This is a genomic window from Acinetobacter sp. 2JN-4 (assembly GCF_003687745.1).
In the GTDB taxonomy this organism is placed as follows: Bacteria; Pseudomonadota; Gammaproteobacteria; order Pseudomonadales; family Moraxellaceae; genus Acinetobacter; species Acinetobacter halotolerans.
Genome location: NZ_RDNY01000009.1, coordinates 1 through 57671, shown reverse-complemented (window position 1 = coordinate 57671; position 57671 = coordinate 1). Strand labels below are relative to the sequence as shown.

Below are 57671 nucleotides of genomic sequence, written 5' to 3'. Positions count from 1 at the left end.
TGTATTGGTTTGGACCGCGATTGTTTTGGCAATCGGTGTGGTTTTCCCAATTATGTACGCACCACAAGCACAACTGTTCGCACGTCAGTTCCCTGCTGAAATTCGTTATAGTGGCATCTCGATCTCAGTGCAATTGGCAGGCGTATTGGGTGGGGGAATCGCACCATTAATCGCCACCAAATTATTGAGCGTCGGGGGAGGGAATCCTTATCTGATTATGATTTATATTGGATCGATGGCGCTGGTGGCGATTGTCGCCACTACCTTTATGCCACGAGATCGAGTTTATCGAGCGGATGGTGCTTATATGCAACCAGAAGATTTAGATTTGAAAACCAAAACCACTGAACAATCATAGCGAATAAATGTATAGACAGAAAAAAGCCCTAATCTTTCGACTAGGGCTTTTTTTTGAATCTGGAGCGGGAAAGGAGACTCGAACTCCCGACCCCAACCTTGGCAAGGTTATGCTCTACCAACTGAGCTATTCCCGCTTATTGAGCAGTTTTTTCTAAAACTTACACTAAAAAATTTGAGCGGGAAAGGAGACTCGAACTCCCGACCCCAACCTTGGCAAGGTTATGCTCTACCAACTGAGCTATTCCCGCATGCCGTGTATAATACATTATGCAAAAATAGGGTCAATAATTTTATGCAAAGAAATTGATTAATTGCATAAAATAAAAGCACTTCTAGGTTTTAAAAAGCAAAAAAGCGAAATTTTGTATAAGCGTTTTACTCAAGGTACGCTCATGTATACTAGTGGACTACCTCAATCTGAACCTACAGAGTGACTGATGAAATTAGAACAACAGTTGATTGAACGTTTACAAACCCTCGCTCCGAGCCATCTTGAAGTGATCAATGAGTCGGCAGGGCATGGCGGTTATTTTCCTGGGAAAGAATCACATTTTAAAGTGATCGTGGTCAGTGATGCGTTCCAAGGCTTACGTTTGGTACAACGCCATCAAAAAATTTATGCGGTTGCCGCTGAGCTGATGAGTCCGGGACAGATTCATGCTTTAGCCATTCACGCCTATGTGCCAAGTGAATGGCAAGGTCAAGCACCAGTAAGCCCTGAATGTGCACATGCACCAAAACCTTAAGGATAGATTATGGATGCACATTTAATCACCAAGATTATTCATATGTCAGCAGTCAGTCTGTTGATTTTGGTCTTTGTCGCACGTGCCGCAACGTTATTTGTGGGGACGCAGCAGCAACAACCTAGCCCTAAAGTACGCAAAGGATTTGTGGGTTTACAACATTTGTCGCTGACGCTGATTATTATCACTGGCGCAATATTACTGGTGATGAATAACTTTGAAGTACAGCCTTGGTTCTATGCCAAAGTGATTCTGTTTTTTGTACTTTGGTCGTCTATGCTTAAAACGTATCGAGAGGATAGCAGCATTTTATTGGTGCAGCGTCGCATCGGTGTTTTGATCGGTGCAATTGCATTGGTGGGGATTCTTGGTTTGGTGATGATGAAGCCCGTTTTTGGGTAATTGTCTGACATTGTTTTAGTAATTGTTGGGGCACTAGGTTAAACTGTGTGCAATTTGCAAAAAAATCGTGTAGAGGGAAATCATGTTAACTCGTGTGGTATTTAACCAAAAAGGTGGTGTGGGGAAATCAAGTATCACTGTAAATTTAGCCGCGATTAGCGCTAAACAAGGTTTCAGAACCTTGGTGATTGATCTAGATCCACAAGCAAATTCAAGCCAATACCTTTTAGGCGAAGATGCGACATATTCTGCGGACAAAGCCGCATTAGAGCCAAACATTGAAAATTTCTTTGACGACATTTTAGCGGCAACACAACAAAAGGGTTTGATTGGCAATGCCATCGGCTCAATTCTTAAAGCACCGCGCAGCAAAGGTTTGGACAGTTATGTTCATCGCACATCATTTGAAAACTTGGATGTGATTCCTGCCAGTCCAAGTTTAGGTGCGCTTGAACATGCTTTGGAAAGTAAGCATAAAATTTATAAGTTACGTGATTCGATTCAGGTACTAAGTTCACGTTATGACCGTATTTATATTGATACGCCTCCTGCATTTAATTTCTTTACATTATCCGCGCTGATTTCAGCACAACGTGTGTTGATTCCATTTGATTGTGATGTATTTTCAAAACGTGCGTTACAAACTTTGATTGAAAATGTGCTCGAAACCCAAGATGATCATAATGATCGCTTGGAGATTGAAGGAATCGTGGTCAATCAATTCCAAGCTCAAGCAAAATTACCGCGTGAAGTGGTTCAACAGTTAAAAGATGAAGGTTTACCTGTGTTAGCAAGCATGCTGCCCCCATCTGTATTGATGAAAGAATCACATCAAAAGAATCTACCCTTGATTCATTTGGCATCTGAACATAAGTTGACGCTTGCTTATGTCACTTTGTTCAATGAGATTGAATCAAAGCAATAAGAGAACGTTATGAAACGCTTATATTGGATGCCTGTTTTGGCAGCGACGATGCTATTGGGTGCTTGTGCATCAACGGTTAAACCCGCTTATGTCTCGCCAACACAATACCAAGCTTTAAACTGTCAACAACTGCAAGCGGAATACAACCGTATTCAGCATTATATTGATAATGGTGTACAAACGCCGAAACGTACAGGTGTCGGGGTTGGCGTGGGACTTGGCGGCGGCTGGGGTAAAGGCGGTTGGGGCTTTGGTCCATCAGTTTCTGTAAATATGGGCCAGTCGATGAATACCAAAAATACAGAACTTGCGAAAGTTTTGGGTCAGCAAGATGCCATTGTGCAAGCAGCACAGTTTAAAGGCTGTCCAATTATTGTGAAACCACGACCGAAATCTTAGTTTTTAGCGATTATTGCCGTAGTTCGCTACGGCAATGAAAACTAAATATTAGCAAAATGTTTCAAGAAAAAAATATAAAAATCAAAACCTTAATTAATTTTACTCTACTGTTTTCCTAATCTTGTCTATTGACGTGATCGCTTAAAACTTGTCTATTCCCCCTAAATTCGTTTAAGGTGGCGACCACGAACAGTCTTCGGTATATATATGATAGAGAGTTGGTTTTTTGTTTTGGCAATGTTGGCGGTGTTACTTATTCCCGGTCCAACTAATGCTATGCTTGCCAGTGCAACACACCAACAAGGTGTACCTAAAACACTCGCTTTTATCCCTATAGAATGGTTAGGCTATATATATGGTGTGAGTTTATGGGCATTGTTTATCCATCTTTTCGAACCGATTTGGCCGGCACTTGGCGTCATTCTTCATACGGGCGGTTTACTGTATGTACTGTGGATGGCATTTCATCTCTGGAAAAGCTCTCATCTACAAAAACATTTTCAACATCATCAACATATACGCAAAACACAGCTATTTGTCTCGACTTTAAAAAACCCAAAAACGGTGCTGTTAGCAGCAGGGATTTTCCCACTTGAGACATGGAATTCAGTCCAAAATGCGGCATTAGTATTTACGATTTTTACGCTGGTATTGATCCCAGTTTCTATTTTCTGGATGGTATTTGGGCGTGCTTTGTTGGCGGGTAGTTTAGCGGGAATTAAAGCCGACCATTTATATAAAGGATCGGCCATGTTGTTGCTAATCTGTATGCTTCCAATGGTATTCCGTTTCTTTTAAATCAAGAAACAAGGCATCCTGATTAAGCTTTTTGTCGATTCATTCTTTGGCGAATAAAGCCGATAATGCCTGGTAAGACACTGATAATAATGATGCCGAAAATCAAATAGGTGAAATTATCTTTCACAATTGGCATGTTTCCAAAGAGATAACCTAAAGTAATAAACGATGTAATCCAGCAGAACGCACCAATCACATTATAGGTAAGGAAATATTTATAGTTCATGCTACCTGCGCCCGCGACAAAGGGTGCAAAGGTGCGTGCGAAAGGAACAAATCGAGCAAAAATAATGGTTTTTCCACCATGACGTTCAAAAAACTTCTGCGTTTTAAGTAAATGCTGTTTATTGATGAGGCGGGAGTTAGATTCGAATACACGCGGACCGATATAGTGACCAATATGATAATTAACGGTATCGCCTAATACAGCCGCAATAAACAGTAAAATACCTAATATCCATGGATCCATCACACCTGTTGAAGCGGCAAGTGCACCAGCTGCAAAAAGTAAACTATCACCTGGTAGAAATGGCATGACCACGAAGCCAGTTTCAACAAAAATAATGAGAAACAAAATGGCATATATCCATACGCCGTAATTGGTGATAAATTCTAAAAGGTGTTCGTCAACGTGCAGAATAAAATCAATGAGTTCCATGAAAATGTTAACACTATAAATTTGAGCTAAATCCTAACAGTGCATGTGTGTAATGTCAGTATAAAAAGCAAATTAATTGGTAACTTTACTTGAGTCACAGACGAGGTTATGCAAAAACAAAAAACTTTCTTTGTTTCAAATGTAGAACGATGCGTGAACAAATATAGTGTTTATTGCAAAATAAAAGATACATAAACTAGCTTCATCTTAAAAAAATTACGTGGAATAAACTATGTTAAATCCTAATGTTGTTGTAAAAAATATCGTGACGCAGTCTGGTGTAGAAAATACCGTGGCGCTGATTGCTCGTATCTTGATGGCTTATATATTTATCATTGCAGGGTGGGGTAAACTTACCGCCTATGGTGCTACAGCAGGTTATATGGAAGCTATGGGCGTCCCAGCTGCATTGTTACCGCTGACTATTTTGGTTGAATTTGGTGGTGGTTTAGCACTGTTATTTGGTTTCCAAGCACGTTTTGCTGCTTTTGGCTTAGCGATCTTTAGTATTCTGACCGCATTTCTTTTTCATGCTGCCGATGATCAAGCACAACAAATTAACTTTATGAAAAATTTAGCAATGTCGGGTGGTTTATTTTATCTGATGCTGCATGGCGCTGGCCGTTTTAGTATTGATCATGCCATTGAAAAATAATCATCGATGCAGAATAACCCTCACTTGAACAAGTGAGGGTTATTTTTTTACCCATAAATTTTACCGATGATTACAAACTTAAGCCTGAAAATCTGCTTAGATTATAATGTTTTAAGCAAAGCGAGATCAGAATGAAAAGATTGATGATAAGTTGCGGACTTTTGATTGCATTTGGATTATCTTCAAGCGCTTGGGCGGGTAAAGATGATCAGATACTGATACAGGAGGCTGCAAAAAATATTGTGACGGTGAGTCAAGCAGCTAAAATGGCGGATGAAACTGGCGTTACTTTAACGGGTCAAATTACCAAGCATCTCAAAAGTGATCACTATGAGTTCAATGATGCTAGTGGTACGATTGGAGTGGAAATTGATGATGATATTTGGCGTCAAGCCGGATTAAAGGTCGGTGACCATGTACGGCTCGTGGGTGAAGTAGATACGCATCGTTATAAACCAACTGATATTGAAGTGATTAGCATTGAGAAATACCACCATTAATTAAAAAATAAAAAAAAGGAAGCAAGCGCTTCCTTTTTTGATTAGGAAAAATTTAGAGCATAAAGAGAATTTGCATCTCACCGACCATAAAACCAAGTACCGCACCCACGATGATCAATGACCATTCATCTTCTTTAAATGCAGGGCGTAGCATACCTTCAAACTCTTCAGGACTGAGTCGTTGCATGCGTTTGACCAGCGTATTGCGGACATCCATCGCATCTTCAGCATAAGATTCTACATAACGCATCGTTTCTGGTAATTGTTGCAAAATACGTTCAGTCACTTCTGTTTTGATATTTTGATACTTCTCACCGCCAATCGCATAAACCACGAGCGGACGAACCACGCCGGCTTGTAAGTCAATTTCTTGTTTGACATGTCGACTGACGAGGTCAATGACTTTATCTGAGTGTGTGCCAGAAAAAAGCTCTTCCATCATGTTGCGAGACGTTAGCAACTGTTTTGAAATTAAAGCGGCGTAATCGGCTGCGACTTCATCTTGGCGCTTAATGAAAAGACCTTGGAATGTAAAACCCATAACCTTTTTAGGGTGAAGCGGTCTAAACATCATTTGTAAAGCGATCCAGTCACTGAAAAAGCCGACAAAACCACCAAATAATGGGAGCATCCATGGATACTGACCTTGGGTCACCACCCAACACACCATCTGAATCACACCGATCCCAAAACCAAAAATAAAGCCGACATTACTAAAGAATTTAAATTCTTGTTTGCCGACTTTTTTAAAGATTTCGTTGAGTAGGCGTTTATCTTTAAGCAGGTTGTTGACCACCATATGCTTAATATCAAAGTACTTAGAAACATCTTTTTGTACTTCGCCCATGATATGTTCAACAATTTCAGGCGCTTTGGCTTGAATTCGCTTAATCAATCTCTGACGAGCAAACTCTGGCATTCCTTCCCATAAGCCAGGTTGATACTGTTGAGCTACTTCACGGGTAATGTCTTCTGCGGCCGCCATTAATGGTTTTTCAATTTCTTGGGCGATACGCTTTGGGTCGAGGCGAGCAAAAATTTCTTCTGGTTGAATCAGTTTAGAGGTCATCAGCTCTACGGCTGTGGTTGCCATTTTTTCAGCTTTGCGTGGAACGATACCTTGCCATCCAAGCGGTAAACCAAATAATCTGAGCCCTTTAAATTCAAGTGGCCCGAACATCATTTGAACCGCAATGACTTTGGTTATATAACCAATAAAGCCACTAATAAACGGGATGGAAATATATAACCAGAAATTCTGTTGAAAATCCGCAATCATTTCTTGAAACATTATTTTATTGGTCCTTCAAGTCCTAATTGTTGCTCGTGATAGGGCAAGCCATAGATAAATAGTTAAATATTTGAGGAAAGATGTTGGTGATTCACCCATACATGTATGTATTAGGCTTTGAGTCCCCTTTTGTTAGTTTTCCTTTTTCAAGGACATCGAAATCGCAAAAAATAAGGAAACGATGGCGTCGATTGAATACCTTTCCATGGTAATGCAAATTTTCGCTTCACCATATTAGCACCAATTTTTGCTTTGTGTTGATCAGAATTGGCAAGAAATGTTGATTTAGCTCTCTTTTTAGATATTGTGCAGCAAAATTTTAATTAAATATCAGGGACAGTTGATGAGTAGCGCTAAAAAATAAGATAGGTGATGAATTGCGGTGCGCCAAAGCATGAAAAATGTTAGAATAGGGCGCTTATTTCATTTGCTTTTTATGTTTAGCTATGACGACCAATACTCAAATTACTGAAGATCGTATCCTTATCTTGGATTTCGGCTCTCAATATAGCCAGCTGATTGCACGACGTGTGCGTGAAGCAGGTGTCTACTCTGAAATGTATGCCTTCGATATGTCTGAAGAAGACATTCGTGCATTCAATCCAAACGGGATTATTTTATCAGGTGGCCCTGAAAGCGTACATCAAGAAGGTAGTCCACGTGCACCTCAAGTTGTATTTGAGCTGGGTGTGCCAGTTTTGGGTATTTGCTATGGTTTACAAACCATGTCTGAACAACTGGGCGGAAAAGTAGAAGCCGGTACAGTTCATGAGTTTGGCTATGCTGAAGTTGATATTGTGGTGCGTGATCAGTTAATTGGTCATTTGCAAGATCGTGAAAACCAACTGCATGTTTGGATGAGCCATGGCGATAAAGTCGGTGCGATTCCTGAAGGTTTCCAAGTTACGGCGAGTACGCCGAGCTGTCCATTTGCCGCAGTGAGTGATGAAACACGTCGTTTCTATGGTGTGCAGTTCCATCCTGAAGTGACGCATACAGCAAAAGGTGCTGAGTTACTTTCAAACTTTGTGCATAAGATTTGTGGTTGCCGTGGTTTGTGGACACCTGAACACATCATTGATTTGCGTATCGAGCAATTACGTCAACAAATTGGTAATGAAAAAGTTCTGTTAGGTTTATCTGGTGGTGTCGATTCATCTGTTGTGGCTGCATTGTTGCACAAAGCGATTGGCGATCAGTTAACTTGCGTATTTGTAGACAATGGTCTGCTTCGTTTAAACGAAGGCGATCAAGTGATGCAAATGTTCGCAGAGAACATGGGGATTCGAGTCATTCGTGCGGATGCAGAACAGCGTTTCTTATCTGCTTTGGCTGGTGAAGTCGATCCTGAGAAAAAACGTAAAATCATTGGTCGTGAATTTATTGCCGTCTTCGCTGAAGAAGCGCGTAAATTGGATGGCGTGAAATTCTTGGCGCAAGGTACGATTTACCCAGACGTCATTGAATCTGCAGCAAGCAAACAAGGTAAAGCACACGTCATCAAATCTCACCACAATGTGGGTGGTTTACCTGATGATTTAGAGTTTGAATTGGTTGAGCCATTACGTGACTTGTTCAAAGATGAAGTACGTAAATTGGGAACCACCATTGGCTTGCCACACAGCATGATTTATCGTCATCCATTCCCAGGTCCAGGTTTGGGCGTGCGTATCTTGGGTGAAGTGAAAAAAGAATATGCAGATATTCTTCGTCTTGCAGATGACATCTTTATGCAAGAGCTTCGTGCAAGCGGTTGGTATGACAAAACAGCTCAAGCATTCGCGGTATTCCAACCTGTAAAATCAGTCGGTGTAGTTGGTGATGGTCGTCGTTATGCATGGGTGATCGCACTTCGTGCGGTTGAGACTGTTGACTTTATGACTGCGCGTTTTGCTCACTTGCCATACGAGTTAGTTGATAAAATCTCAACCCGTATCATGAATGAAATCAAAGATGTTTCACGTGTTGTGTACGACGTGTCATCTAAGCCACCAGCTACGATTGAATGGGAGTAAATTTGGGCTTTCTAAAAGCGATAGCTTTTAGCCAAATTTACGCTAAAGGCTACGCCTGCGGCAGTACGGTGGTTCATGAAGCAACGCTTCATGTCAGTTTTATGCTAAGAGCTATTTTCGCATCGAGATAAAATTACCTTTAAAAAAGAGCGCTTAGGTGCTCTTTTTCTGATTTATAATTTATAAAGATTAAATTTATAAGAGAAAAAGTATGGCTTTACCTAACCATCAAGAATTGATGCTACCGTTATTAAAGGTTTTAAAAAAACAAAGTCAACCGATTCAAATTAGTCATGCTGGAAAATTATTGGCTGAACAGTCAAATTTAACGGCAGAAGAATTAAGTAAGATGATTCCTAGTGGTAAAAGAACGGTTTTTTATGATCGTGTTGGCTGGGCGAAAACATATTTAGTTAAGGCAGGATTAATTTTTCAACCAGATTGGGGACTGTGTGAATTATCTGAGGAAGCTAAGAAGTTAAATTTAGAGTTATTAAATAAAATAGATAATGATTTTTTAATGCAATATGAAAGCTTTCGTAATTTTAAAATGCCGCCAAATATTAAAGGCGATAAACAAATCACCTCTATGTTAGGAAAATCTGATTTAGAAACGCCCGAAGAGTCACTTCAAAGAATAAATGAAATTTTATTATCCAGTTTGAAAGATGATTTGCTGAATCTTGTAAAAGCAAAGCATCCTTCATTTTTTGAACGATTAGTCGTAGATTTGCTTGTTGCTATGGGTTATGGCGGTTCACATCAAGATGCGGCACAAGCAATAGGTAAAACAAGTGATGGTGGTATTGATGGAATCATCAGTGAAGATCGTTTGGGATTAGATAAAATCTATATTCAGGCGAAGCGTTGGGGAAATACAGTCGGTCGACCTGATATTCAACAATTTAAAGGCGCTTTGACAGATCAGGTTGCTAAGAAAGGTGTATTCATTACCACATCAAATTTTAGTAAGGAAGCAGTTGAATCAGCTAAGAAATCAGGAATTGTTTTAATTGATGGTGACAAATTAACCTCATTGATGATCGAGTTTGGGTTAGGTGTACAAATAGAACGAAGTTTTCATATTTATAAAATAGACCAAGATCGGTTTGATGAAGATAACTTTTAAAGACGCCAAAAGCGTCTTTTTATTATTCTTAGATTTACATAACAAAAAAGATCAGCCCCATCGCTTCAAACATGAAACCCCTTTAATTACACCCTTGATCACAAATCTAAGCAGCTCTATATTTACATAACCTATTGTTAATAAATAATAAATCTAAGAAGATGAATTTCACTCACTTTTCTATGAAACTAAATCATTTTTATTCATGTTGTGAATCGGGTATAAATCACATCATAAAGAAATTAGATTTATCACGGAAATTAGGGTGTCAGATCAATGAGTAAAGAATTTAAATTTACGATAAAGAGTATTCGTTTCGATGAAGACTATCGCCCTTCAGACAATACTCGCATTACCACCAACTTTGCGAATTTGGCTAGAGGCGAAAGTCGTCAAGAGAATTTACGCAATACCTTAAAAATGATCGACAATCGTTTCAATACTTTGGCACATTGGGATAACCCAAATAGCGATCGCTATTCTGTCGAACTTGAAATTATTTCCGTCGAAATGAAAATTGATGCTGAAAGCAATACAAATGCACTGCCTTTGATTGAAATATTGAAAACCAATATTGTTGATAAAAAAACCAATCAGCGCATTGAAGGCATTGTCGGGAATAATTTTTCTTCTTACGTACGTGATTATGATTTTAGTGTGTTATTGCTTGATCATAATAAAAATCAGTCTGAATTTAAAACACCAGAAAACTTTGGTGATCTACATGGCAACTTGTTTAAGAGCTTTATTAACTCTGATACTTACAAAGCAAACTTCAAAAAACAGCCTGTGATCTGCCTCAGTGTTTCAAGCAGTAAAGTCTATCAACGTAGTGATAATCAACATCCAGTTTTGGGTGTCGAATACCTGCAAGATGAATATTCGTTAACCGATGAATATTTCCAAAAAATGGGCTTAAAGGTTCGCTACTTTATGCCACCAAATAGTGTTGCGCCTTTGGCTTTCTATTTCTCAGGTGATTTGTTAAGTGATTACACCAATCTTGAGTTGATCAGTACGATCAGTACGATGGAAAGCTTCCAAAAGATTTATCGTCCTGAGATTTACAATGCTAACGCTGCGGCAGGAACGTCTTATCAACCGAGTTTGAAGAACCAAGATTATTCACTTACTCGCATTGTGTATGACCGAGAAGAGCGTAGCCGATTGGCGATTGAACAAGGCAAATTCGTTGAAGAGCAGTTCATCAAACCCTATCAGAATATTCTTGAGCAGTGGGCGAAGAACTACGCTGATCAAAACTGTGCTGCTGTTTAACGATTCATATTGAGAAGATGATTGACGATGAAAATATTATTACCGACTTCAACAGCTGGCAGCTTACCAAAACCATCTTGGCTTGCAGAACCAGAAAAGCTTTGGTCACCTTGGAAGTTGCAAGATGAAGAACTGATTCATGGCAAACAAGATGCGTTACGTTTGTCATTGCAAGAACAGCAGCATGCAGGCATTGACATCGTTAGCGATGGTGAACAAACCCGTCAGCATTTTGTCACCACTTTTATTGAACACCTTGACGGTGTAGATTTTGAAAAACGTGAAACCGTTCGAATCCGTGATCGTTATGATGCGAGTGTACCGTCAGTTGTAGGTGCAGTGAGTCGTCAAAAACCTGTTTTTGTTGAAGATGCCAAATTTTTACGTCAACAGACTAAGCAACCGATCAAATGGGCGTTGCCTGGTCCGATGACCATGATTGATACGCTTTATGATGGGCATTATAAAAGTCGTGAAAAACTGGCTTGGGAATTTGCCAAAATTCTTAATCAAGAAGCAAGAGAGTTAGAAGCCGCAGGTGTAGATATCATTCAGTTTGATGAACCAGCATTTAATGTTTTCTTTGATGAAGTGAATGATTGGGGTGTTGCCACCTTAGAAAGAGCACTCGAAGGTCTTAAATGTGAAACTGCCGTGCATATTTGCTATGGCTATGGCATCAAGGCCAATACCGATTGGAAAAAGACTTTAGGTTCAGAATGGCGTCAATATGAAGAAGCATTTCCTAAGTTGCAAAAATCCAAGATCGATATCGTTTCATTAGAATGCCAAAACTCACGTGTGCCAATGGATCTGATTGAATTGATTCGAGGCAAGAAAGTGATGGTGGGTGCGATCGATGTAGCAACGAATCAAGTTGAAACACCTGAACAAGTTGCCGATACCTTACGCAAAGCGCTTCAGTTTGTTGATGCTGACAAGCTCTACCCATCGACCAACTGCGGTATGGCACCTTTAGCGCGTGAAGTCGCAAGAGGCAAACTCAATGCTTTAAGTGCTGGTGCGGAAATCATCCGTAGAGAACTTTCTGCTTAATACTCACCAAAATCGTGATCTGTAAAGGGATGAAGCAGTTTGATTGGATTTTTTCATGATCAAACTGCTTCATCCCACTCCATAAAGATGAAGTGCTTGCGTGACGGAATAGCTTGGTATCACTAAATCTCAAAACTAAGGTGCAATTTAGGAAAAATGTGATGATTGAAGCAACAGACTTTAGAAATGCAATGTCTTTGTTAACCAGTGCAATTAGTGTCGTTACTACGGCAGGCTTATCTGGTCGCTATGGATTTACTGCATCTGCTGTGTGTAGTGTTACAGATACGCCGCCGACATTGTTGGTCTGTATGAATCAAGCCTCTAGTTCACATGTGCATTTTGTAGAAAACAAAATTCTAACTGTGAATGTTTTAGGTGCACATCATGAGCATGTTTCTAAAGTATTTTCGTCTAAGTTGAGTCCAGAAGAGCGTTTTAAACATGGGGTTTGGACAGAATTGGAAACTGGTGCACCAGTTTTAAATGATGCTTTGGTGAGTTTTGATTGTGAGATTGATCAAATTCAACAGGTTGGAACACATACTATTTTTATTTGTCCTATTGTTGCAATTCAACAAAGTCAGCACGATCAAAGTTTGGTTTATTTCAATCGCGCTTATCATCAAGTGGGGCAAACGGAAATCGCTTAAAACAATTTTTGTATGTTCTTATTCGCTATAAAAATAGATTATCTCATTCATGACACTCTGCGTTTTACTAAAAGACTATATTGATTGATGTTTGTATTGTTAAGATCAATAAAACAACTCATTGCAATAGCATAGGTAAAAAAGAGAGCGATATCATGAGCAATAACAACGATTACGATATTTCTGATTCAAAAGACTGCGAAACTTATATCAATCAATTTATTCAAGATTTTACAATTCGTTCGGCTGAAATTGGTAAGGGCACCGTGATTAAACGAGCTTTGCCAAGTCGACAGAAACGCTTAGTGGGAGCGTGGTGTTTCCTTGATCATGCAGGGCCTGTAACGTTTCCGGCAGGTGATGGTTTAGATGTAGGACCACATCCACATATTGGTTTGCAGACCTTTACATGGATGATTGAAGGTACCATGATGCATACTGATAGCCTTGGTTCAAAACAGTTGATTCGTCCAAAGCAGGTCAATTTAATGACGGCAGGGCGTGGGATTTCGCATACCGAAGTTGCCCCTGATACTGAAACTAAAATGCATGCGGCGCAGCTCTGGATTGCATTGCCAGATGATAAGCGCGAGATGGAACCGAACTTTGAACATTATCCAGAATTACCTGTGGTCACCAAAGATCAGGTTGAATTTACCGTTCTGGTGGGTGACTTTTTAGAAACGTTATCACCTGTACAAGTGCATACCCCTTTGGTGGGTGTAGATCTCACCGCCCAAGCCGATACGAAAACACGTATTCCTCTTAATCCTGAATTTGAATATGCCTTTATGGCACTTGAGGGAACGGCTTGCGTCAATGGCCATGAGCTAAACATAGACAATATGGTGGTCTTGGAAAAAGGTTTAACTGAAATATCAGTGGAGCTGACAAAAGGTCATCGTGTGTTATTGATTGGCGGTGAACCATTTGAATCACCTATTTTACTGTGGTGGAATTTTGTAGCACGTACCATGGATGATTTAAAACAAGCACGCCAAGATTGGATTAATCACGATGCGCGCTTTGGCGAAATTACTGACTATCAAGGCAAGCGCTTAGAAGCACCAGTATTACCTGATCAAATGAGGGCGTCGAAATGAGTGTGATTGCGAGTGCAAAAGTACAGACTTTGACAGCACCGTGGAAAGGTGAAGTGACGAGTGGTACGCATCAATTTATTACTGATAAGCCTGAAGCTGCTGGCGGACATGACACTGGTCCCGCACCTTATGATTTTCTCACTGCGAGTTTGGCATCATGTACCATGATTACCTTGCGGATGTATGCTAAACATAAGGAAATGGAGTTGGGTGATTTTCAAGTTGAGGTCGATTTTCATAGCAATCGCGAACAACAGGAAAAAATAGAGCGCCGTGTAATCTTTACGCAACCTATTTCACAAGACTTAAAAGAAAAACTTCTAAACGTGTGTAGTAAAACCCCAGTGACTAAAACTTTGTTACGCAGTTTAGACATAGAGACCGTGATTCTTTAAGACTAAAGTGCTATTGTGCTTGGGCAAAACATAATTCTAAGTGTGATTGTTAGAGGGATCAAAAAACGGCAATCACACAGCAAAAAAGCAGGCACAAAAAATGATTACCTTACATTACCTACAATGCTCGCGTTCATTTCGGATACTGTGGGCACTAGAAGAGCTGGGTGTGGATTGCCAAGTTGAGTATTATCAAAGGTCATCCAGTTATTCAGCGCCAGAAAGCCTAAAACAGATTCACCCATTAGGTAAAGCGCCGATTTTAGTGGATGATGGGCAGGTGATTGTTGAATCAGCTGTGATTTTGGATTATCTGCAACAAAAGTATGATGAGCAACAACAATTCAAACCACAGCAGGCCAGTGCTCAGATGCAATATTCCTATTGGATGCATTATGCAGAAGGCTCTTTAATGCCGTTGTTAGTCATGACTTTGGTGATGAACAGTGTCAGTAAACATGTGCCGTGGGTGATTCGCCCGATTGCTCAAAAGATTACGGATGGGGTTAAGGCAAGTTTTGTACGTCCGCGTGTCAAAGAGCATATTCTTTATCTAGAGAGCTATTTGGCAGAGCATGATTATTTTGCAGGAGATTTTTCTTTTGCTGATATTCAGATGGCATTCCCGCTTATTGCAATTCAAAACCGTTTACATGGTAAATATCCGCATATCCAAGCCTTTGTCCAACGTGTTCAGCAGCGTTCGGCATTTCAACGTGCAGAGCAAAAGAGTTTAGATTCTGAATGTGTATAAACCATTAGAAAACAAAAAAAGGAACGGTGATCGTTCCTTTTTCGTTTTTGAGCGGATTAGCGTTTAATGACGATGGAATCAATGCCACTATGTTGTAAAGTTTGTTGTGCTGCTAAAGCGGCTTCTTGACTATCATAAGGTCCAGAAAAAACACGATACCAAGTTTGTCCATTTTCAACAGTTTTCACGACATCAGCAGACAATCCATTCAAAATAATTTCTGCACGACGCGCATCTGCACTATCAGGATCTGGATAGCTACGCACTTGTAAAATATACGTGGTCGGTGCAGGCGGCGTTTCCTCACTTGGGGTGAGGCTTGCTGAATCTTCTGTTGTTTCGACTCTAGGTGATTCAATAATCACAATATTGCCTTGTTGTTTGGTTTCGGGCACAGCTTGTTGTGGAATCGGAGTCACTTGTTGTTGTGGCAACAAGTCATAGAAACGATAATCTTTATTGGTGTTTTCTTCTTGATAGTGCTCAGAAGGCACCTGAGTTTTTGTAGGAACAGGTTGCCATGGTTGCCATAGCATCAGCATGACGATAGCGCATAGGATCGCTAGAATGGCGACAAACATGCCTAGCCATTTTGGAATAAGCGGTTTTTTGGGCTTATTTGGTCGTTCAGATACACCACGTTGCGTTTTTCCAAACACCTGAAATTCCTCTTGATTCTATTATGTTATTTCTAGCTTGAATCTTTTGGGAAACAAAGCATTATAATTAAAATAATGCTTTGTTTACTGTATTTTATCCACTGTTGTGTAAGAGCGTTGCTTTGCTATTTACATTGTCTCAGGAGCGGACACACCTAGTAATGTTAAACCATTTCGAATCACTTGCTGTACGTTTATTGATAACAATAAGCGGGCTTGTGATAATGGAATATTTGTTTCATCTACAAACTTCACACCATCTTGTGCATACCAACCATGGAATAGCGCAGCTAAATCTTTAAGATAGTTACCAATTTGATGTGGTTCACAGACATTAGCAGCTCGCACCACAATTTCAGGATAAGCTGCTAATTTCGCGAGAATTTCAGTTTCAGTATCTAAAGTCAAAAGATCAGCAACCTGTCGTGCAGATGTCACATCAAATGCAATGCCTTTTTCTTTAGCGCGATTCACAATACTGTTCACACGTGCATATGCATATTGAATGTAATACACCGCATTGTCTTTACTTTGTGAAACCGCAAGGTCTAAGTCAAAGTCAATGTGTTGCTCAGATTTACGCATCACGTAGTAGAAACGCGCAGCGTCATTGCCAACTTCTTTACGTAAATCACGCAAAGTTACGAACTGGCCTGAACGAGATGACATTTGTACCATCTCGCCACCACGCCATAAGCTGACGAACTGAACCAAAAGAACGGTTAACTTCTTTGAGTCATAACCCATCGCATCAATCGCCGCTTTCACACGAGAGATATAACCGTGGTGGTCTGAACCCCAAATATCAATCAGGTCAGTATAACCACGTTGTAATTTATTGAGGTGGTAGGCAATGTCTGATGCAAAGTAAGTGGTTTGACCATTGCGACGCTTTACAACACGGTCTTTTTCATCACCAAATTCAGTTGATTTAAACCAGATGTTGCCATCTTGTTCATAGAGGAAGCCACGTTGATCTAAGGTTGCAAGTGCTTCATCAATCTTGTCCGCCAATGATGCTTCGCTAAACCATTCATCAAAGGTTACACCGAAGTCAGCAAGATCATCTTTGATGTCATCTAAAATGGCATGTAATGCTGCCTGATGGAAAACGCGATAACCTTCAGCTAACTGTTGTTGTGAGTTTGCGATTAAACCATCGATGTGTTTCTCTTTGTCACCCGAAAGCACGACTTTGTTACCTTCGGCATCTAATTCTTCTGCGTATTGAACGTCTTCTGGTACATCTTTATAGATGTCAGCGACTGGACGAACGTGCGCATCACCATCTTGGTCAATAATACTTTGTGCGATTTCTTTGACGTAGTCGCCTTGATAAGCGTTTTTAGGGAATACCAGTGTTTGGCCAGTAAGTTCTAAATAACGTAAATACGTTGAAGTCGCCAAAATATCCATTTGACGGCCAGCATCATTGACGTAATATTCGCGGTCAACTTGAGCGCCAGTGGCTTCTAGTAAGTTTGCAACCGTCATGCCATACGCTGCACCACGGCCATGTCCAACATGTAGGCTAGAAGTTGGGTTTGCAGACACAAACTCGACTTGAATTTTTTTGGCTGCATTGGCTTGGCTGCGACCGTATTGATCTTTTTGTGCATGAATCTGATCGAGCACAGCAAAGCGTTGGTCTGCATTTAAAAAGAAGTTAATAAAACCAGGACCAGCAATTTCTGCTTTGTTAATGTCAGCGACTTCAGGCAGTGCTGCTAAAATCTTTTCAGCAAGATCACGTGGCTTCATGCCTGCCGCTTTAGAGCCGATCATGGCAATATTGGAAGCAAAGTCTCCGTGACTTCGGTCTTTGGTACGGGTTAAATGGCTCGTGTTTGTCCAATCTGAAGGGAGTACACCTTGTTGTTGAAGGGATTGTACCGCATGATCAAGAGCTGCTTGTATTGCCGTATTCATAGTTACCGAAATAAATGTCGCGGAAAAACGTTAAATATAGCAAATTTTGATGGCTTAAGGGGAGAGTCTACGCAGGGAATTCACATATTCCGATCAATCTTTTTTAAGTACTTTGTTTGGTGGCATTTATAAAGGTGCTACACCAGCCAATGGCATAGCACCTTGCGGTTTTAATCTTCCAAAATTTGTTCTAGCAATGCATCACTTGGCGCAAAATAATAAGCACCATCCACAGCCGTTGTGAAGTGCAGTAAACGGTCATGAATACCATCACCTGCTGTACCAAACATGCGTTTTAGCATCGCGTCAATAATACTTAAATTTTTGGTATACGCGACAAAGAATAAGCCTTGTTCACCTTTTCCATCGCCATAAGGCAAGCTGTGACGCAAGATTTCCATTTCCTCGCCTTCATCATCCTCAACCACTGTACGAGCAACATGAGCATTTTCAGGCTTAGTCTCATCGTCTAGCTCGATGGATTCAAGCTTGGTGCGTCCCATGACATGCTCTTGTGCATCGACTTTCAGTTGTTGCCATTTCGCTAAATCGTGGACATAACGTTGTGCGAAAATAAAACTACCCTCTTGGAAGATACCGGCTGATTCGGGTAGCAACGTTGCTTCGGCACGATCATCGGGGAATTGTGGATTTTCAGTTCCATCAATAAAGCCAGTTAAATCACGACCATCAAATTGACGGAAGCAAGCGCGCTCATCGAGTACCTCAACCTTATCTTGAATGTCTGCAAAAAAAGATTGGCTCATCGCAAAACATAAATCTGCACGTGCACTGGCAATGTGAATAAACACATCGGCAGGCACGACCGGCATATTGAAAGCCCCTTGCTGTGGGTCGAGTTGCTTAAACCCTTCTGGCATTTGTGCATGTAATTTAGGCCACAGTTCAGGGCCGAAGGCTATTGCAGTTTTGATCTGAGCATCTGGGTGTTGAGTAATCAAGCGATCACGAGTTAAAAGCAGCGCTGAAATTTGTTGTTTTAATTCAGCGATCGTTAAATCTTTTAAACGGAGAACAATAAAACGCGCATGATCAGAAGGTAGTGGAAGAATGACAGATTGAGCAGCCATTAAGATCTCCTTAGTCATTTTAAGGCGGCAAAAAAAGAAATCATTGTGCCTGATGTTGAGGGGGCATAAAAGTTTATTTATTCATTTTTTGTGGTTTTAAATGATGCAATCATGGCAAAATAAAACGATATAATTCCACCTTTTATTTCTTTAGTATTCCTATGTCTTTTCAAGTCTGGTTCACGTTTATGCTGGCTTGCTGGGTGATTAGCATTTCTCCTGGTGCGGGGGCAATTGTGTCAATGTCGAGTGGTCTAAATCATGGGTTTAGGCATGGGTATTGGAATGTTATCGGACTGCAAATTGCGTTACTGATCCAGATTATGATTGTTGCCGCTGGTGTTGGGGTACTTTTTGCGACGACACCGTGGGCTTTTCAGGTGGTGAAATGGTTTGGTGTCTTGTATTTGCTTTACTTGGCTTATTCACAATGGGTCGCACCTGTGCAGATGGTTGAAATTAAACAAGAAGACAGCCATAAGTCTGCTTCAGTTTTGGTGTTTAAGGGATTTGTCGTCAATATGAGCAATCCTAAAGCCATTGTATTTCTATTAGCAGTGCTGCCGCAGTTTTTAGATTTAAGTCGACCACAATGGTTACAATATCTGATTATGGCGATCACGATGGTGACAATCGACCTAATCGTGATGGCAGGCTATACAGGATTAGCCGCGAAGGTATTGAGATTATTACGTTCGGCAAAACAACAGAAATACTTAAATCGGAGTTTTGCAGTCATGTTTAGTTGCGCAGCGTTGTTGCTTGGGGTTATCCAACAATCTAATTAACAACGCATCGCTAGTTTGTTTTGATGTGTGGAAGTACTTTTTGTGCCGTGAAAATCAGCGCAAAGCAAAGTGCCATACATAAGACAATACTTAAACCCGTGGCAATGTTCAGTGCGGCACTTGACCATAAGCCTACAGTGATGCCGAATTGAGCCAATATAAATGCCCAAATCACCATTTGTTTAGGGGAATGTGCCAGTAAGCGGGCGCTTAGCGCAGGGATGACTAATAAGGCACCCATCAGTAATGAACCGACTGCACGTAATGCCAGTACGGTAAACAATGCCAGTAATAACATGAAAATCAGACGTTGCCAGTTCGCATTTACGCCTTCACTCATCGCCACATCTGGGTCTACCGCAATTTGAATTTGTGCGGACCATGAGCGATACAGCACCACCATTGAAGCTGCAATCACCGCAGCAAATATTGGTAATTCAGTCCATCCGACACTGAGTAAATCACCAAACAGATAGCTTAATAGTTCTGGCCGTAAGCTTGGAATTTGTTGGATGAGTAATAAACCTGAACACAGTAGTGTGGCTGAGCACAAAGCAAGCAGCGCATCATTGGGTAAGCGCGAATCGTGCAGTATCCATAAAATTGCAACCAACAATGCAGCTAAACAAGCCACCCCCAACCAAAAAGGTAAATTCAGGATACCTGCAATTGCGACTCCTAATAAGGTGCCATGAGCCATGGTATCAGCGAAGAAAGACATTCTGCGCCACAACATGAGGCAACCCAATGGTGCAGTCAGAAATACAAGCAGCGTGCCCATAATCCAAGCAGGTAATAGTAGTTGTAACCATTCCATCATTGCTTAGACCTTTGGTTCAGGGTGGATGTGAGGGCGTGGATCATGTGTACATGGTTCTACGTGATCGCTATGCCCACAATCATCGTGATGGTGCTGATAGAACATCCGTTGTGTCCCAAAAATAGCTTGGTACTCAGGATGCTGTTGAATGCTTTCAGGCAAGCCACTACAACAGATGTGTTTATTGAGGCACACCACACGATGTGTCCCTTGCATGACCCATTGTAAGTCATGTGAAACCATGAGTACGGCACAACTATATCGCTCGGGCAAGCTGCGGACATATTCATACAGTTCGGCTTCAGATTGAATATCTAAGCCTTGCATCGGTTCATCCAACACTAAAATATCAGGTTGACGCAATAAAGCACGCGCCAGTAACACGCGTTGGCGTTCACCGCCTGAGAGCTGTTGTACTTTGGAATGTTGCAATTGCTGTATGCCAGTATCCGCTATGATTTCTTGGCGCAAATGTGCTGCACAGACTTCTAAATCAAGTAAGTCTTGGACACGTAACGGTAGACTGGCCGATGGATTGAACTTCTGTGGAACATAGGCCATCTTAAGTTTTTTAGCAAAGTGAACTTTGCCTTTATTTGGAGACATGATGCCCAGTAGCACTTTAATAAGGGTTGACTTACCAGCACCATTTGGGCCAATCAGCGTGACAATTTCTTTTGCTTGTAATGCAAAATCCACATTTCTCAAAATAACACGCTCATCACGTTGAACAGAGATATTTTCAAGCTGGATGAGGGGAGAGCTTACTGCGATGTGCTGCACTGATGACATTTTCCAGAAATTTCAATGATGCTGTGTTGAGCAGAAAACTGATCGGAGGTTGCAAGTTGATCAAGTTGCTGAAGCAGCCCTTGTGCGGAAGCCTCTTTGACAGAGCGGCATTCCGTGCAGATTAAAAATGCAGCTTGATGTCCTTCACGAGGATGGCAACAAGGAATATAGGCGTTAATAGACGTTAAACGATGGATCAAACCTTTTTCTAATAGAAAATCCAGGGTTCTATATACCGTCGGTGGTGCAGCAGGACGATCTGCTTGACCTTTAATTTTGGCCAACAAATCATAAGCACCCATGGGTGCGGATGCATTTAATATCAGTTCAAGGACTTCTTTACGTAGAGGAGTTAGTCGAGCGCCAGTTGCAGCACATAAAAGTTCTGCTTCTGCGAGTCGAGCTTTAATATCATGATGACCATGAACACCGTGTAAAGCGTTGTCATGTTCATGTGAGCAAGAACTCATAAATGGACCTCATTGTTTGCCTTGAATCGGTTGATCTATCACGGATAACTTTAACTAACCAAATACCTTGTGCTGTAGATGAGCGTGCTAAGTATCTGTGAAATGTCAACGGACCGTATATCATAACATGCAATTCATTTGGAACTAACTATATAAGTCATCCAAGCAAGGAATGACGTTAAGAAGATAAAATAGACATAGGTATTTTTTAACTTTTGTTATATTATAACATGCTTTGCTAAGTTGAGTAGTGTTGTGATGTTGCGCCTTTTTCTGTTTGTCTCGTTTTCAATGTTAAGCACATGGGGCTGGACACAAAGTTTGGTCGTGTCAACACATCCAATTTATCTGATTGCAAAAGAAGTCACCAATGGGATAGAAACCCCAGTACTTTTACTGAGTGATCAAACGGGGCATGATGTGCAACTCACACCAGCACATCGTAAAGCAATTCAAGAGGCTTCTTTGGTGGTGTGGCTTGGAAAAGCACACGAAGCGCCATTAGAGAGATTGCTACATCAAAATCGTAAAGCCGTCGCACTCTTAGATATGGGTCTCTTAACGATATTGCCGCAACGTAATTTACGTGGTGCGTCTCTGGAAAATACCATTGACAGCCATGTTTGGTTGGAACCAAATAATGCAGTACGTATTGCTTTTTTTATCGCAACATTACGTTCACAGCAGCACCCTGAAAATAAAGCCAAATATTTGGCCAATGCTAGAGATTTCGCACAAAAAATGCGACAAGCTGCCCAGCAGTATGAGGGGAGTAATAAAGCCAAACCTTATTGGTCATACCATGATGCTTATCAATACTTGGAACGCGCATTGAATTTAAAGTTTGCAGGTGCGTTAACGAATGACCCACATATTGCACCGACAGCTGCACAAATTAAGTACTTAAAAGACAGTCGACCAAAGACACAAATGTGTTTATTGGCTGAAATTTCAGCCAGCAGTAGTCAGTACAGAAGACTGAATCCCATCATTTTTGAATCTGTTGATGAAAGTATGAATGGTGAGGACAATTTTATCGCTGCTTGGAAGAAATTGGCTGCAAAAACCGATAAATGTGTATTAAGTGCCCAAAATTGATCAGAAAATTAAAAAAGCGTTGACTCTATCGTCAGAAAATATGGTAACGAAAAAACCAGACTTAGGTCGAGAAAAGATTGCATGTTCAGGGGTGTAACTCTATAATGCCTGCGATTCGAAACGATCCGTAATAAAACTTGTCAAGCAGTTATGTTGTGAGTGGATAAAAAATGAGCCGGACTAGTCGATTGATTGACCGACGATTGGCAAAAGCTTTGGTCTTCTTACAAGCATGTATGATTCCAATTGCAGCTTTGCTGGCATGGATGATGAAAGATATAACTGCTGCGATGAGTGCAGCGCTTGGGGCTTCGGTTTGTTGGCTAGCACACTGTTATTTTGCTTGGCAGTCGTTTAGAGCGGCGGGCGCAAGAGCATCAAAACAAGTCATGCTCAACATGTATCGAGGAATACTCGGCAAGTTTGCAATTGTGATCGTGGGTTTTATTTTAATTTTAAACAATGTTGAACCACTATCACCGGTTGCATTGTTTGGTGGATTTATCCTTGTTCAAGCAATGTCGTGGGTTGCACCATTTTGGGTGACACGTCTGCAAAAACAAGTGTAAGACACTTTTTTGAGATTTTTGGAGGGTAGCGTGAGATATTCGCAGTTCGCAATATTCATTGCCCTTCTTTTAATGATTGACATTGACCAGGTGTGATTTATGGCTGCTGAAGAACATGCCCTGACTTCGACCGAGTATATCAAGCATCACTTGACCAATATGACCTATGGCAAAATGCCAGACGGCTCATGGAAGTTGGCTGAGACTGCTGAAGAAGCTCAATCGATGGGGTTCACTGCAATTCACTTGGATTCAATGGGTTGGTCTATCGGACTTGGCATCATTTTTTGCTTAATGTTCTGGATCGTTGCGAAAGCTGCAAATGCAGGTGTACCAACAAAATTCCAGTCTGCAATTGAAATGATTATCGAGTTTGTGGACTCAAGTGTTCGTGATACTTTCCACGGCAAATCGCGTTTAATTGCGCCATTGGCATTAACCATTTTCGTGTGGATTTTCCTCATGAACTTAATGGATTTAATCCCTGTTGACTGGATTCCATTCCTCGCTCAACAGATTGGTGCAAGCGTATTTGGTATGGACCCTCACCACGTTTACTTCAAGATTGTACCATCTACTGACCCTAACATTACTTTAGGTATGTCTTTGTCTGTATTTGCTTTGATCTTATTTTATAGTATTCGTGAGAAAGGGATCGGCGGTTTCGTCGGTGAATTGGCACTTAACCCATTCAACCCAAGTAATAAATTTGCAAAAGCGTTATTGATTCCAGTGAACTTGATTTTGGAATTAGTAACTTTCCTTGCTCGTCCAGTTTCGTTGGCTTTACGACTGTTCGGTAATATGTATGCGGGTGAGTTGATCTTCATCTTGATCGCATTATTACCGTTCTGGATCCAGTGGGCATTATCTGTGCCTTGGGCTATTTTCCACATTCTAGTAATCACGTTGCAAGCATTTATCTTTATGATGCTGACCATCGTTTACTTGAGCATGGCAAGCGAAAAGCATTAATGGTATTGCCTGATCATCAGTTGATGGTTGGGCTTAAATTTTAGTTTAATTTGGTAATAACCTAACCTCTGAGGAATTTTTCATGGAACTCACTTTAGGTCTAGTTGCAATTGCATCTGCTATCTTGATCGCTTTCGGTGCTTTAGGTACTGCGATTGGTTTCGGTCTTTTAGGTGGCCGCTTCTTAGAAGCTGTAGCTCGTCAACCAGAATTGGCTCCACAACTTCAAACTCGTATGTTCTTAATCGCGGGTCTTCTTGATGCTGTGCCTATGATCGGTGTTGGTATTGGCTTGTTCTTCATCTTCGCTAATCCATTTGTAGGTTAATAGCTTAATTCCTAAATCCACATATTGAGGAATAGCGAAATGAATATCAACCTCACATTGATTGGCCAAGCGATTGCATTTGCGGTATTTGTCGCATTCTGTATGAAGTTTGTTTGGCCACCATTAATCAATGCAATTAGTGAGCGTCAGCGCAAAATTGCTGATGGCTTAAATGCTGCTGAAAAAGCGAAAGCTGACCTTGCTGATGCACAATCACAAGTGAAGCAAGAGATCGACGCAGCAAAAGCACAAGCGGCTCAATTGATTGAACAAGCGAACCGTCGTGCAGCGCAATTGATCGAAGAAGCGCGTACCCAAGCTGCGGCTGAAGGTGAACGTATTCGTCAACAGGCGAAAGAAACTGTTGATCAAGACATCAATGCTGCTCGCGAAGAATTACGTCAACAAGTTGCTGCCTTGGCAGTTGATGGTGCAGAGAAAATTCTGAACCAGCAAGTTGACGCAGAAGCTCATAATGCCATGCTGACTCAGCTGGCTGCTAAACTTTAAGCGAGGGAAATATGGCTGAATTCTTGACGTTGGCACGCCCATACGCTAAGGCAGCATTTGCTTATGCATCTGAGCAGAATGCAACTGACTCTTGGTCAAATGCGTTACAGCTGCTCAGTGCTGCGGTGCAAGATGAGGCATTTTCCGCTTATTTAAATCGTCCTGAGCTGACTCCTGCGGAGCAGGTAGGTCTTTTTGCTAAGATTTTAGGTGAAGATCAGACTCAATCCGTGTCGAATTTTTTGACACTGCTTGCAGATAATGATCGTTTAATACTGTTACCTGAAATTGCGGCAGAATACGAACTACTTAAATCGCAGAGCAACAACACATTGGAAGTACAGATCGAATCTGCTTTTCCAATGGATGCGAAACAAGAGCATATTTTAGCTCATGCGTTAGAAAAACGTTTTAATAGAACAGTACATGTTACTGTGAACGTTGATCCATCGCTCATCGCAGGTGTTGTGATTCGTGCAGGCGACCAAGTGATAGATGACTCTGCGCTTAACAAGCTTGAAAAAATGCGGACTCGTCTTCTTGCCTAACAGCAAAAAGACTGAACTTAAAAAAGATTGAGGAATAGCGCAATGCAACAACTGAATCCATCCGAGATCAGTGCGCTCATTAAACAGCGTATCGGCGATCTGGACACCAGCGCGACCGCTAAGAATGAAGGTACCATCGTCATGGTATCTGACGGTATCGTGCGTATTCACGGTCTTGCAGATGCAATGTACGGTGAAATGATCGAATTCGACGGCGGCTTATTTGGTATGGCACTGAACCTAGAACAGGATTCAGTGGGTGCCGTTGTTTTAGGTAACTACCTAAGCCTTCAAGAAGGTCAAAAAGCTCGTTGTACAGGTCGTGTATTAGAAGTTCCGGTTGGTCCTGAACTTCTTGGCCGTGTAGTAGATGCTTTGGGTAACCCAATTGATGGCAAAGGCCCAATTGATGCAAAAATGACTGATGCTGTTGAAAAAGTAGCACCAGGTGTAATTTGGCGTCAATCTGTCGACGAACCTGTTCAAACTGGTTATAAATCAGTGGATACCATGATTCCTGTGGGTCGTGGTCAGCGTGAGTTGATTATTGGTGACCGTCAAACTGGTAAAACAGCAATGGCGATCGATGCGATCATCGCTCAGAAAAACTCTGGCATTAAATGTGTTTACGTTGCGATTGGTCAAAAACAATCAACAATTGCAAACGTAGTACGTAAGCTAGAAGAAACTGGCGCTATGGCGTATACAACTGTTGTCGCAGCTGCGGCCGCTGATCCTGCAGCAATGCAGTATTTAGCTCCGTATTCTGGCTGTACAATGGGTGAATACTTCCGTGATCGTGGTGAAGATGCGTTAATTATTTATGATGATTTGTCTAAGCAAGCAGTTGCTTATCGTCAAATTTCATTACTTTTACGTCGTCCACCAGGTCGTGAAGCATATCCAGGTGACGTATTCTATCTTCACTCACGTCTTCTTGAGCGTGCTTCGCGCGTTTCAGCTGCGTATGTTGAGAAATTCACAAACGGTGCAGTAACAGGTCAAACTGGTTCTTTAACGGCTTTACCGATTATTGAAACTCAAGCGGGTGACGTATCTGCATTCGTACCAACCAACGTAATTTCGATTACTGACGGTCAGATCTTCTTAGAAACATCATTATTCAACGCAGGTATTCGTCCTGCTGTGAACGCGGGTATCTCTGTATCGCGTGTTGGTGGTTCTGCTCAAACGAAGATCATCAAAAAATTGTCTGGCGGTATCCGTACTGCTTTAGCGCAATACCGTGAATTGGCTGCGTTTGCTCAGTTTGCTTCTGATCTTGATGAAGCAACTCGTAAGCAACTTGAGCATGGTCAACGTGTAACTGAGCTAATGAAGCAGAAACAATATGCTCCTTACTCAATTGCTGACCAAGCTGTTTCTGTTTATGCATCTAACGAAGGCTATATGTCTGACGTAGAAGTGAAGAAAATCGTAGACTTTGATGCTGCGTTAATCTCTTACTTCCGCTCTGAAAAAGCTGCGTTAATGCAACAGATCGATGAAACTGGTGATTATAACAAAGACATCGAAGCTGCAATCAAAGCAGGTATTGAGAGCTTCAAAGCGACTCAAACTTACTAAGTTAAGCTTTAGTTAAGTTTGGTTCACGGATCAACCTTCGGAAGCTCGTAAGAGCTTTCGACTACTAGGTTAAGCGTATGGCAAATTTAAAAGAAATTCGCGCCAAAGTAGCTAGTATCAAGAGCACGCAAAAGATTACTCGCGCGATGCAAATGGTAGCTGCTTCTAAAATGCGTCGTGCGCAAGAGCGCATGGCTCAGGGCCGTCCGTATGCCGATAATATGCGCCGTGTAATTGCTCACTTGGTACAAGCAAACCCTGAATATAAACACCGTTATATGGTTGAACGTCCTGTAAAGCGCGTTGGCTATATCGTAGTGTCTTCAGATCGTGGCTTGGCGGGTGGCTTGAACATTAACTTGTTCAAGAAAGTTGTGCAGCATGTCAAAGCACAACAACAGCAGTCAATTGAAGTTGAATTTGCTTTGATTGGTCAAAAAGCGGTTTCGTTTTTTAAGAATTACGGCGGTAAAGTGCTTGGTGCGACCACCCAGCTTGGTGATACACCGAGTTTGGAACAGTTAACTGGCTCAGTTCAGGTTATGCTTGATGCATTTGATAAAGGCGAATTAGATCGTATCTATCTCGTTTCAAATGGTTTCGTCAATGCTATGACTCAACAGCCTAAAGTAGATCAACTTGTTCCTTTAGCATCAGCAGAAGAAAGCGATGACCTCAACCGTACTTATGGTTGGGATTATATCTACGAACCAGAAGCAGAAGAATTGTTAAATGGTTTGTTGGTTCGCTATATCGAGTCTATGGTTTATCAAGGTGTGATTGAAAACGTCGCATGTGAGCAATCTGCACGTATGGTCGCAATGAAAGCAGCGACCGACAACGCAGGGCAGTTGATTAAAGACCTACAACTCATTTACAACAAGCTGCGTCAAGCCGCGATTACTCAGGAAATTTCCGAGATCGTTGGCGGTGCCGCTGCCGTTTAACATTATTAAGTTTGAATTGAGGAGACAGCAATGAGTAGCGGTCGTATCATTCAGATCATCGGCGCGGTTATCGACGTCGAGTTTGAGCGCAATAGCGTTCCTAAGATCTATGACGCTCTCCAAGTTGACGGTACTGAAACTACGTTAGAAGTTCAGCAACAGCTTGGCGATGGTGTAGTTCGTACCATCGCAATGGGTTCTACAGAAGGTCTTAAACGTGGTCTTACTGTAACCAGTACAAATGCACCGATTTCAGTTCCTGTGGGTCCAGCAACGCTTGGCCGTATCATGGACGTTTTGGGTCGCCCGATTGATGAAGCAGGTCCTGTTGCAACAGAAGAGCGTTTGCCGATTCATCGTCAAGCTCCTTCTTATGCAGACCAAGCTGCATCTACTGACCTTTTGGAAACTGGTATTAAAGTCATTGACTTACTTTGCCCGTTTGCGAAAGGTGGTAAAGTTGGTCTATTCGGTGGTGCCGGTGTTGGTAAAACCGTTAACATGATGGAGTTGATCAACAACATCGCGAAAGCACACTCAGGTTTATCTGTGTTTGCTGGTGTTGGTGAGCGTACTCGTGAAGGTAACGACTTCTATCACGAAATGAAAGATTCTAACGTTCTTGACAAAGTAGCAATGGTCTACGGTCAGATGAACGAGCCACCGGGTAACCGTTTACGCGTAGCGTTGACTGGTTTGACCATGGCTGAATACTTCCGTGATCAAAAAGACGAAAATGGTAAAGGTCGTGACGTATTATTATTCGTCGACAACATTTACCGTTATACACTTGCGGGTACTGAAGTATCAGCATTGTTAGGTCGTATGCCATCTGCAGTAGGTTACCAACCGACACTTGCAGAAGAAATGGGTGTTCTTCAAGAGCGTATTACGTCTACTAAAACGGGTTCGATCACATCGATCCAAGCAGTATACGTACCTGCCGATGACTTGACAGATCCATCGCCTGCAACAACCTTTGCTCACTTAGATGCAACAGTTGTATTGAGCCGTGACATCGCATCTTCTGGTATTTATCCAGCGATCGATCCACTTGACTCAACTTCACGTCAGTTAGACCCATTGGTTGTTGGTCAAGAGCATTATGAAATTGCACGTTCTGTACAGAACATTTTGCAACGTTATAAAGAGCTTAAAGACATCATCGCGATCTTGGGTATGGATGAATTGGCTGAAGAAGATAAATTGGTTGTTTACCGTGCGCGTAAAATCCAACGTTTCTTCTCTCAACCATTCCACGTTGCTGAAGTGTTCACTGGTGCACCTGGTAAATTAGTATCGCTTAAAGAAACCATTCGTGGCTTTAAAGGTCTATTAGCTGGTGAATACGATCACATCCCAGAACAAGCGTTCTATATGGTGGGTGGTATTGACGAAGTGATTGCTAAGGCCGAGAAACTTTAATTAGCAACTCTAATTTAGGAGGTTCTCATGGCGACGATGCAATGTGATGTCGTAAGTGTGAATGAGTCAATTTACTCTGGCACAGTAACGATGTTGATCGCTAAAGGTGCAGGTGGTGAGCTTGGTATTTTACCTGGGCACGCTCCACTTGTAACTTTACTCCAGCCTGGACCGATTCGTGTTCAGTTGGAAAATGGTACAGAAGAAATTGTTTATGTATCAGGCGGCGTGTTAGAAGTTCAACCTCATGTTGTGACCGTGCTTGCAGATACTGCAATCCGTGCCGACAACTTAGATGAAGCAGCAATTTTGGAAGCTCGTAAACAAGCTGAACAATTGTTGGCGAATCAAAAGAGTGATTTGGACTCTGCTGCTGCACTTGCTTCGCTTGCTGAAACAGCAGCTCAGCTTGAAACGATTCGTAAAATCAAAAATCGTGCAATGTAATTGTTGATTTGAGATTAAAAAAAGCCACCGTCAGGTGGCTTTTTTTATGGAAAAATAACTTAAAAACAATATTTAAATAATTGTCATTTTTATATAAAGTGCGTCACGCATTATATAATCAAATGAGAAATACCATAATGAAAATTTTACTTCCTGCTGTTCTTAGTCTTGCATTTGTTGGCTGTGCTACAGTGCCTCAAGCAACACCGCAATTGTCACAACAAGCAAAAAAACTGGATGCTCCAACTGAAGGTAATGCCGCAATTTATGTTTATCGCTCTAATAGTATCGTTGGTGCTGCATTGAAAAAAGATGTATGGATTGATGGCGAATGTTTAGGCGAAACGGCTCGTGGTACCTTCTTCTTAAAAGAAGTGACGGGTAATCAAAAACATACGGTTTCTACAGAGTCGGAATTTTCACCAAACCATTTGGCACTGACGACGGAAGCGGGTAAACAATATTTCATCCAACAATACATTAAACCTGGAGTGTTAGCAGGTGGAGCAAATCTAAAACAAGTCGATGAACAGACGGGTAAAAAAGCAATTGCTGAATATCAATTTGCACAGTCTGGTAAATGTAGCAAAGCAACGATTAGTTTAGATAAGAAATAACGAATCGTCACTTTAAGGTGGCTATTCTTCTATTTTGTTATTCTCAATTGGGTGAATTAGAAATATAAATCCAATTTAAGCACCTTTAAAGTTGATCTTGATATCGACCTTGAAGGTGCTTTTTTATTATCTAAAAACATAATATGATGAAGACTTAGCGTGATATGGATCACATCACGCTAAGCGATAAATAACGAGTAAATTTAATAAAAAATTAGGAAAAATATGTTAGCAAGTAATGTCTTAAAGTTGCGCTTGGATCGTATTGAACAACAGGGACATCATTTTTCTGTAAAAGATCAATTGAAGTTGGTCACACTTGCTCAACCTGAATTAACTGCGGGCTTATACAGCCATCTACTTCAGGTCACTTTGCCTAAAACATGGCATTTTCAACACGATACCACAGAAGAAATAAATTGCTCATTACGTTTAATTACATTGATTCATCAAGTTTTTATACCTGCTTATCAGCAACATGCCCATCGTTTTGCTTGGTTTGAACAATGCGTGGCATTTCGCCTGCAATATTTGACCCAAGGTCTTAGCGAGCAACAACGATATGAAATGGTAACGCAGTTAGCAAACTGTAAAGATAGCCCACTAAAATTAAGAATATTGAAGCAATTACACGCTGAATATGATGATGTTGAGATTAAGTATGCTTTAGCTGCTTTTTATCAGCGTTTAGAGGATTGGTCAGCAGCAATTGAAAACTACCGTATCGTATTTCAGCAGCAAGCCATTCAGCCTGAAGGTGTTCATTATGATTTTATAAACTGCCTATTGAGTCGAAATCGTCATCACAATGAGCAGGGTAATAGTGATGTGGTTGAAGCCCTACAGCACTTGGGAAATTTAGAACATATCCAACAACAAGCGAAACATGAGCAGTTAACCCAATGGGCTGTTTCATTGATGTTGCCTGAGCGCTTACAATCCAGTCCAGTTGAATCAACCAAGCTACTGATCGATCTACAACACCGATTAAAATATATGGGTCATTCTTTAAACCATTGGTTGGTCACCCATGCGTTTATCGTGCCTTACTATAAAAATGTGATTGAAAGTGCACCTAAGCTGTTAAATAACAGTGAGCTTGTGGTGAGCTTGGATCGGCATAAAGCGGCCAATGATGCTTTGCAGAAAATTTTAACAGGTCGAGACTTAAAATTGGTCAGTGGTATTCATCCTGCACATTATCGTCTGGGTTTTATCTGGAACTATTTACACATCAATCCTTTAGTTTTGGATGCCTTGGTCACCGCGTCCAAAGGTCATCCTGATGCTTTTTATAATCTAAAACAAATTCCAGCGCCTGATGATGATCATGATGCAACTCTGACACGCTTATCCTCTTATTTGGCAAAGCAACAAGTCGCTTATAACCTAAGCCAGCAGGGGCATACGATTGAGTTTGCAGAACACGCTCACTTAGCAGGTTTTGACCTGATTGTGGATGGTACACCGATGCAGGTGAAGTGTACTTTGGCATCGGATGCAGTAGAGTCATTTGCAAAAAGCCACCCGCATATTGCGATTATTGTGAATATTGAATTGGCGCATCTGCAAGAGAAATATGCTTCTGTTTTTGCTGATCTGGCATTGAGTTATGAGTCCGTTCACCGCACTGCCCAAACCAGTTTGCAACATGTGGTTGGTGTTGATGATTTTCTTTCAATTCCACTGATGAATACAGGCTTTGCGGTGTATCGCAATTTTGCTGCCTCACAAGCTCAGCCAGTGTCCCGTCCATATTTAGCCGATAAACAATCGAACTCCGTGATCAAAAATAGTTTGGCAATCGGCGCTGCGATTGGAGGACTTGTTTCGGGGTCTATCGGTGCTTTTGTTGTCGGTGGTTTCGCTGTTTATCGTACTTGGCGCGTGCAGAAAGTTGAGCAAGCAAAACCATTGCAAGAAAAACAACAATTGATCGCGCAGTGCAATCAGATGGTGGACTTACTCATCGATTTCGCCGAATGGTTTAATCAAAATCTCTTAAAATATCGCGTTGAATTATATGCGTATCAACTTCGACAAATTGAGATGAAGCTGATGGGTAAAATTCCTGAAGCGGTGATTTCTACGACTTTATTTGCATATAAATTTGAAGCTTATCAACGTGCATTGAAATTGCATCAGTGGATGCAACAACAACTTGCTTATGAAAATCCTAAGCGCAGAGTACAAGCGGGCTGGGTTGCTCTGGCACAGTCAGATCAGTTTATGTCGATTGAATTAAAACAACGTGTCATTCAACTCAATGCTGAACTCATAAAATATAAACAGATGACACAACATGGTTTGCAATTATCGAAAGTTCAGCATGCATCGAATGATGTTGCTAAACCTGCTTATCCGATGCAAACAATGCAGATTTAGATATCTGTCTGAGCTTCTGTATCTGCTTTTCCTAATACGAGTGTTGCCAGTTTAAGCATATCCATTTGAATACGATTAAATTGTTGCTCAATTTTTTCAATGTCTAATTGGCTAATATCCAGTTGACCATGAAGGAGTGGCATTTTTAAAAGTTGTTGATTTGCATTAAGTAAGCGCTGACGAATTTGATCGACTTCATGACTCTTTAGATGAAGTGTTTGTAAGGTATCGTGTAAAGCATGCAAATTTTGTTTGAGATCTGCTGTTGTATTTTGCAGTTGCTGGGTATTCTTTTCTTGAAGCGCTTGCTCAAGCTGGTTTTGTGAGCTTTTGAGCAGAGCCGTATAGTCATCGGTTTTTAGCTGTAGTTGTGCTACATCACGTACGATATTAAATAGGTTACCACTGCTTAGCTTTTGAATATCCTGCGGTGTTGTTGTATTGGCATCATCGCTGATGTTTGGTTTAAACTCTGTGTTTGGTTCAGCAACTTGTTGGTTTTCTTGAGGCACTTGATCACAACCGACGAATGCGAATGTTGTAACAAGTACTGTTGCAGAGAAAATGGCTTTGATGGCTAGATTTTTCATCGTGGCTAAACTGCACCAAAATATGAGAAGATCGTCACTATAATGAGAAAGTATGAAGAAAAATGTGATTTTTGCAATTCATTAACATTTTAGTCAAAGAAAATAAATAAGAAAGGGTGTTTGGGTGATGCAAAAGAGAAGGAGCGTAATATGATCCTTCTCTTCTATGGGTTTGTAACTTATTTGGCTAATTCAGCTTCAATTGCAGTCACGATACGCTCATCATCTGCAGTAATATCTGGTGCAAAACGAGCCACGATCTCACCATTCTTATTGACTAAGAATTTTTCAAAATTCCATAATACTTCAGGTGGATTATTTGGTGTTAGACCATAATCAACTAGATCTTTCCACCAAGGGCCTTCACCAGTACGCTCGGGAATTGCTTGGGTTAAAGTCTGGTACAAAGGATGTTTATCGTCGCCAGCGACTGAGATCTTGGCAAATAATGGGAAATGCACATCATAGTTGAGCGAACAGAATTGTTGGATTTCATCATTTGAACCTGGTTCTTGTTCTAAGAAATTATTGGCAGGGAAACCTAAAATTTCTAAACCTTGCTCTTTCTTGGCTTGATAGAGTTTTTCTAGGCCTTCATATTGTGGTGTTAAACCACATTTTGAAGCAACGTTAACAATCAGTAGAACTTTGCCTTGATATTGGTCAAGATCAACGTCTTGACCTTTGATATCCTGAACAGGGATGTGATAAACCGATTGGCTCATGAGATAGATCCTAATTTATTGTTGTGACAAGTCTTGATTGTTTTAACTGCTATTGGCTGAGAGTGCAATCCTAAAGATATGAAAGTATACAAATAATATTTATATTGCAGCATTTTTAAGTTGAATTGGCGTCTGTCCAGTATAGCGTTTAAAAAATTCGATGAAGCTAGAACTATGATGATAGCCCAACGCAAAGGCCAATTGTTTGATGGTCATGCCTTGACGGATTCGGTGAATCGCAAAAATGATTTTCGCTCGATTTCGCCATTCGGATAATGAAAGTTGTAGCTCTTGTTGACTCAGGCGAAGCAAATGACGGTCGCTGACAGAAAAGTTGTGTAAAACTTGCTGCAAGCTGAGGTTGAATAATTCAGGATCGGATAATTTTTCTAAAATTGGTACCAAAATAGGGTGGCTACTTTGTGGCAAATAGTGCGAATGGGCTGGGGCTTGTTTGAGTTGATCAAATAAAACTTGCAGTAAATGTTCAAGGTATTCAGGTTTTGCCGCTTGTTTTTGTTGTTCTAAAATCTGCACGACCAAAGCACGAAAAAAAGGTTCGATACTAAAGCAACGACAGCTATTGCCTAAAAACTGCCCGAATTTAGGGTGTATCCGAATACAAATATAATGAATTTTATGTTCAACAGGCAACGATTGATGTTCGGTACGCGGTGGTAGCCAAAGCCCATAACTGGGTGGTGATAAATAGTACTTTCCTTCAATGTCAAATTCTAAAGTGCCGTTTAAACTAAAATTAAAGTCACCCCAAAGTGAAGTATGCGGACTGACAACATCATCTTTTTGATAAAGAAACTCATGTACTTCGATACCATTCAGAAAGGGAAGTTGTGCAGTGATGTCATGCTTCATTGGGGCGCTCATGCTTTCTAGTTTTCGCAACTGACCTTTGGATTGTTTAAGCCTTTTGCTAAGGTGAAAATACTAATCAATGCTAAAGCAACAAAACTAATAACACCATAAATTAAGATATTTTCATTGAAATGATCCACCACATAACCGCCAAGCAGGGAACCTGTGGCAATCATGACTTGGAACATTCCCACAAATAATGGCATCCCTTTTTCAACAGCTTGAGGTGCATGCACAAACATCCAAATATTTGCAGAGGTTGGAAATGCGCCAAAAGCAAAGCCCCAAAGTGCAGTTAATACAATCGCACCGAATTCGTGAATCGCAAAAATAGGGAAGCCGAAAAACACGATTGCAAAACAGATCCCGACAAAAGCAAGGGTATAACGCACATTTAAATTGCCGCTATAACCTGCAAAGGCATTACCAAATACACCTGCGATGCCATAAAGTAATAACAATGAACTAATGGTCGCACCATTAAAACCTGCAATATTTTTGAAGAAAGGTGCCAAGTAACTAAACGCACAAAAGTGAGCCAGACCGATTAATAGAACAATCAGCATCCCGCTACGGGCTTTTGGAATACGCAATAAAGCAGGTAAATCTCGTAAATGGATCGCAGACTCGGGTTTTAACTTGGGTAAGAAAATCATTTGCAGAATGAGAACCATCAACCCAATCGCTGCGGTAATGCCAAAAGCACTGCGCCAACCATAAAATTCACTCAACCATGTTCCAATCGGCACGCCTAATACCGTCGCAAAGGTCACACCAGCCATGACCACAGCCGTTGCTTTGGCAATGGGCAAATGTGCGGGCGCGAGTTTACCACTCAATGCAATTGCGGTTGCCCAGAAGCCACCAATTGCAATGCCAAGCACTAAACGACTCAATAACAGCACATTAAAATTATCGGCAAAAGCGGTAATGGTATTAGCAATGACCATAATCGCAGTCAATGCAATCAACAGGTAGCGGCGATCCATTTGTTTTACTGCAATAGGCAACAACGGAGCAGCGATGGCTGCCATTACGCCGGGTAAAGTGATAATTAAGCCTGCCGTACCCACCGAGATATTCAGATCAGTCGCGACACTATTTAAAACACCAACTGGTAAAAATTCACTGGTGACCAGTGCAAATGCACCAATCGCAACAGCTAAGATGGCAAACCAACTGCCTTGTGTTTGGCTTGACTGAATGGGGGGTATTTCGCTAGAAAGGGAGTTTTCCATAAAAATTCCTTTATTGTTAGTAAGATAACAATAAAATTTGAAAATGAATAATGTTTTGTAACGATCGTTATGAAATAAAATAGTTGATAAAAGTCAATCAGTCAATTATTTTATAGTGAACGTTATAAAAATATTTGTGACCCTTATGACTCATCCAGATACGTCGCTGCCGTCACCTTGTGATGACACGCTAAAAAAGAAGCGTGGACGTCCAAAGTGTTTTGATGAACAGCAGGCTTTAGAAAAGGCGATGTTGTTATTTTGGGAGCATGGCTATGAGGCGACTTCGATTAGTGATTTAACTCATGCTTTAGCGCTTACGGCTCCGAGTCTCTACAGTAGTTTTGGTGATAAAACAGGATTATTTTATAAATGCATTGATTACTATCTTGCACATGAAGCTTGTCCAATCGAAGCGATTTTCTTAGAAGCCAAAACCACAAAGGTGGCATTTGAACTTTTTCTTTATGACAATGTTCAGCGCCTAGCACAACCCGATAAACCTTCGGGTTGTATGCTGGTGGTTGCAACCATGAATTGTTCTGATAATGCCCAAGCTATACAACACAATATTCTTGAAAAGCGTCTGAAAACCAAACAAAAAATGCTGCAACGTTTACAGCAAGGCGTTGTTGATGGTGATTTGGCAGCCATAGCACCATTAGCAGAAATGGCCGATTTTTACTCAACGGTTTTGCAAGGCTTAACCATCCAAGCACGAGATGGGGCAACGGTCGCACAGTTACATAAAGTGGTTGAACACGCGATGCGGACTTGGGAGTTATTCTAATCGATGTCGTAACCGCGATATAAATGTCTGAAATACGATATTTCAATTAATTTGGACATCTTTCACAATAGCCACATTGCTGAAATATTGTGAGAAAGGTGATGGGTCAGTTAACAAAATATCAAAAATGGGCATTTGTGTTGCCCTTGATAGCGGTCTTAATTTGGTCACTGAATATTGTGGTGACCCGTTATGTGGCTGATCTGATTTCACCTGTCAGTATTAGTTTTTATCGGTGGTTTGTGGCTTTTCTTATTTTGACACCGTTTATGTTGCCGAAAGTTTGGCAGCAACGCACTTTAATTCGTCCATTGATCGGTAAGTTAGCCATATTGAGTGCATTTGGTATGGTGTTATACCAAGGCTTGTCTTATACCGCGGCACATTATACCACTGCTACTAACATGGGTATTGTGAATGCTTTTGTTCCTGTATTTACCATATTTATTTCTTATCTGATTTTGAAAGATCGACCGAATCGTTTTGCGATCTTCGGTAGTCTGTTGTCATTTGCAGGTTTGATTTATGTCATGAGCCAAGGGCATATTTCCAGTTTATTTGCCCAAGGTGGGCACTGGGGCGATGCGGTGATGGTCATCGCTGTTGGTTTCTATGCCTTCTATGGTGTATTCCTAAAAAAATGGCAACTGCAATTGCCTTTAATGACCAGTTTATATGTACAAATTGCATTTGCGTTGTTGTACCACCTGCCATTTTTACTGTGGTTTGGGCTAGACAGCATCAATGCTGATAATGCCGCAAGTGTATTGTATGCAGGTATGTTTCCATCATTGATTGCACCATTATTATGGATGCTTGCTGTGCAATCGATTGGTCCAAACCGAACCAGTATTTTTATGAATTTAATGCCAGTGTTTACTGCCATTATTGCCAGTTTCTGGTTGGCAGAAAGCTGGACGATTTATCATACTGTTGGAGGGGCGATGATTCTTGCAGGTATTGTGATGGCACAGAAAAAAACCGTGAAATTATCGTCCCAAGTGTTAAAGCCGACGATTTAAGATGTATTTAAAATGCGTGTTTGTTTAAAAAATAGACAAACGCGCAAAATAATAGATATGAAGACAATTCTTTCTATTTGATATTAAACGTATATTTTGAAGAAATGCTAAATTTGTGATCAAAAAAAAGCTGAATAAAAATAGAAATATAATTTTATTGAAAATAGAGAAGTGACAAAATTGGTACGCTTTTCACCTTTTTTGCACGGCAAATAATATATTTGTATAAATAGGATGATTGATCCATAATAAGCGCGGAAGCAAATTGATACTTTTTAGTGTTTAGATTGCTTGCCGAATTTGTGAACCCTCTGGATGTGATTATACACATCCTTTTTATGCTCAGTTATCCCTATATAACTGAGCTTTTTTTTGTCTGCGTTTTGGCTCATTTTATCTGTTGTTTTATGCCCGAATCACTTTGCCTGTGAGCGCATCTAAAATTCGACTCGGTTCTTGGCTCTGTCCTAAATCACCTTCTAGATAATTTAATGTGGAACCAAAATAGCGTTGTGCCTGTTCTAAGCTATGCGCAGGCGTTAAACCTGCTGGATTGGCACTGGTCGAGACAATAAAGCCATCAAAAGCATTGCACAGCTCGACACACAATGGATGGGTGGTGACACGCACAGCAACCAAAGGATGTTGCCCTTTAATCCATGTAGGAATCTGTTGATCAGCAGGTAGTAACCACGTGGTTGCGCGTTCAACTGGAGTGCGGTTAGACCAGCTATTGATGACTTGCTGGCGTATTTTGGGAGTCAAACTTTGTAATAAATGTTCGACTTGTGCGATTTGCCCAGCCAGTAAAATTACGCCTTTTTCGATTGGGCGATGTTTTAGCTCAAGTATATTTTGAAATGCCTGCTCATTCTTTGGGTCACAACCCAGTCCCCAAACGGCTTCTGTCGGATATGCCAATACTTGACCTTGTTTGAGCAACTGAGCAGCTTCGGAGATGGAGGACGTTATCATGTGAGAGTGTAAAAATAAAAATAAGCGGAGGTGTTAGTTTAAAGCATTGGGCGACAACGTAAATAGCGTCCGCCTTGTTGTGTGCACAATCCTAATAATTCGAGTTCCATTAATTGTGCCGTTAACGCTGCAATAGCACTTTGGTTACGTTGAGCGAGTTGATCTAAGTCTTGACCGACCCAGTCTAACATTTGATAGAGGCCAATCAGATGTTGCGGAAGACTTGCTGCGGTGGGAGTAGTATCTTCGACTTGCTGTTGCTGAGTTTGCCACTGTGTAGGCAATGCCAAATCTTCAATCACTTGCTCAGGATGGTCGACTAGAATCGCACCTTCACGAATCAGTTGATGGCAACCTTGATGGTGTTCGCTATAAATATGCCCAGGGATTGCAAATACCATTTTGCCCTGATTGGCTGCCTCGTTTGCGGTGATCAGAGAACCACTTTTTAATGCAGCTTCTACCACGACCACACCGAGACTTAAACCACTGACGATACGGTTACGCCGTGGAAAATGTTGTTGTAAAGGCATTGTGGTCGGTAGAAATTCGGTCACAATCGCACCTGACTGAATAATCTGTTGCGCAAGTTGTTTGTTTTGCGCTGGATAAACGGTATCTAAACCTGTGCCGACCACGGCAATGGTGCGCTGATGAGCGAGTCCACCTTGATGCGCGGCTTGGTCGATGCCATGTGCTAAACCACTGCTAATATAAAAACCTTTTTCACTTAAATAATAGGCAAAATCATATGCGACTTGCCGCCCATGTGGACTGGGCTTTCGGCTGCCAACCATGGCAATTTGTGGTTGTAATAGCGTGTGCGCTTGACCTTGTCCAAATAAAATTGGTGGATGATCAGCATAAGGTAAAAGTTGGGTGGGATAGCCGATATCGTCAGGAGTTAGAATAAAATCGCTATGCTGACAAATTAATTGAACCAGTTGTTCAAACTGTTGTTGCCCTTGAGTTGTTTGGAATGTTTCTACGCGTTTTAAGTGATTGGCATGTAAGCCGAGTTGTTGCCATTCTGAAAAACGATGCGCTTGGGTCGCTTGTTCACAATCACCAAAATAGTGGATGACTTTTTTGAAACTAGAAAGCGAATGTTGAACCAAATACCACAACAACACAGTGTGGTAGTGATGAGGTGATAGTTGATTCAACATTTCAGATCAGTGCTCAGCCATCAACTAGTCTTCAAGACGAGGTGGTTTGATGTTTGAGCCGACTTTAATTGGTAAATCGCTTTCAAGTACATAGGCATAACTAAGACGATCAAAGCTCTTAAAGATCATCACATTACCTACATATTGTCCGGGTAATTTGACCGTTTCTTTGGTTTTAGGATCTTTAACGGTTTCGCCGTCTTGATAAGCATTAAAGACTTGCCCGATTTCAATACCGTCAGTGGTACCGCGATCAACAGTGACGACACCATTTTTAGCAGCAGTACCGATTGAGCCCATGACTCGAATGATTTTACCGCCATCTTTGACTTGATCTGCATCTGTTGGATAGAACAAGGTCGGTAACATTGCATCTTGTTCAGCCATCACACGATCACCACGACGGACTTCACCATTGTAGCTATCGGTTAACTCAACTGTGGTGATGTCATTTTCATTGCGAATGGCAACACCTGAAGCCACTTGAGTGAGTTCGATGCCGAGGTTCTGCTTTTTACCGTGTTCATCAATAATGATGTAGGGTTCGCCTTCGCGGAATACGCCATAGCGCTGACCATTTTCTAGCCCTTTACCACGGACATAGACACTTTGACCTTTGCCCGCGAGGACACGCTTGTCAGCTGTACCCAAAATGTATGGAGTATGTGCAATAGTTTCCACTGGAAGAATCGAGGTGCGTTCTAACCATTGTTGAATATGCGCCAGTGGAATCACGGGGACGCTATTATTTAGGGCTTCAACACGAACCTGTGGACGTAAGGTTGAGGTATTGCCAGTGTGGCGACGAATGATCCCAGCACAGCCATCACCCTCATCTTTACCAATTAAAGGTTTACCGTTCAATGTACACAATAACAGACGATCGCCCGGATAAATCCAGTGTGGGTTTTTCACATGTTTATTGCTTGCCCAAATTTCTGGCCAGCGCCAAGGTTTGCTTAAAAACTTGCCTGAGATATCCCAAAGGGTGTCACCTTTTTTCACCACATAAACATGGGGTGCACCTGCTTTGATAGCAGAAGGGCTGACATTTGGACTTGCAGCATGGGCGATATTAACGCTCATCCCCAATCCCGCGCAAATTGCCACGGCAATCAGTTGTTTTTTTAACCCCAAGGCATGAAATGAGTGTATGCCGTTTAAAACCTTTTTCATTATCATAATTCCTAAAAATTATGTGCGTAGTTGCGTTATAATAACGACATTACCCACATTTTTTTTTGATCAAGCATTCCCTTCAGTCGGTTTTCTGATCAACGGCATAAGTTGAGGATGTCAGTATGGCCTTATTACCTATTCTAAGTTTCCCTGATCCCCGCCTTCGCACCATTGCCAAGCCAGTCGAAGAAGTCACTGATGATATTCGTCAGCTTGCAGCAGATATGCTTGAAACCATGTACGAGGCACCGGGTATAGGTTTAGCGGCATCTCAGGTTGATCATCATATTCAGCTTATTGTTATGGACATCTCTGAAGAGAAAAACCAACCGATGGTGTTCATTAACCCCAAAGTCACTCCGCTGACTGTAGATACTCAGCCTTATGAAGAAGGCTGTCTCTCCGTGCCTCAAATATACGACAAAGTTGAGCGTCCGTCACGCGTAAAAATCGAAGCAATTAACCTTGAAGGTCAAGCATTTGAGTTAGAAGCTGACGAACTTCTCGCTGTTTGCATCCAACATGAAATGGATCACTTAAATGGCAAACTTTTTGTGGATTATTTATCGCCATTAAAACGCCAACGTGCCCGTGAAAAAGTGGAAAAATTGGTTCGCCAGCGTGAAAAAGATAAAGTTGCAGTTAAACGTTAAACTGTAAAAAATCATTTAAAGATGTTTTCTTTGTTTCGTTGTGGGTTGCTACTCGCATTCGCCGCGGTCTGTTTGCAGATCGCGGTATTTTTGCAGCCATTACTCCCGAGGCAATATCAAATCGCACCTGTGTGTGAAACCATTACCCAAGCTTTGCTATTACCTAAAATACAAGTCCTATCAAGCCAAGCCGTACATTCTTCGCATCATCACGCACATCAGCTTGAACATACTCAAGTTTCGATGCCGCAACATGATCATCATGATCCGAATCATCAATGTCAGTATTGTACTGTCTATGCCAATTTGATCCTGCCACCTGAGTTGGGGATTAAAGAGGTCTTAGTTCGGATTCAGATCCGTTTAGTGGCCTATCAACATGCCTTTAGGCATGTTTATTTTGCGCTACAACAACTGTTTTTATTGCCCCAAGGGCGAGCCCCGCCACACTTTACATAAATCATTGCTTTTTAAATAGGGCGAATCCATTTCGCCGCTACGAGAGTTTGTAAATGTGATTTTGCAAGCTCAAGCCGTGTTTATGTTTTAAGGGAAAGCTCTTATGGCTCAGCCTAAATTTTTATTACAACCGCTTATGGTTGCGATGCTTGCTGTCTCAAATACCGCGATGGTGTGGGCAAGTACGGAAACTCAATCAACGCAACAACCTGCTCAAGTCGTGCTTGCACCGATCGTCATCACTGCACAACAACCCAATCAGAGCAACGGATTGGTCATTCAAGCTGATCCGAAGCAACCGATTCAGCCAGTGCCTGCAACCGATGGCGCAGATTATTTACAAAGCATTATGGGATTCAATGCCATTAAAAATGGAGGCAGCAACGGCGATGTAACCTTCCGTGGCATGTTTGGTTCGCGCATTAAAATGTTGGTGGATGGCAGTGAAAACCTAGGTGCTTGTCCATCTCGGATGGATGCACCAACCTCATATATTCAACCTGAAAGCTTTGACCAAATCACGGTGATTAAAGGGCCGCAAACGGTTCAATATGCAACGCCTGGGTCTGCGGCAACCGTGATTTTTGAGCGTCAACCTGAGAACCTAAGTAAAGATCAACCTTATCGCGGTCAAGCCAGTGTTTTGCTCGGCTCTTATGGACGTTTAGATCATAATGTTGAAACTGCAATTGGTGATGAAACGAAATATGCACGTTTGAATGCCAATCGTTCTGTGGCGGATGATTATCAAGATGGTGACGGGAAAAATGTTCATTCCAATTGGGAACGTTGGGGCGCGGATCTTGCCCTAGGTTGGAAACCGACTGACGATGCTTGGTTAGAACTTCGTGCAGGTAAAGGCGATGGTGAAGCTGCCTATGCAGGTCGTGGTATGGATGGTGCGCAATTTAAACGTGAAAGTTTGAGCTTACATGCCGAGCAGAAAAATCTGAACAACGTGATTAAAAAAGTCCAAGCACAAGTGGACTATAGCTATAACGATCACATCATGGATAATTTTAGTTTACGTACTCCGCCGATGACCAATATGAATATGCACGACATGCAGATGATGGTACCGAATAAGATGTCGATGCGTGTCGATCGCCGTACGTTAAATACCCGTTTGGTGGTCACGACAGATTGGGATAAATTCAGCGTGGTTTCAGGGTTGGATAGCCAGCATAACAAGCACGGTGGTGACATGATGATGTATGCCATGCCTAAAATGAGTTCGCCTTATGCTGAAAATCTAAAGTTCCAGTCTTATGGTGCGTTTACTGAATGGACTTATAACGTTGATGCCGATCAAAAATTAGTTGCAGGTATGCGCGTCGATCAAGTCAAGATTGATCAACTTCAAAATGGTAAAAACCGTAAGGATACCGTACCAAGTGGCTTTATCCGTCTTGAAAAAGCGTTACCTGAACATGGCGTGAAAACCTATGCAGGCGTGGGCTATGTTGAACGCACCCCTGATTTTTGGGAGTTGTATAGTACTTCAACAGATCGTGGGGTCGGAACAACCGATATGAAGGGTGTCACCACCTATCGTATGATCGATAACTTAGACAATTTGAACAATGAACGTACGGCACAGCTCGATATTGGTTTTCAAGCGGAACATGGTGCATGGAATACGTGGGCTTCTGCCTATGCAGGTTTAATTAAAGATTTCATTTTGTTGGAATATCATACGCCTGATAAGCGAAAACCTTTGGCACGTAATGTGGATGCAACCATTGCTGGGGCAGAAGCGGGTGTTGGTTATCAATTTACTGATCAGATCCAAGCGGATGTATCAACTATGTATGCTTGGGGGAAAAATACCTCTGATGGTCGTGCTTTACCGCAAATTTCACCTTTAGAGGGACGTATTAACCTTCGCTATATCGAGGATAAATATAGTTTGGGGCTATTATGGCGTGTGGTTGCTAAACAAAATCGTATTAGCCTAAATGAAGGAAATGTGGTTGGCTATGACATGAATCCAAGTAAAGCGTTCGATACTTTGGCTTTGAATGGGACATATAAGTTAACAGATACTGTTGATGTGTCAGTTGGTGTCGATAATGTCTTGGATAAGACCTACACCGAACATCTCAATAAAGCGGGTGCGTCCATGTTTGGATATGGCGCCAGTGAACAGTTCAATAATATTGGTCGAAATTACTGGATGCGCATGAGCATGAAGTTCTAATTTAGGATAGGGACGGTCAGCTCAATGCAATGCTTTGGGCTGATCGAAGTTGATATAGGATGAAGCATGCCAAATATTTTGGATCAAAAAATAAGAATTATTCAAGAATTACAACAACAAGGATATTGTCGCATAGTCGTTAACGAATGGACGGATGAAACTCGGCAAGATTTAGTAAATTTGTTGGAACAAGTCGGTGTAGAGAATTATCAGTTTCATAAAATTAAAAATGAATTAAATGCTTATTTGATTGTGCAAGAAAATTTAATTAATACAGTCCCTTATGAATTAGAAAAAGCTTCTAACCCTAGACGTTCATTTTTAAAGATATTGCCATTAACGCTGGCTCTAATGGTGCTTGCTTTTACAGTTTTATTGAGTGGTTATTCCAACGACTTGATGTCCTCTATCATAGTTATCCTGATTCCTTTGATTCTCGGGGCATTATTTGAATATATTATGATTCGAGAACAGGCGAATTCTATTCTTTTATCCAATATATTTAAGATTCAGCCCTTAGTATTGGTGATTGTGATTGCTTTTTGTGTGATTGTTTTAAGAGAAGGAATTATCTGCCTAATTATGTTTTTGCCAATTTTACTGATTGGCTTGTTAGTCGGGGCGGCGCTCATCCGCTTGATTTGCCATTATCTAGGGAAGCCAAGTGTAAAAATATATTCCATTGCGTTATTACCACTCATTTTATGGCTGTTATTACCTGACTTTAATCGGACGCAATATGAGCAAACACAACGCTCAATGGTTATTCATGCCCCAGCAGAAAATGTCTTTCATGCGATTAACAATATCGGGCAGATTCAATCTCAAGAAGTAAAAAATAGTTTTATCTTTACTATGGGGTTTCCAAAACCTATTTCTGGTATGACGGAACAGAAAGATGATCAGATTATCCGTACCATACACTGGGAGCGTGGCATAAAATTTAAAGAAAATGTCACAGCATCTTATCCACCTTATTTATTGTCATGGAATTACCAGTTCGATCCAAACTCTTTTCCTAAAGGATTCTTGGATGATCATTTGGAGATAGGCGGACGTTATTTTGATTTGTTAAAAGCAGACTATGAGCTTGAAGAAATTGATGATACAACGACCAAGTTGACACTGACTATTGATTATCGGATTTCGACAGAATATAACTGGTACAGTAAATTATGGGCGAACTTTATCTTAAATGAATTCAGTGATGTCGTGATGAATTTACATAAGCAGCGATTGGAGAAATAGAGAAAAGAATTCTGTTTTCGTTGTTAGGGGCTAGATTGAATGTTGAAACAAGGTGGACTTTCCACCTTGTTTGATTTTGCATTAAGCTAAACAATCTTGTTTTGGCATTAAACTATCGCAATACAGCGGGTTTAATGCACATTGCAAATCATCAATCTGTTCTTGAGTGACATAACCTTCAGCTTTAAGATATTCTGCAACACGGTCATCACGCAAACTCAAGAATGCAGCATCATATACGCCTAAATCAACAAATAATGCGGCGGTTTCTAGACTATTAAAGTGATCTAAAAAGACGTCATTTTCATACATTAAAAAAATATGTTCAATTTCAGCATTGCTCTCAATTTTTAAGCGCTGTGCTAACTGTTCAGGACGGGTTTTGATAAAAAGCAAATCTGAAAGTTCATCAAATTGAGTTCGATCAAGCTGATTTTCACCTGCTTTCACATGCCCCAACCACGCTTTAAAGACCAATACCGCACCACCGCGCAATAACATGCTCCACATTTGATGGCGAGTATCTTGATCAAGATGAGACGATTCAGTTTCGAGTGCTTTTAAGAAAAGTTCTTCTTGTTGGGCTAGTTTTTCAAATAAACCTAAACCCTGTGGCTGATAAGCAGCAGGTGCGAATACATCAAAATGTAGCTCATCGAAAACATTTAAAGCGAGAGGAACTGCAGCTTGATAGAGGGTATTCAGTGCACGTAAGTGGGTGTCATTTAATTTGTTTTGAGCAAAGATAGTTTGCCAGTTGAGTTGTGGTAAAAGCGCATTGGCACTGTATTGGCGATAAAATTGTTGTGAGCGATGTTCAGGAGTAGGCTGGGGGCTATTCATGATCAATATCCTTTCTGGCTGTATTATTGTGAGAAATCCTAAAGACGTGCAAATAGGTTTCTATTGATTCGCATAAATTTATGCTTTATTCAGAAAGCAAGTAGAATACGACTAAAGTCTTATATGGCGTTTTTTTATATAAAATTTCAATTAAAACAATTCATTATAAAATTGTAAGTAAGTGTACAAACGTTCACTAATGTAAGTGGACTTTTTTGCCATAGTCAAAAATCATTTGAGCACTTTGGTCAATTTTTTAGCAACTCAAGTGCTGATTTTTGATGGTTCTTGCCTATATTTAAAAATATTATGCTATTTATTCGACTTCTTTCCAAAATCCCTTTGCTTTTTCCTAATAGGAGAAATACACAAAGGGTTAAATAATGATGAAAGAGCTCTATTACATCGGCATAATTTTTAAACCCGACAACCAAGCACGTAAACCTGCGGGTTTGAGTGGTTTTTTCAGTAACACAATATTCTGGTTTTTGAGTCGTTGTGGCAATTCAGGATCTGAATCCGCCGTGATCAGTGCCACAGGAACATGTGCGGGCCGATGTTGTTCAATAAAATCTAAACCTCGTTGATCATGATTTAAATGCTGATCAATTAACCAGACTTGAATATCATGTTGTGTGATCAGTGTCAGCGCTTCTTCGGGTTCGGTTGCTGTGAAAATTTGATAGCCCCACTTGCCGAGTAGGGTGCGCATTCCTTCTAAAATGGTTTCATCATTGTCTAAACACAGGACTTTATAGGCGGTATGCTGTAGTGCGGTGGTGTGTGTGGCAGGGGCTTGAGTTTTTGTGGCTTCTGTCAACGGCACTTCAATCATAAAGCACGACCCTTTGCCTAGTTTGGAATGAACGTGGACTGGGAAATCTAAAAGAGAAGTCATGCGCTGCACAATCGCGAGCCCCAACCCCAACCCTTGTTCGCCCCAAGGCGAGGTGTGTCCACAACGCTCAAATTCTTGGAACAATTTAAGCCTTTGTTGCTCGTTTATGCCCGGCCCAGTATCCCAAACCCCAATCCGAATATGATTTGGTCGTTGCGCTGAACGTAATACGCCGACCACAACGCGACCCTGTGCGGTATAGCGGAGGGCATTGCTGACAAAATTTTGAATAATACGTCGCATCCATTGCGGGTCGGTATCGACCCAAAACTTGGTGTCATGGACTTTAAATTGAATATCGCGTTGGGCCGCAATCGATTTGAACTGTAATTCAAGGTCATTGAGCAAATCATGCAATGCATAAGCTTGTCGTTTTGGCTGAATGGTGCCCCCTTCCAAACGCGCAATATCTAACAACGCGGATAACATGCTTTCAGCACCATAAAGTGCTCGATCAAGTTGTTGTAAGGTTTGTTGGTCTTCAGTCGAGTGTATGCTTTGCTCTAGCGCCGTACTGAACAATCGTGCAGCATGCATCGGTTGTAATAAATCATGGCTGGCAGCCGCAAGGAAACGACTTTTGGATTGATTGGCTTTATCGGCCTGTTCCAACGCCAATTGTTGTTCAGTCAGTGCATCTGCGAGCTGTTGGGTACGATCATGGACGCGTTCTTCTAACACGGCTTCATTGGTACGGAAGGCAGTGATATCTGCAAAAGTTGTGACAAAACCGCCCCCTCTGATGGGATTGCCACGCATTTGGATGACCACACCATCTTTACGAATACGTTCAAACTCATGCGCGCTACCCACTTTCATCCAGTGAATCCGTTTACGGACATGCTCTTCAACTGAACCCGGTCCACATTCTCCACGTTCAGCGTTATAGCGAATCAGATCGGCAATTGGACAGCCAACATAAACCAGATCTTTAGGATAATCAAACAGGGTTAGATATTGATTATTCCATGCCACCAAACACATATTTTTATCAACCACACTCACGCCTTGAGTCATATGGTCAATCATCGTCATGAGTAAGTTTTGGTTAAAACGTTGCCATTGGGAGGCTTGGTCTAGAATGTTGGCGACTTGCCCCAAAGCTAAGCCATTATTGATCATGGCTGTGGTCAGCAAGGTACGCGCGGATGCTGCCCCAATAATCCCTGCGAGATACTGCTCGGTGAAACGCCACCACATGCCATTGGCAACATGGTTTTCATTTAAAATGACATGATTTTGTTCACAGAATTGTTGAAATGCTAAGCGTGTGGGCTTTTCACCTGTAACCCGCTTTGCCAAAGCCAGTAAGTCGCCGACTTTCAGACGAGCAGCATTTTGGTGTAAATCCGTCAGATCAGCGGTAGATTGAGCGGAAGGCAGCGGCTTGCTTTCATAATAAAAGAAGCTTTCTGCCTGAATTTGTTCTGCAACACTAGGACGATAAAGACGAGAGATCCAGATATATAAAGCAAGGTTGAGACCCAATGACCAAAGTATCCCATGGGTAAGCGGGGCAAACGATTCAAAACCGAGTAATGCTTCTGGACGCAAGCTATGAATATCAAATGGGCCAAACAAAAGGATGTGTTGCGCAAAGTTCTGATAATGTTCAGGCAAGCTACGCAGCAAGGTTGGAAACAAAAGGGTATAGCTCCACATCGCAAAACCCACAATGAGACCGACATACACCCCTTGGCGACTTGCTCCACGCCAATATAACCCACCAATCAGTGCAGGTGCGAATTGTGCAACTGCACTAAACGCCAGAAGACCGAACACAGAAAGTTGATTAATATCATTGAAGAAATTAAAAAATAAAAAACCCAGTAACATGACGCTCAGGATGCTAATCCGCCGTGTCAGCTTGAGAACTTTAGGCAACTGTCGGTCATGGCGAGAAATAATTTTGAAGCGCCATAGCGCAGGCATGATCAAGTCATTACTGAGCATGATCGAAAGTGCGACTGATGAAACCAAGAGCATGCCAGTGGCAGCAGAAAAACCACCTAAAAATGCCAATAAAGCCAACCAGTCTTGTTGATAGCTGAGCGGGAGCGCTAAAACAGCAATATCAGACGAACCAAGTGATTCAGGGAGTGCATGTAATGCCCAGCTGGCGATTGGAATGATGGCGATTATGGTTAGAATTAAATAAGCTGCAAACCAATGCCGTGCACCACGAATATGTTTTTCGTCACGGAGTTCAACCACAGCGACATGAAATTGGCGAGGTAAACAGATCATCGCCAGTGCAGCGAGTAAGGTCTGCACCCAAAAGGTTTCGGGTACGCCGAGTTCTTGTAAATTATAAAAATGTTGTGAGACGTCATTGCTGACTTGTTTAATATTCTCAGGCGATTGTAATAAGAAAAAACCTGCCACACAGAGTAATGCAAATAGTTTAACAAAGGACTCAAATGCGACTGCCAGCATCAGACCACCGTGTTGTTCGGTGTTGGCAATATGTCGTGTGCCAAAAATCATTGCCAAAATTGCAAGTACCGCAGTCAATAACAAAACGCTATTGGTGGTGGTATGTATATTGGCGTTTTGATCAAGAATCACTGCAGCACTGAGTGCAATTGCGTGTAACTGCAGTGCCAGATAGGGCACAATTGCAATCACTGCCAAAATAGTCACAAGGGCGGCCAAGCTACCACTTTTGCCGTAACGGGCAGCAATAAAATCGGCAATCGATGAAATCGAGTGGTATTGGCGAATACGACCTAAACGTTTCCAAATATCATAACCAAACCAAAGAAATAGCAATGGCCCGAGATAAATAGGTAAGAACAACACTCCTTCACGAACTGCTGCGCCAGTGGCCCCATAGAATGTCCAAGATGAGCAATATACACCTAGGGTTAAGCTAAACAGCAACATTCGACCACGCGTACTGAGTCGACTGGCATGTTTTTCTCCAAAAAATGCACAGCCAAATAACAGCGCGATATAAAGCGCGAGTATGCCAAGAATAAGCCAGCTATTCATATTGCTCACGTGATCAATTCCATTTTTTATCATACCCGAAGCGTGGGCATAGTGAAGCGTACAGATCTGCTTGTAACGACCAAAGTCTAAGTTACGGCATCATCATAAACTTGCTAACTTGGATAGTGAAGAATCCCATAGAGAAAAAGGGGTCCATGGTTGGACACAAAAATAAGGAGTTGATTATGGATGATTCACAAGTAGATCAGATTCTACGCAATCCAAAGTTTAAAGAAATGGTGAGAAGGAAAAGTATTTTAAGTTGGACACTAACAGCAATCATGTTGTTTATCTATGTTGGTTTTATGCTTTTGGTTGGCTACAACAAAGAGTTCTTATCAAGCTCATTTAGTGGTGGTGTAACCACTTGGGGCATTCCTCTCGGATTAAGCATTATCGTGTTGTCGTTTTTATTATGTGGTGTGTATTCCTACATTGCCAATAATAAGCTTGACCAACTCAATGAAGAGGCACTCAAGGAAGTTGAGGCGATTGCACATAAAAAAGGGAAGCACTGAGATGAAAGGGACATCATTTAAAGCGACACTCTTGGCGTTGACCAGCATGTGTTGTTCAAGTATTGCATTTGCAGGGCCTGATCTGGGTACAGCAGAACAACAAGCGACCAACTGGCCTGCGATCATCATGTTTATGATTTTTGTTGGTTTCACTTTGCTGATTACTAAATGGGCTGCTAAAAAGACGCAATCTACACAGGATTTTTATACCGCAGGCGGCGGTATCAGCGGTTTCCAAAATGGTTTAGCGATTGCAGGTGATTATATGTCTGCCGCATCGTTCTTGGGTATTTCCGCGCTTGTATTTATGTCAGGCTTTGATGGTCTATTGTACTCACTTGGTTTTATGGTTGGCTGGCCGATTGTTTTATTCTTGGTCGCGGAGCGTTTACGTAATTTAGGTAAATATAATTTATCAGATGTCGTTTCATTTCGATTGGAAGAAAAACCAGTCCGTACTTTAGCAGCCATTAGCTCATTGGTGGTGGTGGCATTCTATCTGATTGCTCAAATGGTGGGTGCAGGTCAGTTGATCAAACTGTTATTTGGCTTGAACTATAATATCGCGGTGGTGATTGTTGGTTTATTAATGATGGCCTATGTCATGTTCGGTGGAATGTTAGCTACGACTTGGGTTCAAATCATTAAGGCGGTGATGTTACTCAGCGGTGCAACGTTCATGGCCTTTATGGTGATGAAAGCGGTTGGTTTTAGCTTTACCAATATGTTTAATCAGGCGATCGATGTTTACGGTCAAGCACATAATTTAAGCTGGGATGAAGCACTCAGAATTATGGGGCCAGGTACACTCACAGCAAATCCAATTGATGCAGTTTCACTTGGTTTAGCCTTAATGTTTGGTACCGCAGGTTTGCCACATATTCTAATGCGTTTCTTCACGGTCAAAGATGCAAAAGAAGCGCGTAAATCGGTTGTAGTTGCGACGGGCTTTATTGGCTACTTCTATCTGTTAACCTTCATCATTGGTTTTGGTGCAATCCTATTCGTTGCAAACAACCCACAATTCCTTGATCTTGCAAAAATGGCAGTAACTGGCAAGTTAGAACTGATGGGGGGTAACAACATGGCTGCAGTGCATCTAAGTGATGCAGTTGGTGGCGATTTGTTCATGGGCTTCATTTCAGCGGTGGCTTTTGCAACAATCCTTGCAGTGGTTGCAGGCTTGACCCTTTCAGGTGCATCTGCGATTTCACATGACTTGTATGCAAACGTGTTTAAAAAAGGTAAAACCACACCTGCATCTGAGTTACGTATGTCAAAAATGGCAACTTTAGGTTTAGCTATTTTTGCGATGATCTTAGGTATTTTGTTCGAAAAGCAAAACGTAGCATTTATGGTTGGATTGGCATTCTCTGTCGCGTGTTGCGCAAACTTCCCAATTCTTGTGTTATCAATGTTCTGGAAAGGTTTAACGACTCGTGGTGCAGTGATTGGCTGTTTGGTTGGTTTGGTCGGTGCTGTAAGTTTGATTATTCTTTCTAAAGCGGTTTGGGTGGATACGTTGGGTATTGCAGAAACAGCGCCAAATCCATTTAATGGTCCAGCATTATTTGCAATGCCATTATCATTCTTCTGCTGTTGGTTCTTCTCTGTAACGGATAAGTCAGCACGTGCAGAAAAAGAGCGCAAAGCATTTGATGCGCAGTATGTGCGTTCAATGACAGGTGTCGGAGCTACAGGTGCTTCAGATCACTAAACACATTTGATCCTTAAAAATAAAACCCTCATATCAAATGAGGGTTTTTTTATATGTTTATTGATGCATGCTCGCGAGCTGTTTTGATTGGTTCTGATACAAAGACAATCCTGATTTTTGCATGTGACGGCCGTTACGCTCCAACAAAACATTCAATTGAGGAATGAATCTTGCGCCTGTATAAAGTGTCAGATTGCGCAACAGCAGATAATAAGCAAACCAAGATGCGAATCGAGGGGCAAGTCCCAATTTTTTCATTTTTTTACGTCCAATAAAGAACTGGGTCATTTCTAAATGTTGTCGATACGCTAGCTTTTGTTGGAATGTACCTAGATAGCGATATTGCCGTTCAAAGGGTTCTTTAGAAAGACTCGAGCCAAGTGAAATACTACTGGAATCTGATTGTGGATGCGCGAACTGCATCCAATAGATCAGTTTCCAGCCATCTGATTCTTTATCCACTAGCCATTTTTCATCGATCCCCATCAACCAACCTGCATATTTCCAAAAATGCAGAAAATTGTCTACTTCTTGCTGATTTGGGAAAATTCCGAGCGCACGAATGCCAATCAAAACCACACCACTAAATGCAATATTAGTCATCGCTTGATCGTACTGGTTAATCGGTACACCCCACGTTTCAGCGTCCCATTTCTCCGATTTTTGCAATTGATGACGAACCAAGGAATGAATGAAACGGACATAGATCGTTGAGGTAAAGCCTTTGCTGAAACGCTCAAAACCATCTTGTTCGGTGATATCGACCCACCATTTGGTGGTTTCAGCCAAACGTGTTCCTGCTTGTTTGTTTAATGCGCCTGTCAGTACCAAAGGTTGATTAAATCCGGGATACATATAACCCGTCATTAAGGATAAATCTCTTAAAATGAAACCATTATTGGCACCTAAACGATAGGTAAATTTAAGTGCGGCATCTATTTTACTTTGCTCGTACCAACTAGGGGTTTGTTGTACCAAATCAAAAAATGTAGTCAGTTCTGGAATCTCATGTGGCAACTGATCTAAGCCTTGATACAGCGCCGTTTCAAAATACTTCCGATGTTGTCGAGGATTGAGCATTACCCATCGCATGACTTTATCCATAGGTTCATCACCACTTTGCAGTGCGGTGTTGAGGGCGAGATATTCTTGATAACTCGGTTGGACTGTTTGATTCGTCATATAACTTAAGATTGTAGTTTTCATATTTGACTGAATCATTTCCGCAAAGGAAGCCAAACGTTTTGGTTTAATCATACTTTGCATTGCATAACGCCTCTGATTGTTATTTAATCAAAGCATAATATGAATAAATATTCGTATTCAATTCGCATTTAAATTGAGACGAAGTATGAGGAAGCAACCACAGCAACAACGTGCCAAAATGATTGTGGAAAGTATTTTGGAAGGAACGCAAAAATGCATTTCAGAATATGGTGTATTGCATGTCACCACGCCAAAAATTTCTGAAAAATCAGGCGTTAGTGTTGGATCTATTTATCAGTATTTTGAGAATAAAGAACAGATTATTGCTGAATTATTATTACGCAAAAGCGAAGATCTAGGACAAGCTTTAAAACAGTTGGTGACCTTGCAGCAGCAAGCGTCTATTCAAGACATCATCACATTAAGCATTGCGTTTGGCTTTGAATCTCTAAAATCTGATCAAGGTTTTTTTATTGAAATTTTAAAAAATTGGCATGCTTATAGTGATTCAGATGCGGCACAGCTATTGGAAAGACATTTTTTAGAAATCGGGATGTATTTATTTGGGCGTTATTATCCACATTGGGATTTTGAAACTTTGAAACATAAATCTTTTGTGATTATTAACAGTACTTTATTTACCATGATGCGCTATGTCAGTAAGAACACTTTTTTGATTGAAGAGCAACGATTGCAACAAGAACTTGGAAAAATGATTATTGCTTTTTTAGACACAGTCTAAGTTTATGTTGTCACGCCTGATTTGATGAAATGTGTAGTGTATTGGTGAGCAAAGTGGTTGATGATTAGCTGTTCAGTACATTCTTTGTTACCCTAAAAATAACCGAAAGAAAGGTTTTTATTGGAAAGTTGTCAGTTTTGTGTGAGCAAGATTGGTACTTCCATTTGATAAACTCTGATGAGTTTTTTACATATTAGACGTTTTTTATTATTCAATTTCCGTCTTCTAGTGTGCCTAAGCCAAGCAATAGCTATTAGAACAGTATGGAGAAAATATGCATTCCAAAACATCATCTTGGTTGGCTAACGTTAACCGAAATGTTTTCTTTAGTACGGTATTGATCATTGTCGTTTTTCTTTCATTTGCAATCATTGCACCTGATCTCTTTGAAAATTTAACTGCACAAGCAAAACAATGGATTACGGACTCTTTTAGTTGGTTCTATATTTTGTGTGTTGCCATCTTCCTTGTGTTGTTGGTTTATATTGCGTGCTCATCAAGCGGCAATATTAAATTGGGACCCGATCATAGCCAGCCAGATTATAGTAACGGCTCTTGGTTCGCGATGCTGTTTACCGCAGGGATGGGGGTTGGATTGATGTTCTTTGGTGTGGCAGAACCTGTCATGCATTATGTCACTCCTCCAAGTAGTGATCCTGAGACAGTTCAAGCAGCTAAAGAAGCAATAAGAATCACCTTTTTTCACTGGGGTGTACATGCTTGGGCCGTGTATGCCTTAGTGGGCTTATCTCTCGCTTATTTTTCTTATCGCCATAATTTACCTCTAAAAACACGTTCTGCATTGTATCCACTGATTGGTAAAAGAATTTATGGTCGATGGGGCGATGCCATTGATACCTTTGCCACTGTTGGGACGATTTTTGGTGTCGCAACGTCATTGGGCTTTGGTGTATTACAGGTCAATGCTGGTTTAAATTATTTAGTAGGTATCGAGCAGAGTACCGGCACACAAATTGGTTTAATTATTTTCGTTAGTATCTTGGCTGCTTTGTCGGTTTTTGCTGGGTTAGATAAAGGTGTAAAGCGCCTATCAGAACTTAATTTAATACTTGCAGTAATATTGGTGGTTTTTGTTTTCTTGGCAGGACCAACGCTACACTTACTCCGCACTACCGTTGAAAATACGGGACAGTATCTTTCCAACTTATTTGTGATGACTTTTAATTTACAGGCCTATGAGTCGACGGGTTGGATCGGCGGCTGGACGGTTTTTTATTGGTCTTGGTGGATCGCTTGGTCGCCATTTGTTGGGATGTTTATCGCGCGTGTTTCACGCGGTCGAACCATTCGAGAATTTATTCTCGGCGTTATTCTGATTCCGACAGGTTTTACCATTGTTTGGATGGGTTTCTGGGGAAATGCCGCACTCTTTAGCATCATGCAAGAAAACAATATTGCGTTGATGCAAATGGTGCAACAAGATTCATCAGTGGCACTTTTTGAGTTTTTAAATCATTTGCCGTTCTCGGCTGTGATGAGTTTATTGGCGGCAATACTGGTTTTACTTTTCTTTGTGACCTCTGCGGATTCAGGTGCTTTAGTTGTGAATTATCTCACGGCTAAAGATGAAAACACACCTGCATGGCAGCGTGTATTTTGGGTGGTGTTGATCTCGATCCTCACTATTTGTTTGCTCTTGGTTGGTGGTCTGTCCACGTTACAGGCTTCAATGTTGGTGAGCGCATTACCATTTGCCGTGATTATGTTGCTGATGGCTTGGGGCTTGCTGAAAGCGTTGAATCTCGATGCTACCAAATCAAAAATGTTGACCGAAGCTCGAACCACGCCAAGAGCGATGAACAATCCACGCAGTTGGCAACAGCGTTTAGGCTTGATTATGCATTACCCTCATACGGAAGATGAGGTGAAGCAATATATTGCAACTCAAGTGCTAAAAGCATTTGAAGCAGTACAGGCCGAATTTAAACGTCGGAAGTTAAGCGTCGCTATTGATGAAACCGAACAAGGTTTGCGTTTGCGTGTCGATCATCACCAAGAAATTAACTTTGAATACACTGTTTTTTCAAGCAAGACCACGCCACCGAGCTTTATGCTGGGGCAGGGTGAAGCGGATGATAGTGAATATTTTCAAGCCGAGGTGTTCTTGCGTGAAGGTGGGCAAAATTATGATGTAATGGATTGGACACAGGAAGACTTGATCCAAGATATTATTGATCAATACGAACGCCACTTATATTTCCTTAACGTTGTGAGAAGCTGATAAAAGTGGCAAACAAACAAAAAAGAAGTCCTCAGGGACTTCTTTTTTGCTATTTAAGAGCTAAAAATTCATATTTATGCCGATAAAAGCACCAAACCAATCGTTTTTGTAGAAAAAAGAAACAAGCAAAAGGAAAAGTTAAAAAAAGGGGTTGTGTGGAGTTGGAAATGCTGTAGAATGCACATCCATCGGCGGTGATGCGGATAAAAACTTGTTGAGAAACAAGGATTTGGATTGAAAGATTTAAATCTTGTGTTTAAGAATAAGTTTTAAAAATATCTAAATTGC

The 57671-nt window shown here is 41.3% G+C and carries 57 protein-coding genes and 2 tRNA genes (1 of these 59 running past the window's edge); 39 read left to right on the top strand and 20 right to left on the bottom strand.

The genetic code is table 11. The features are described from left to right. Positions 1 to 358, top strand: the end of a protein-coding gene (locus EAH57_RS12775) for an MFS transporter (protein WP_121930382.1). The gene continues 1004 nt to the left of window position 1, outside the view; only the last 358 of its 1362 coding nucleotides appear in the window; its start codon lies beyond the left edge, outside the window; it ends in the stop codon at positions 356 to 358. Positions 359 to 418: 60 nt separating this feature from the next. Here EAH57_RS12775 and EAH57_RS12770 read toward each other — a convergent pair. Together EAH57_RS12770 and EAH57_RS12765 are read right to left on the bottom strand one after the other, a co-directional pair. After that, positions 419 to 494 (bottom strand) — tRNA-Gly (locus EAH57_RS12770). Positions 495 to 535: 41 nt separating this feature from the next. Beyond that, positions 536 to 608 (bottom strand) — tRNA-Gly (locus tag EAH57_RS12765). Between the two features lie 189 nt (positions 609 to 797). Between EAH57_RS12765 and EAH57_RS12760 the strand changes: the two genes are divergently transcribed. The 5 genes from EAH57_RS12760 to EAH57_RS12740 all read left to right on the top strand — a co-directional run bounded on the left by EAH57_RS12760 (position 798) and on the right by EAH57_RS12740 (position 3630). Then, a complete protein-coding gene (locus tag EAH57_RS12760) occupies positions 798 to 1106 on the top strand; it encodes a BolA family protein (RefSeq protein WP_121930381.1) in 309 nt (102 codons plus the stop codon). A 9-nt stretch (positions 1107 to 1115) separates the two neighbouring features. Next, positions 1116 to 1508: a SirB2 family protein gene (locus EAH57_RS12755; protein WP_121930380.1), complete on the top strand. Its 393-nt coding sequence runs from the start codon at positions 1116 to 1118 to the stop codon at positions 1506 to 1508. 82 nt (positions 1509 to 1590) lie between these two features. Next, positions 1591 to 2433, top strand: coding sequence for a ParA family protein (locus EAH57_RS12750; RefSeq protein WP_121930379.1), 843 nt, complete (start codon positions 1591 to 1593; stop codon positions 2431 to 2433). Positions 2434 to 2442: 9 nt separating this feature from the next. Further along, the gene (locus EAH57_RS12745) at positions 2443 to 2832 is read left to right on the top strand and encodes a hypothetical protein (protein ID WP_121930378.1); all 390 of its coding nucleotides are present in this window, start codon (positions 2443 to 2445) and stop codon (positions 2830 to 2832) included. 207 nt (positions 2833 to 3039) lie between these two features. After that, complete coding sequence (locus EAH57_RS12740) at positions 3040 to 3630, top strand: LysE family transporter (protein WP_121930377.1); 591 nt, start codon at positions 3040 to 3042, stop codon at positions 3628 to 3630. A 22-nt stretch (positions 3631 to 3652) separates the two neighbouring features. Here EAH57_RS12740 and EAH57_RS12735 read toward each other — a convergent pair whose 3' ends face one another. Next, positions 3653 to 4288, bottom strand: coding sequence for a DedA family protein (locus EAH57_RS12735; protein ID WP_121930376.1), 636 nt, complete (start codon positions 4286 to 4288; stop codon positions 3653 to 3655). 232 nt (positions 4289 to 4520) lie between these two features. Here EAH57_RS12735 and EAH57_RS12730 point away from each other — a divergent pair, with 232 nt between their 5' ends. Next, on the top strand, positions 4521 to 4943 hold the full coding sequence (locus EAH57_RS12730; RefSeq protein ID WP_121930375.1) for a DoxX family protein: 423 nt from the start codon (positions 4521 to 4523) through the stop codon (positions 4941 to 4943). Between the two features lie 131 nt (positions 4944 to 5074). Continuing rightward, positions 5075 to 5443, top strand: coding sequence for a NirD/YgiW/YdeI family stress tolerance protein (locus EAH57_RS12725; RefSeq protein WP_121930374.1), 369 nt, complete (start codon positions 5075 to 5077; stop codon positions 5441 to 5443). A gap of 52 nt (positions 5444 to 5495) precedes the next feature. Here the strand turns inward: EAH57_RS12725 and EAH57_RS12720 are convergent, their stop codons facing one another. After that, positions 5496 to 6722 (bottom strand): DUF445 family protein, encoded by a 1227-nt coding sequence (locus EAH57_RS12720; protein ID WP_171407468.1) that lies wholly within the window; start codon positions 6720 to 6722, stop codon positions 5496 to 5498. A gap of 458 nt (positions 6723 to 7180) precedes the next feature. Here EAH57_RS12720 and guaA point away from each other — a divergent pair, with 458 nt between their 5' ends. The 8 genes from guaA to EAH57_RS12680 all read left to right on the top strand — a co-directional run bounded on the left by guaA (position 7181) and on the right by EAH57_RS12680 (position 15117). Then, positions 7181 to 8749, top strand: a complete 1569-nt coding sequence (gene guaA / locus EAH57_RS12715; RefSeq protein ID WP_121930372.1) for a glutamine-hydrolyzing GMP synthase — start codon at positions 7181 to 7183, stop codon at positions 8747 to 8749. Between the two features lie 211 nt (positions 8750 to 8960). After that, entirely contained in the window at positions 8961 to 9878 is a 918-nt protein-coding gene (locus EAH57_RS12710; protein WP_121930371.1) for a restriction endonuclease, read from the top strand. Positions 9879 to 10154: 276 nt separating this feature from the next. Continuing rightward, a complete protein-coding gene (locus tag EAH57_RS12705; protein ID WP_121930370.1) occupies positions 10155 to 11156 on the top strand; it encodes a DUF1852 domain-containing protein in 1002 nt (333 codons plus the stop codon). Positions 11157 to 11183: 27 nt separating this feature from the next. After that, positions 11184 to 12212, top strand: coding sequence for a methionine synthase (locus tag EAH57_RS12700; protein ID WP_004668092.1), 1029 nt, complete (start codon positions 11184 to 11186; stop codon positions 12210 to 12212). 161 nt (positions 12213 to 12373) lie between these two features. Beyond that, entirely contained in the window at positions 12374 to 12865 is a 492-nt protein-coding gene (locus tag EAH57_RS12695) for a flavin reductase (protein WP_121930369.1), read from the top strand. 155 nt (positions 12866 to 13020) lie between these two features. Then, on the top strand, positions 13021 to 13968 hold the full coding sequence (locus EAH57_RS12690; protein ID WP_121930368.1) for a pirin family protein: 948 nt from the start codon (positions 13021 to 13023) through the stop codon (positions 13966 to 13968). Further along, positions 13965 to 14363 (top strand): OsmC family protein, encoded by a 399-nt coding sequence (locus EAH57_RS12685; protein ID WP_121930367.1) that lies wholly within the window; start codon positions 13965 to 13967, stop codon positions 14361 to 14363. The genes EAH57_RS12690 and EAH57_RS12685 overlap by 4 nt, the downstream gene beginning before the upstream one ends. 100 nt (positions 14364 to 14463) lie before the next feature. Further along, entirely contained in the window at positions 14464 to 15117 is a 654-nt protein-coding gene (locus EAH57_RS12680; protein ID WP_121930366.1) for a glutathione S-transferase family protein, read from the top strand. Positions 15118 to 15173: 56 nt separating this feature from the next. On the opposite strand, the gene EAH57_RS12675 is transcribed toward EAH57_RS12680, so the two are convergent. The 3 genes from EAH57_RS12675 to EAH57_RS12665 form a co-directional block, all read right to left on the bottom strand. Continuing rightward, positions 15174 to 15776, bottom strand: a complete 603-nt coding sequence (locus tag EAH57_RS12675; RefSeq protein WP_121930365.1) for an SPOR domain-containing protein — start codon at positions 15774 to 15776, stop codon at positions 15174 to 15176. 129 nt (positions 15777 to 15905) lie between these two features. Next, positions 15906 to 17705: an arginine--tRNA ligase gene (argS, locus tag EAH57_RS12670; protein ID WP_121930364.1), complete on the bottom strand. Its 1800-nt coding sequence runs from the start codon at positions 17703 to 17705 to the stop codon at positions 15906 to 15908. Positions 17706 to 17875: 170 nt separating this feature from the next. Continuing rightward, positions 17876 to 18796 carry a Dyp-type peroxidase gene (locus EAH57_RS12665; RefSeq protein ID WP_121930363.1) on the bottom strand — a complete coding sequence of 307 codons (921 nt, stop codon included), beginning with the start codon at positions 18794 to 18796 and terminating at the stop codon, positions 17876 to 17878. 161 nt (positions 18797 to 18957) lie between these two features. Here EAH57_RS12665 and EAH57_RS12660 point away from each other — a divergent pair, with 161 nt between their 5' ends. Beyond that, a complete protein-coding gene (locus tag EAH57_RS12660; protein ID WP_121930362.1) occupies positions 18958 to 19584 on the top strand; it encodes a LysE family transporter in 627 nt (208 codons plus the stop codon). A gap of 10 nt (positions 19585 to 19594) precedes the next feature. Here the strand turns inward: EAH57_RS12660 and znuB are convergent, their stop codons facing one another. The 3 genes from znuB to EAH57_RS12645 are packed head-to-tail and all read right to left on the bottom strand — an operon-like array spanning position 19595 to position 21666. Beyond that, positions 19595 to 20404, bottom strand: a complete 810-nt coding sequence (gene znuB, locus EAH57_RS12655; protein WP_121930361.1) for a zinc ABC transporter permease subunit ZnuB — start codon at positions 20402 to 20404, stop codon at positions 19595 to 19597. A gap of 3 nt (positions 20405 to 20407) precedes the next feature. Continuing rightward, complete coding sequence (gene znuC / locus EAH57_RS12650) at positions 20408 to 21196, bottom strand: zinc ABC transporter ATP-binding protein ZnuC (RefSeq protein ID WP_121930360.1); 789 nt, start codon at positions 21194 to 21196, stop codon at positions 20408 to 20410. Beyond that, positions 21169 to 21666: a transcriptional repressor gene (locus EAH57_RS12645; protein WP_121930359.1), complete on the bottom strand. Its 498-nt coding sequence runs from the start codon at positions 21664 to 21666 to the stop codon at positions 21169 to 21171. The genes znuC and EAH57_RS12645 overlap by 28 nt, the downstream gene beginning before the upstream one ends. A gap of 258 nt (positions 21667 to 21924) precedes the next feature. On the opposite strand from EAH57_RS12645, the gene EAH57_RS12640 reads away from it, so the two are divergent. From EAH57_RS12640 to EAH57_RS12585, 12 genes are all read left to right on the top strand, one after another. Next, complete coding sequence (locus tag EAH57_RS12640; protein WP_121930358.1) at positions 21925 to 22764, top strand: metal ABC transporter solute-binding protein, Zn/Mn family; 840 nt, start codon at positions 21925 to 21927, stop codon at positions 22762 to 22764. 170 nt (positions 22765 to 22934) lie between these two features. Then, on the top strand, positions 22935 to 23333 hold the full coding sequence (locus EAH57_RS12635; RefSeq protein ID WP_121930357.1) for an ATP synthase subunit I: 399 nt from the start codon (positions 22935 to 22937) through the stop codon (positions 23331 to 23333). 99 nt (positions 23334 to 23432) lie between these two features. After that, on the top strand, positions 23433 to 24308 hold the full coding sequence (gene atpB, locus EAH57_RS12630; protein ID WP_121930356.1) for a F0F1 ATP synthase subunit A: 876 nt from the start codon (positions 23433 to 23435) through the stop codon (positions 24306 to 24308). Positions 24309 to 24390: 82 nt separating this feature from the next. Further along, positions 24391 to 24636 carry a F0F1 ATP synthase subunit C gene (gene atpE / locus EAH57_RS12625; RefSeq protein WP_000424060.1) on the top strand — a complete coding sequence of 82 codons (246 nt, stop codon included), beginning with the start codon at positions 24391 to 24393 and terminating at the stop codon, positions 24634 to 24636. 39 nt (positions 24637 to 24675) lie between these two features. After that, a complete protein-coding gene (locus EAH57_RS12620) occupies positions 24676 to 25146 on the top strand; it encodes a F0F1 ATP synthase subunit B (RefSeq protein WP_004668107.1) in 471 nt (156 codons plus the stop codon). An 11-nt stretch (positions 25147 to 25157) separates the two neighbouring features. Further along, complete coding sequence (locus tag EAH57_RS12615; RefSeq protein WP_121930355.1) at positions 25158 to 25694, top strand: F0F1 ATP synthase subunit delta; 537 nt, start codon at positions 25158 to 25160, stop codon at positions 25692 to 25694. Between the two features lie 42 nt (positions 25695 to 25736). Continuing rightward, a complete protein-coding gene (gene atpA, locus EAH57_RS12610) occupies positions 25737 to 27281 on the top strand; it encodes a F0F1 ATP synthase subunit alpha (RefSeq protein ID WP_121930354.1) in 1545 nt (514 codons plus the stop codon). A gap of 77 nt (positions 27282 to 27358) precedes the next feature. After that, positions 27359 to 28228 carry a F0F1 ATP synthase subunit gamma gene (gene atpG, locus EAH57_RS12605; RefSeq protein ID WP_121930353.1) on the top strand — a complete coding sequence of 290 codons (870 nt, stop codon included), beginning with the start codon at positions 27359 to 27361 and terminating at the stop codon, positions 28226 to 28228. Between the two features lie 30 nt (positions 28229 to 28258). Next, positions 28259 to 29653: a F0F1 ATP synthase subunit beta gene (gene atpD / locus EAH57_RS12600; RefSeq protein WP_004668113.1), complete on the top strand. Its 1395-nt coding sequence runs from the start codon at positions 28259 to 28261 to the stop codon at positions 29651 to 29653. Positions 29654 to 29680: 27 nt separating this feature from the next. Beyond that, a complete protein-coding gene (locus tag EAH57_RS12595) occupies positions 29681 to 30100 on the top strand; it encodes a F0F1 ATP synthase subunit epsilon (RefSeq protein ID WP_004668114.1) in 420 nt (139 codons plus the stop codon). A 137-nt stretch (positions 30101 to 30237) separates the two neighbouring features. Continuing rightward, the gene (locus tag EAH57_RS12590; RefSeq protein ID WP_121930352.1) at positions 30238 to 30717 is read left to right on the top strand and encodes a DUF2846 domain-containing protein; all 480 of its coding nucleotides are present in this window, start codon (positions 30238 to 30240) and stop codon (positions 30715 to 30717) included. Positions 30718 to 30942: 225 nt separating this feature from the next. Then, on the top strand, positions 30943 to 33102 hold the full coding sequence (locus tag EAH57_RS12585; RefSeq protein ID WP_121930351.1) for a hypothetical protein: 2160 nt from the start codon (positions 30943 to 30945) through the stop codon (positions 33100 to 33102). On the opposite strand, the gene EAH57_RS12580 is transcribed toward EAH57_RS12585, so the two are convergent. From EAH57_RS12580 to EAH57_RS12565, 4 genes are all read right to left on the bottom strand, one after another. Further along, the gene (locus EAH57_RS12580) at positions 33099 to 33692 is read right to left on the bottom strand and encodes a hypothetical protein (RefSeq protein WP_121930350.1); all 594 of its coding nucleotides are present in this window, start codon (positions 33690 to 33692) and stop codon (positions 33099 to 33101) included. The genes EAH57_RS12585 and EAH57_RS12580 overlap by 4 nt on opposite strands. A 179-nt stretch (positions 33693 to 33871) precedes the next feature. Beyond that, positions 33872 to 34417: a glutathione peroxidase gene (locus tag EAH57_RS12575; protein ID WP_004668118.1), complete on the bottom strand. Its 546-nt coding sequence runs from the start codon at positions 34415 to 34417 to the stop codon at positions 33872 to 33874. 99 nt (positions 34418 to 34516) lie between these two features. Continuing rightward, complete coding sequence (locus EAH57_RS12570) at positions 34517 to 35290, bottom strand: AraC family transcriptional regulator (protein ID WP_121930349.1); 774 nt, start codon at positions 35288 to 35290, stop codon at positions 34517 to 34519. 17 nt (positions 35291 to 35307) lie between these two features. Next, positions 35308 to 36528: an MFS transporter gene (locus EAH57_RS12565; protein WP_121930348.1), complete on the bottom strand. Its 1221-nt coding sequence runs from the start codon at positions 36526 to 36528 to the stop codon at positions 35308 to 35310. A 145-nt stretch (positions 36529 to 36673) separates the two neighbouring features. Here EAH57_RS12565 and EAH57_RS12560 point away from each other — a divergent pair, with 145 nt between their 5' ends. Continuing rightward, positions 36674 to 37318: a TetR/AcrR family transcriptional regulator gene (locus EAH57_RS12560; protein WP_121930347.1), complete on the top strand. Its 645-nt coding sequence runs from the start codon at positions 36674 to 36676 to the stop codon at positions 37316 to 37318. A gap of 101 nt (positions 37319 to 37419) precedes the next feature. Further along, positions 37420 to 38340 (top strand): DMT family transporter, encoded by a 921-nt coding sequence (locus EAH57_RS12555; RefSeq protein WP_121930346.1) that lies wholly within the window; start codon positions 37420 to 37422, stop codon positions 38338 to 38340. Positions 38341 to 38745: 405 nt separating this feature from the next. Here EAH57_RS12555 and EAH57_RS12550 read toward each other — a convergent pair whose 3' ends face one another. The 3 genes from EAH57_RS12550 to EAH57_RS12540 are packed head-to-tail and all read right to left on the bottom strand — an operon-like array spanning position 38746 to position 41660. Further along, complete coding sequence (locus EAH57_RS12550) at positions 38746 to 39315, bottom strand: Sua5/YciO/YrdC/YwlC family protein (RefSeq protein WP_121930345.1); 570 nt, start codon at positions 39313 to 39315, stop codon at positions 38746 to 38748. A gap of 38 nt (positions 39316 to 39353) precedes the next feature. Further along, positions 39354 to 40484: a DNA-processing protein DprA gene (gene dprA / locus EAH57_RS12545; protein WP_121930344.1), complete on the bottom strand. Its 1131-nt coding sequence runs from the start codon at positions 40482 to 40484 to the stop codon at positions 39354 to 39356. 24 nt (positions 40485 to 40508) lie between these two features. Beyond that, on the bottom strand, positions 40509 to 41660 hold the full coding sequence (locus EAH57_RS12540; RefSeq protein WP_121930343.1) for a LysM peptidoglycan-binding domain-containing protein: 1152 nt from the start codon (positions 41658 to 41660) through the stop codon (positions 40509 to 40511). Between the two features lie 125 nt (positions 41661 to 41785). Here EAH57_RS12540 and def point away from each other — a divergent pair, with 125 nt between their 5' ends. The 4 genes from def to EAH57_RS12520 all read left to right on the top strand — a co-directional run bounded on the left by def (position 41786) and on the right by EAH57_RS12520 (position 46223). Then, positions 41786 to 42316: a peptide deformylase gene (def, locus tag EAH57_RS12535; RefSeq protein WP_121930342.1), complete on the top strand. Its 531-nt coding sequence runs from the start codon at positions 41786 to 41788 to the stop codon at positions 42314 to 42316. Between the two features lie 21 nt (positions 42317 to 42337). Then, positions 42338 to 42775, top strand: a complete 438-nt coding sequence (locus EAH57_RS12530; protein ID WP_121930341.1) for a DUF2946 family protein — start codon at positions 42338 to 42340, stop codon at positions 42773 to 42775. A 103-nt stretch (positions 42776 to 42878) separates the two neighbouring features. Beyond that, positions 42879 to 44975 carry a TonB-dependent copper receptor gene (locus tag EAH57_RS12525; RefSeq protein ID WP_121930340.1) on the top strand — a complete coding sequence of 699 codons (2097 nt, stop codon included), beginning with the start codon at positions 42879 to 42881 and terminating at the stop codon, positions 44973 to 44975. Between the two features lie 66 nt (positions 44976 to 45041). Continuing rightward, entirely contained in the window at positions 45042 to 46223 is a 1182-nt protein-coding gene (locus tag EAH57_RS12520) for a hypothetical protein (protein WP_121930339.1), read from the top strand. Between the two features lie 81 nt (positions 46224 to 46304). Here the strand turns inward: EAH57_RS12520 and EAH57_RS12515 are convergent, their stop codons facing one another. Both EAH57_RS12515 and EAH57_RS12510 read right to left on the bottom strand, forming a co-directional pair. After that, positions 46305 to 47066: a hypothetical protein gene (locus tag EAH57_RS12515; RefSeq protein ID WP_121930338.1), complete on the bottom strand. Its 762-nt coding sequence runs from the start codon at positions 47064 to 47066 to the stop codon at positions 46305 to 46307. A gap of 400 nt (positions 47067 to 47466) precedes the next feature. Further along, complete coding sequence (locus EAH57_RS12510) at positions 47467 to 50958, bottom strand: PAS domain-containing hybrid sensor histidine kinase/response regulator (protein WP_121930337.1); 3492 nt, start codon at positions 50956 to 50958, stop codon at positions 47467 to 47469. Between the two features lie 185 nt (positions 50959 to 51143). Here EAH57_RS12510 and EAH57_RS12505 point away from each other — a divergent pair, with 185 nt between their 5' ends. After that, complete coding sequence (locus EAH57_RS12505; protein ID WP_121930336.1) at positions 51144 to 51476, top strand: DUF485 domain-containing protein; 333 nt, start codon at positions 51144 to 51146, stop codon at positions 51474 to 51476. A gap of 1 nt (position 51477) precedes the next feature. Beyond that, positions 51478 to 53193 carry a cation acetate symporter gene (locus EAH57_RS12500; protein ID WP_121930335.1) on the top strand — a complete coding sequence of 572 codons (1716 nt, stop codon included), beginning with the start codon at positions 51478 to 51480 and terminating at the stop codon, positions 53191 to 53193. A gap of 57 nt (positions 53194 to 53250) precedes the next feature. Here EAH57_RS12500 and EAH57_RS12495 read toward each other — a convergent pair whose 3' ends face one another. Then, positions 53251 to 54459, bottom strand: a complete 1209-nt coding sequence (locus EAH57_RS12495) for an oxygenase MpaB family protein (protein WP_121930334.1) — start codon at positions 54457 to 54459, stop codon at positions 53251 to 53253. An 85-nt stretch (positions 54460 to 54544) separates the two neighbouring features. Here EAH57_RS12495 and EAH57_RS12490 point away from each other — a divergent pair, with 85 nt between their 5' ends. Both EAH57_RS12490 and EAH57_RS12485 read left to right on the top strand, forming a co-directional pair. After that, entirely contained in the window at positions 54545 to 55141 is a 597-nt protein-coding gene (locus EAH57_RS12490) for a TetR/AcrR family transcriptional regulator (protein WP_121930333.1), read from the top strand. Positions 55142 to 55415: 274 nt separating this feature from the next. Next, positions 55416 to 57383, top strand: a complete 1968-nt coding sequence (locus EAH57_RS12485; RefSeq protein WP_005194615.1) for a BCCT family transporter — start codon at positions 55416 to 55418, stop codon at positions 57381 to 57383. Positions 57384 to 57671: the final 288 nt, after the last annotated feature.

What these genes read in the sequence shown, in the direction of transcription:
- EAH57_RS12760 (WP_121930381.1), top strand. Translation starts at nt 798, where the DNA reads ATGAAATTAGAACAACAGTTGATTGAACGTTTACAAACCCTCGCTCCG.
- EAH57_RS12755 (WP_121930380.1), top strand. Translation starts at nt 1,116, where the DNA reads ATGGATGCACATTTAATCACCAAGATTATTCATATGTCAGCAGTCAGT.
- EAH57_RS12750 (WP_121930379.1), top strand. Translation starts at nt 1,591, where the DNA reads ATGTTAACTCGTGTGGTATTTAACCAAAAAGGTGGTGTGGGGAAATCA.
- EAH57_RS12745 (WP_121930378.1), top strand. Translation starts at nt 2,443, where the DNA reads ATGAAACGCTTATATTGGATGCCTGTTTTGGCAGCGACGATGCTATTG.
- EAH57_RS12740 (WP_121930377.1), top strand. Translation starts at nt 3,040, where the DNA reads ATGATAGAGAGTTGGTTTTTTGTTTTGGCAATGTTGGCGGTGTTACTT.
- EAH57_RS12735 (WP_121930376.1), bottom strand. Translation starts at nt 4,288, where the DNA reads ATGGAACTCATTGATTTTATTCTGCACGTTGACGAACACCTTTTAGAA.
- EAH57_RS12730 (WP_121930375.1), top strand. Translation starts at nt 4,521, where the DNA reads ATGTTAAATCCTAATGTTGTTGTAAAAAATATCGTGACGCAGTCTGGT.
- EAH57_RS12725 (WP_121930374.1), top strand. Translation starts at nt 5,075, where the DNA reads ATGAAAAGATTGATGATAAGTTGCGGACTTTTGATTGCATTTGGATTA.
- EAH57_RS12720 (WP_171407468.1), bottom strand. Translation starts at nt 6,722, where the DNA reads ATGATTGCGGATTTTCAACAGAATTTCTGGTTATATATTTCCATCCCG.
- guaA (WP_121930372.1), top strand. Translation starts at nt 7,181, where the DNA reads ATGACGACCAATACTCAAATTACTGAAGATCGTATCCTTATCTTGGAT.
- EAH57_RS12710 (WP_121930371.1), top strand. Translation starts at nt 8,961, where the DNA reads ATGGCTTTACCTAACCATCAAGAATTGATGCTACCGTTATTAAAGGTT.
- EAH57_RS12705 (WP_121930370.1), top strand. Translation starts at nt 10,155, where the DNA reads ATGAGTAAAGAATTTAAATTTACGATAAAGAGTATTCGTTTCGATGAA.
- EAH57_RS12700 (WP_004668092.1), top strand. Translation starts at nt 11,184, where the DNA reads ATGAAAATATTATTACCGACTTCAACAGCTGGCAGCTTACCAAAACCA.
- EAH57_RS12695 (WP_121930369.1), top strand. Translation starts at nt 12,374, where the DNA reads ATGATTGAAGCAACAGACTTTAGAAATGCAATGTCTTTGTTAACCAGT.
- EAH57_RS12690 (WP_121930368.1), top strand. Translation starts at nt 13,021, where the DNA reads ATGAGCAATAACAACGATTACGATATTTCTGATTCAAAAGACTGCGAA.
- EAH57_RS12685 (WP_121930367.1), top strand. Translation starts at nt 13,965, where the DNA reads ATGAGTGTGATTGCGAGTGCAAAAGTACAGACTTTGACAGCACCGTGG.
- EAH57_RS12680 (WP_121930366.1), top strand. Translation starts at nt 14,464, where the DNA reads ATGATTACCTTACATTACCTACAATGCTCGCGTTCATTTCGGATACTG.
- argS (WP_121930364.1), bottom strand. Translation starts at nt 17,705, where the DNA reads ATGAATACGGCAATACAAGCAGCTCTTGATCATGCGGTACAATCCCTT.
- EAH57_RS12665 (WP_121930363.1), bottom strand. Translation starts at nt 18,796, where the DNA reads ATGGCTGCTCAATCTGTCATTCTTCCACTACCTTCTGATCATGCGCGT.
- EAH57_RS12660 (WP_121930362.1), top strand. Translation starts at nt 18,958, where the DNA reads ATGTCTTTTCAAGTCTGGTTCACGTTTATGCTGGCTTGCTGGGTGATT.
- znuB (WP_121930361.1), bottom strand. Translation starts at nt 20,404, where the DNA reads ATGATGGAATGGTTACAACTACTATTACCTGCTTGGATTATGGGCACG.
- znuC (WP_121930360.1), bottom strand. Translation starts at nt 21,196, where the DNA reads ATGTCATCAGTGCAGCACATCGCAGTAAGCTCTCCCCTCATCCAGCTT.
- EAH57_RS12645 (WP_121930359.1), bottom strand. Translation starts at nt 21,666, where the DNA reads ATGAGTTCTTGCTCACATGAACATGACAACGCTTTACACGGTGTTCAT.
- EAH57_RS12640 (WP_121930358.1), top strand. Translation starts at nt 21,925, where the DNA reads ATGTTGCGCCTTTTTCTGTTTGTCTCGTTTTCAATGTTAAGCACATGG.
- EAH57_RS12635 (WP_121930357.1), top strand. Translation starts at nt 22,935, where the DNA reads ATGAGCCGGACTAGTCGATTGATTGACCGACGATTGGCAAAAGCTTTG.
- atpB (WP_121930356.1), top strand. Translation starts at nt 23,433, where the DNA reads ATGGCTGCTGAAGAACATGCCCTGACTTCGACCGAGTATATCAAGCAT.
- atpE (WP_000424060.1), top strand. Translation starts at nt 24,391, where the DNA reads ATGGAACTCACTTTAGGTCTAGTTGCAATTGCATCTGCTATCTTGATC.
- EAH57_RS12620 (WP_004668107.1), top strand. Translation starts at nt 24,676, where the DNA reads ATGAATATCAACCTCACATTGATTGGCCAAGCGATTGCATTTGCGGTA.
- EAH57_RS12615 (WP_121930355.1), top strand. Translation starts at nt 25,158, where the DNA reads ATGGCTGAATTCTTGACGTTGGCACGCCCATACGCTAAGGCAGCATTT.
- atpA (WP_121930354.1), top strand. Translation starts at nt 25,737, where the DNA reads ATGCAACAACTGAATCCATCCGAGATCAGTGCGCTCATTAAACAGCGT.
- atpG (WP_121930353.1), top strand. Translation starts at nt 27,359, where the DNA reads ATGGCAAATTTAAAAGAAATTCGCGCCAAAGTAGCTAGTATCAAGAGC.
- atpD (WP_004668113.1), top strand. Translation starts at nt 28,259, where the DNA reads ATGAGTAGCGGTCGTATCATTCAGATCATCGGCGCGGTTATCGACGTC.
- EAH57_RS12595 (WP_004668114.1), top strand. Translation starts at nt 29,681, where the DNA reads ATGGCGACGATGCAATGTGATGTCGTAAGTGTGAATGAGTCAATTTAC.
- EAH57_RS12590 (WP_121930352.1), top strand. Translation starts at nt 30,238, where the DNA reads ATGAAAATTTTACTTCCTGCTGTTCTTAGTCTTGCATTTGTTGGCTGT.
- EAH57_RS12585 (WP_121930351.1), top strand. Translation starts at nt 30,943, where the DNA reads ATGTTAGCAAGTAATGTCTTAAAGTTGCGCTTGGATCGTATTGAACAA.
- EAH57_RS12580 (WP_121930350.1), bottom strand. Translation starts at nt 33,692, where the DNA reads ATGAAAAATCTAGCCATCAAAGCCATTTTCTCTGCAACAGTACTTGTT.
- EAH57_RS12575 (WP_004668118.1), bottom strand. Translation starts at nt 34,417, where the DNA reads ATGAGCCAATCGGTTTATCACATCCCTGTTCAGGATATCAAAGGTCAA.
- EAH57_RS12570 (WP_121930349.1), bottom strand. Translation starts at nt 35,290, where the DNA reads ATGAAGCATGACATCACTGCACAACTTCCCTTTCTGAATGGTATCGAA.
- EAH57_RS12565 (WP_121930348.1), bottom strand. Translation starts at nt 36,528, where the DNA reads ATGGAAAACTCCCTTTCTAGCGAAATACCCCCCATTCAGTCAAGCCAA.
- EAH57_RS12560 (WP_121930347.1), top strand. Translation starts at nt 36,674, where the DNA reads ATGACTCATCCAGATACGTCGCTGCCGTCACCTTGTGATGACACGCTA.
- EAH57_RS12555 (WP_121930346.1), top strand. Translation starts at nt 37,420, where the DNA reads ATGGGTCAGTTAACAAAATATCAAAAATGGGCATTTGTGTTGCCCTTG.
- EAH57_RS12550 (WP_121930345.1), bottom strand. Translation starts at nt 39,315, where the DNA reads ATGATAACGTCCTCCATCTCCGAAGCTGCTCAGTTGCTCAAACAAGGT.
- dprA (WP_121930344.1), bottom strand. Translation starts at nt 40,484, where the DNA reads ATGTTGAATCAACTATCACCTCATCACTACCACACTGTGTTGTTGTGG.
- EAH57_RS12540 (WP_121930343.1), bottom strand. Translation starts at nt 41,660, where the DNA reads ATGAAAAAGGTTTTAAACGGCATACACTCATTTCATGCCTTGGGGTTA.
- def (WP_121930342.1), top strand. Translation starts at nt 41,786, where the DNA reads ATGGCCTTATTACCTATTCTAAGTTTCCCTGATCCCCGCCTTCGCACC.
- EAH57_RS12530 (WP_121930341.1), top strand. Translation starts at nt 42,338, where the DNA reads ATGTTTTCTTTGTTTCGTTGTGGGTTGCTACTCGCATTCGCCGCGGTC.
- EAH57_RS12525 (WP_121930340.1), top strand. Translation starts at nt 42,879, where the DNA reads ATGGCTCAGCCTAAATTTTTATTACAACCGCTTATGGTTGCGATGCTT.
- EAH57_RS12520 (WP_121930339.1), top strand. Translation starts at nt 45,042, where the DNA reads ATGCCAAATATTTTGGATCAAAAAATAAGAATTATTCAAGAATTACAA.
- EAH57_RS12515 (WP_121930338.1), bottom strand. Translation starts at nt 47,066, where the DNA reads ATGAATAGCCCCCAGCCTACTCCTGAACATCGCTCACAACAATTTTAT.
- EAH57_RS12510 (WP_121930337.1), bottom strand. Translation starts at nt 50,958, where the DNA reads ATGAATAGCTGGCTTATTCTTGGCATACTCGCGCTTTATATCGCGCTG.
- EAH57_RS12505 (WP_121930336.1), top strand. Translation starts at nt 51,144, where the DNA reads ATGGATGATTCACAAGTAGATCAGATTCTACGCAATCCAAAGTTTAAA.
- EAH57_RS12500 (WP_121930335.1), top strand. Translation starts at nt 51,478, where the DNA reads ATGAAAGGGACATCATTTAAAGCGACACTCTTGGCGTTGACCAGCATG.
- EAH57_RS12495 (WP_121930334.1), bottom strand. Translation starts at nt 54,459, where the DNA reads ATGCAAAGTATGATTAAACCAAAACGTTTGGCTTCCTTTGCGGAAATG.
- EAH57_RS12490 (WP_121930333.1), top strand. Translation starts at nt 54,545, where the DNA reads ATGAGGAAGCAACCACAGCAACAACGTGCCAAAATGATTGTGGAAAGT.
- EAH57_RS12485 (WP_005194615.1), top strand. Translation starts at nt 55,416, where the DNA reads ATGCATTCCAAAACATCATCTTGGTTGGCTAACGTTAACCGAAATGTT.